This is a genomic window from Cerasicoccus arenae (genome assembly GCF_014651635.1).
Taxonomy (GTDB): domain Bacteria; phylum Verrucomicrobiota; class Verrucomicrobiia; order Opitutales; family Cerasicoccaceae; genus Cerasicoccus; species Cerasicoccus arenae.
This window is the reverse complement of the sequence record NZ_BMXG01000005.1, coordinates 115343-173013: the sequence shown is the minus strand read 5'-3', so window position 1 is coordinate 173013 and position 57671 is coordinate 115343. Positions and strand designations below refer to the sequence as shown.

52 protein-coding genes and 1 tRNA gene (2 of these 53 running past the window's edge) are annotated in these 57671 nt (G+C 51.8%); 29 read left to right on the top strand and 24 right to left on the bottom strand.

Features of this window, described 5'->3' with window-relative positions; translation table 11 throughout:
- A protein-coding gene (locus tag IE065_RS05650) for a hypothetical protein (protein WP_189512736.1) crosses the window boundary here: on the bottom strand, window positions 1–27 show its start. 222 nt of this gene lie to the left of the window's left edge; only the first 27 of its 249 coding nucleotides appear in the window; its start codon is at window positions 25–27; its stop codon lies off the left edge, out of view.
- A gap of 181 nt (window positions 28–208) precedes the next feature.
- On the opposite strand from IE065_RS05650, the gene IE065_RS05645 reads away from it, so the two are divergent.
- Both IE065_RS05645 and IE065_RS05640 read left to right on the top strand, forming a co-directional pair.
- Window positions 209–748 (top strand): hypothetical protein, encoded by a 540-nt coding sequence (locus IE065_RS05645; RefSeq protein WP_189512734.1) that lies wholly within the window; start codon window positions 209–211, stop codon window positions 746–748.
- A 52-nt stretch (window positions 749–800) separates the two neighbouring features.
- Complete coding sequence (locus tag IE065_RS05640) at window positions 801–1406, top strand: guanylate kinase (RefSeq protein WP_189512732.1); 606 nt, start codon at window positions 801–803, stop codon at window positions 1404–1406.
- 188 nt (window positions 1407–1594) lie between these two features.
- Here IE065_RS05640 and IE065_RS05635 read toward each other — a convergent pair whose 3' ends face one another.
- The 4 genes from IE065_RS05635 to IE065_RS05620 all read right to left on the bottom strand — a co-directional run bounded on the left by IE065_RS05635 (window position 1595) and on the right by IE065_RS05620 (window position 4539).
- Window positions 1595–2056, bottom strand: coding sequence for an arsenate-mycothiol transferase ArsC (locus IE065_RS05635; protein WP_189512730.1), 462 nt, complete (start codon window positions 2054–2056; stop codon window positions 1595–1597).
- 403 nt (window positions 2057–2459) lie between these two features.
- Window positions 2460–3188, bottom strand: coding sequence for a DUF3106 domain-containing protein (locus IE065_RS05630; protein WP_189512728.1), 729 nt, complete (start codon window positions 3186–3188; stop codon window positions 2460–2462).
- A gap of 4 nt (window positions 3189–3192) precedes the next feature.
- Complete coding sequence (locus IE065_RS05625; RefSeq protein ID WP_189512726.1) at window positions 3193–3846, bottom strand: hypothetical protein; 654 nt, start codon at window positions 3844–3846, stop codon at window positions 3193–3195.
- Between the two features lie 111 nt (window positions 3847–3957).
- The gene (locus IE065_RS05620) at window positions 3958–4539 is read right to left on the bottom strand and encodes an RNA polymerase sigma factor (RefSeq protein ID WP_200163275.1); all 582 of its coding nucleotides are present in this window, start codon (window positions 4537–4539) and stop codon (window positions 3958–3960) included.
- A 368-nt stretch (window positions 4540–4907) separates the two neighbouring features.
- Here IE065_RS05620 and IE065_RS05615 point away from each other — a divergent pair, with 368 nt between their 5' ends.
- Window positions 4908–6128, top strand: coding sequence for a DEAD/DEAH box helicase (locus tag IE065_RS05615; protein ID WP_189512724.1), 1221 nt, complete (start codon window positions 4908–4910; stop codon window positions 6126–6128).
- A gap of 14 nt (window positions 6129–6142) precedes the next feature.
- Here the strand turns inward: IE065_RS05615 and IE065_RS05610 are convergent, their stop codons facing one another.
- The 3 genes from IE065_RS05610 to IE065_RS05600 all read right to left on the bottom strand — a co-directional run bounded on the left by IE065_RS05610 (window position 6143) and on the right by IE065_RS05600 (window position 9893).
- Entirely contained in the window at window positions 6143–6874 is a 732-nt protein-coding gene (locus IE065_RS05610) for a hypothetical protein (RefSeq protein WP_189512722.1), read from the bottom strand.
- A 114-nt stretch (window positions 6875–6988) separates the two neighbouring features.
- Window positions 6989–8551, bottom strand: a complete 1563-nt coding sequence (locus IE065_RS05605) for a glycerol-3-phosphate dehydrogenase/oxidase (RefSeq protein ID WP_189512720.1) — start codon at window positions 8549–8551, stop codon at window positions 6989–6991.
- A gap of 37 nt (window positions 8552–8588) precedes the next feature.
- Window positions 8589–9893: a competence/damage-inducible protein A gene (locus IE065_RS05600; RefSeq protein ID WP_189512718.1), complete on the bottom strand. Its 1305-nt coding sequence runs from the start codon at window positions 9891–9893 to the stop codon at window positions 8589–8591.
- Window positions 9894–10109: 216 nt separating this feature from the next.
- Between IE065_RS05600 and IE065_RS05595 the strand changes: the two genes are divergently transcribed.
- Window positions 10110–11591 (top strand): excinuclease ABC subunit UvrC, encoded by a 1482-nt coding sequence (locus IE065_RS05595; RefSeq protein WP_189512717.1) that lies wholly within the window; start codon window positions 10110–10112, stop codon window positions 11589–11591.
- 30 nt (window positions 11592–11621) lie between these two features.
- Entirely contained in the window at window positions 11622–12029 is a 408-nt protein-coding gene (locus IE065_RS05590) for a type II toxin-antitoxin system VapC family toxin (RefSeq protein WP_189512715.1), read from the top strand.
- Window positions 12030–12075: 46 nt separating this feature from the next.
- On the opposite strand, the gene IE065_RS05585 is transcribed toward IE065_RS05590, so the two are convergent.
- The gene (locus tag IE065_RS05585; RefSeq protein WP_189512713.1) at window positions 12076–12378 is read right to left on the bottom strand and encodes an HPr family phosphocarrier protein; all 303 of its coding nucleotides are present in this window, start codon (window positions 12376–12378) and stop codon (window positions 12076–12078) included.
- A 184-nt stretch (window positions 12379–12562) separates the two neighbouring features.
- On the opposite strand from IE065_RS05585, the gene IE065_RS05580 reads away from it, so the two are divergent.
- Window positions 12563–13441, top strand: coding sequence for a hypothetical protein (locus tag IE065_RS05580; protein ID WP_189512711.1), 879 nt, complete (start codon window positions 12563–12565; stop codon window positions 13439–13441).
- A gap of 68 nt (window positions 13442–13509) precedes the next feature.
- Here the strand turns inward: IE065_RS05580 and IE065_RS05575 are convergent, their stop codons facing one another.
- Window positions 13510–13704 carry a hypothetical protein gene (locus IE065_RS05575; RefSeq protein ID WP_189512709.1) on the bottom strand — a complete coding sequence of 65 codons (195 nt, stop codon included), beginning with the start codon at window positions 13702–13704 and terminating at the stop codon, window positions 13510–13512.
- Between the two features lie 167 nt (window positions 13705–13871).
- Between IE065_RS05575 and atpB the strand changes: the two genes are divergently transcribed.
- From atpB to atpC, 8 genes are all read left to right on the top strand, one after another.
- Window positions 13872–14813, top strand: coding sequence for a F0F1 ATP synthase subunit A (gene atpB, locus IE065_RS05570; protein WP_189512708.1), 942 nt, complete (start codon window positions 13872–13874; stop codon window positions 14811–14813).
- Window positions 14814–14911: 98 nt separating this feature from the next.
- Entirely contained in the window at window positions 14912–15169 is a 258-nt protein-coding gene (locus IE065_RS05565; protein WP_229792063.1) for an ATP synthase F0 subunit C, read from the top strand.
- A gap of 83 nt (window positions 15170–15252) precedes the next feature.
- Window positions 15253–15828 (top strand): F0F1 ATP synthase subunit B, encoded by a 576-nt coding sequence (gene atpF / locus IE065_RS05560; RefSeq protein ID WP_189512706.1) that lies wholly within the window; start codon window positions 15253–15255, stop codon window positions 15826–15828.
- Between the two features lie 15 nt (window positions 15829–15843).
- On the top strand, window positions 15844–16242 hold the full coding sequence (locus tag IE065_RS05555) for a F0F1 ATP synthase subunit delta (RefSeq protein WP_189512704.1): 399 nt from the start codon (window positions 15844–15846) through the stop codon (window positions 16240–16242).
- A gap of 51 nt (window positions 16243–16293) precedes the next feature.
- Window positions 16294–17835, top strand: a complete 1542-nt coding sequence (atpA, locus tag IE065_RS05550) for a F0F1 ATP synthase subunit alpha (protein WP_189512702.1) — start codon at window positions 16294–16296, stop codon at window positions 17833–17835.
- A 38-nt stretch (window positions 17836–17873) separates the two neighbouring features.
- Entirely contained in the window at window positions 17874–18752 is an 879-nt protein-coding gene (atpG, locus tag IE065_RS05545) for an ATP synthase F1 subunit gamma (RefSeq protein WP_189512700.1), read from the top strand.
- A 27-nt stretch (window positions 18753–18779) separates the two neighbouring features.
- Window positions 18780–20198 carry a F0F1 ATP synthase subunit beta gene (gene atpD / locus IE065_RS05540; protein WP_189512698.1) on the top strand — a complete coding sequence of 473 codons (1419 nt, stop codon included), beginning with the start codon at window positions 18780–18782 and terminating at the stop codon, window positions 20196–20198.
- A gap of 4 nt (window positions 20199–20202) precedes the next feature.
- Window positions 20203–20613, top strand: coding sequence for an ATP synthase F1 subunit epsilon (gene atpC, locus IE065_RS05535; protein WP_189512696.1), 411 nt, complete (start codon window positions 20203–20205; stop codon window positions 20611–20613).
- 166 nt (window positions 20614–20779) lie between these two features.
- On the opposite strand, the gene IE065_RS05530 is transcribed toward atpC, so the two are convergent.
- Window positions 20780–21976: an aminotransferase class I/II-fold pyridoxal phosphate-dependent enzyme gene (locus IE065_RS05530; RefSeq protein WP_189512694.1), complete on the bottom strand. Its 1197-nt coding sequence runs from the start codon at window positions 21974–21976 to the stop codon at window positions 20780–20782.
- 443 nt (window positions 21977–22419) lie between these two features.
- Here IE065_RS05530 and IE065_RS05525 point away from each other — a divergent pair, with 443 nt between their 5' ends.
- Window positions 22420–23268, top strand: a complete 849-nt coding sequence (locus tag IE065_RS05525; protein ID WP_189512692.1) for a glucosamine inositolphosphorylceramide transferase family protein — start codon at window positions 22420–22422, stop codon at window positions 23266–23268.
- A gap of 7 nt (window positions 23269–23275) precedes the next feature.
- On the opposite strand, the gene IE065_RS05520 is transcribed toward IE065_RS05525, so the two are convergent.
- The gene (locus IE065_RS05520; protein WP_189512690.1) at window positions 23276–23458 is read right to left on the bottom strand and encodes a hypothetical protein; all 183 of its coding nucleotides are present in this window, start codon (window positions 23456–23458) and stop codon (window positions 23276–23278) included.
- Between the two features lie 174 nt (window positions 23459–23632).
- Between IE065_RS05520 and IE065_RS05515 the strand changes: the two genes are divergently transcribed.
- Genes IE065_RS05515 through menH form a run of 4 tightly spaced genes read left to right on the top strand, consistent with a single transcriptional unit; the run spans window position 23633 to window position 26627 of the window.
- Window positions 23633–24619 carry an MBL fold metallo-hydrolase gene (locus IE065_RS05515; RefSeq protein ID WP_189512688.1) on the top strand — a complete coding sequence of 329 codons (987 nt, stop codon included), beginning with the start codon at window positions 23633–23635 and terminating at the stop codon, window positions 24617–24619.
- Window positions 24620–24650: 31 nt separating this feature from the next.
- The gene (locus tag IE065_RS05510; protein WP_189512687.1) at window positions 24651–25325 is read left to right on the top strand and encodes a 3'-5' exonuclease; all 675 of its coding nucleotides are present in this window, start codon (window positions 24651–24653) and stop codon (window positions 25323–25325) included.
- Window positions 25326–25328: 3 nt separating this feature from the next.
- Window positions 25329–25799, top strand: coding sequence for a peptidylprolyl isomerase (locus IE065_RS05505; RefSeq protein WP_189512685.1), 471 nt, complete (start codon window positions 25329–25331; stop codon window positions 25797–25799).
- Between the two features lie 6 nt (window positions 25800–25805).
- A complete protein-coding gene (menH, locus tag IE065_RS05500) occupies window positions 25806–26627 on the top strand; it encodes a 2-succinyl-6-hydroxy-2,4-cyclohexadiene-1-carboxylate synthase (protein ID WP_189512683.1) in 822 nt (273 codons plus the stop codon).
- A gap of 62 nt (window positions 26628–26689) precedes the next feature.
- Here the strand turns inward: menH and IE065_RS05495 are convergent, their stop codons facing one another.
- The 4 genes from IE065_RS05495 to IE065_RS05480 form a co-directional block, all read right to left on the bottom strand.
- Window positions 26690–27427, bottom strand: a complete 738-nt coding sequence (locus IE065_RS05495; RefSeq protein WP_189512681.1) for a DUF2334 domain-containing protein — start codon at window positions 27425–27427, stop codon at window positions 26690–26692.
- A gap of 103 nt (window positions 27428–27530) precedes the next feature.
- On the bottom strand, window positions 27531–28265 hold the full coding sequence (locus tag IE065_RS05490; RefSeq protein ID WP_189512679.1) for a hypothetical protein: 735 nt from the start codon (window positions 28263–28265) through the stop codon (window positions 27531–27533).
- Window positions 28241–31978, bottom strand: coding sequence for a hypothetical protein (locus IE065_RS05485; protein WP_189512677.1), 3738 nt, complete (start codon window positions 31976–31978; stop codon window positions 28241–28243). The genes IE065_RS05490 and IE065_RS05485 overlap by 25 nt, the downstream gene beginning before the upstream one ends.
- A gap of 159 nt (window positions 31979–32137) precedes the next feature.
- Window positions 32138–33586, bottom strand: coding sequence for a GH1 family beta-glucosidase (locus IE065_RS05480; RefSeq protein ID WP_189512675.1), 1449 nt, complete (start codon window positions 33584–33586; stop codon window positions 32138–32140).
- Window positions 33587–34089: 503 nt separating this feature from the next.
- Here IE065_RS05480 and IE065_RS05475 point away from each other — a divergent pair.
- Entirely contained in the window at window positions 34090–36057 is a 1968-nt protein-coding gene (locus IE065_RS05475) for a glycoside hydrolase family 16 protein (RefSeq protein WP_189512673.1), read from the top strand.
- Window positions 36058–36332: 275 nt separating this feature from the next.
- On the opposite strand, the gene IE065_RS05470 is transcribed toward IE065_RS05475, so the two are convergent.
- Window positions 36333–37400 carry a glycoside hydrolase family 5 protein gene (locus tag IE065_RS05470; RefSeq protein WP_189512671.1) on the bottom strand — a complete coding sequence of 356 codons (1068 nt, stop codon included), beginning with the start codon at window positions 37398–37400 and terminating at the stop codon, window positions 36333–36335.
- Between the two features lie 2 nt (window positions 37401–37402).
- Window positions 37403–39268 carry a family 16 glycosylhydrolase gene (locus tag IE065_RS05465; protein ID WP_189512669.1) on the bottom strand — a complete coding sequence of 622 codons (1866 nt, stop codon included), beginning with the start codon at window positions 39266–39268 and terminating at the stop codon, window positions 37403–37405.
- A gap of 562 nt (window positions 39269–39830) precedes the next feature.
- Between IE065_RS05465 and IE065_RS05460 the strand changes: the two genes are divergently transcribed.
- Complete coding sequence (locus IE065_RS05460; protein WP_189512668.1) at window positions 39831–41651, top strand: GH1 family beta-glucosidase; 1821 nt, start codon at window positions 39831–39833, stop codon at window positions 41649–41651.
- Between the two features lie 669 nt (window positions 41652–42320).
- Here IE065_RS05460 and IE065_RS05455 read toward each other — a convergent pair.
- Complete coding sequence (locus IE065_RS05455; RefSeq protein ID WP_189512667.1) at window positions 42321–42713, bottom strand: hypothetical protein; 393 nt, start codon at window positions 42711–42713, stop codon at window positions 42321–42323.
- Between the two features lie 94 nt (window positions 42714–42807).
- Between IE065_RS05455 and IE065_RS05450 the strand changes: the two genes are divergently transcribed.
- Window positions 42808–42882: transfer RNA gene (locus IE065_RS05450), tRNA-Met, on the top strand.
- A 408-nt stretch (window positions 42883–43290) separates the two neighbouring features.
- Here IE065_RS05450 and IE065_RS05445 read toward each other — a convergent pair.
- Both IE065_RS05445 and IE065_RS05440 read right to left on the bottom strand, forming a co-directional pair.
- Complete coding sequence (locus IE065_RS05445) at window positions 43291–46176, bottom strand: DUF4962 domain-containing protein (protein ID WP_189512666.1); 2886 nt, start codon at window positions 46174–46176, stop codon at window positions 43291–43293.
- 30 nt (window positions 46177–46206) lie between these two features.
- Entirely contained in the window at window positions 46207–46872 is a 666-nt protein-coding gene (locus IE065_RS05440; protein ID WP_189512847.1) for a type II secretion system protein, read from the bottom strand.
- 62 nt (window positions 46873–46934) lie between these two features.
- Here IE065_RS05440 and IE065_RS05435 point away from each other — a divergent pair, with 62 nt between their 5' ends.
- The 7 genes from IE065_RS05435 (at window position 46935) to IE065_RS05405 (ending at window position 54914) form a co-directional block, all read left to right on the top strand.
- The gene (locus IE065_RS05435; RefSeq protein WP_189512665.1) at window positions 46935–47966 is read left to right on the top strand and encodes a LacI family DNA-binding transcriptional regulator; all 1032 of its coding nucleotides are present in this window, start codon (window positions 46935–46937) and stop codon (window positions 47964–47966) included.
- 95 nt (window positions 47967–48061) lie between these two features.
- On the top strand, window positions 48062–49147 hold the full coding sequence (locus IE065_RS05430) for a hydroxyacid dehydrogenase (RefSeq protein WP_189512664.1): 1086 nt from the start codon (window positions 48062–48064) through the stop codon (window positions 49145–49147).
- Window positions 49148–49168: 21 nt separating this feature from the next.
- Window positions 49169–49960 carry a hypothetical protein gene (locus IE065_RS05425; protein ID WP_189512663.1) on the top strand — a complete coding sequence of 264 codons (792 nt, stop codon included), beginning with the start codon at window positions 49169–49171 and terminating at the stop codon, window positions 49958–49960.
- Window positions 49961–50056: 96 nt separating this feature from the next.
- Window positions 50057–50866 (top strand): hypothetical protein, encoded by an 810-nt coding sequence (locus tag IE065_RS05420; protein ID WP_189512660.1) that lies wholly within the window; start codon window positions 50057–50059, stop codon window positions 50864–50866.
- A gap of 113 nt (window positions 50867–50979) precedes the next feature.
- Complete coding sequence (locus IE065_RS05415) at window positions 50980–52233, top strand: GDSL-type esterase/lipase family protein (protein WP_189512657.1); 1254 nt, start codon at window positions 50980–50982, stop codon at window positions 52231–52233.
- Window positions 52234–52276: 43 nt separating this feature from the next.
- Window positions 52277–54010, top strand: coding sequence for a sodium:solute symporter family transporter (locus IE065_RS05410; protein WP_189512654.1), 1734 nt, complete (start codon window positions 52277–52279; stop codon window positions 54008–54010).
- A gap of 238 nt (window positions 54011–54248) precedes the next feature.
- Window positions 54249–54914, top strand: a complete 666-nt coding sequence (locus IE065_RS05405; RefSeq protein ID WP_189512651.1) for a polysaccharide deacetylase family protein — start codon at window positions 54249–54251, stop codon at window positions 54912–54914.
- A gap of 206 nt (window positions 54915–55120) precedes the next feature.
- Here IE065_RS05405 and IE065_RS05400 read toward each other — a convergent pair whose 3' ends face one another.
- From IE065_RS05400 to IE065_RS05390, 3 genes are all read right to left on the bottom strand, one after another.
- Complete coding sequence (locus IE065_RS05400) at window positions 55121–56311, bottom strand: pyridoxal phosphate-dependent aminotransferase (RefSeq protein ID WP_189512648.1); 1191 nt, start codon at window positions 56309–56311, stop codon at window positions 55121–55123.
- A 127-nt stretch (window positions 56312–56438) separates the two neighbouring features.
- Window positions 56439–56894, bottom strand: a complete 456-nt coding sequence (locus IE065_RS18350; protein ID WP_189512646.1) for a hypothetical protein — start codon at window positions 56892–56894, stop codon at window positions 56439–56441.
- Window positions 56895–57339: 445 nt separating this feature from the next.
- A protein-coding gene (locus IE065_RS05390) for a histone deacetylase family protein (protein ID WP_200163274.1) crosses the window boundary here: on the bottom strand, window positions 57340–57671 show its 3' end. 652 nt of this gene lie beyond the right edge of the window; the window shows 332 of its 984 coding nt (coding positions 653–984); its start codon lies off the right edge, out of view; its stop codon occupies window positions 57340–57342.

Sequence of the window (57671 nt, the reverse complement as noted above, 5' to 3'; positions counted from 1 at the left end):
TCTAACTGGAATCAATCGATGATTCATTGCGTTAAAACTTATAGCGGTGATTCTAAGCATAACTTTAGTGATGGGGGTCGAAAATGAGTATTATACTCCAAAATATAAATTAGATGCATACTGCCAAAAGTCCTATAGATGTCCCCTATCTGATAGGAAATCTTTTGGCTTTTCATCGGCGACGGCTTGCCTCATGTTTCCGACCTTCATGTCTCTTTTTGTCGCAACCTTGCTGACCGGTCTGGCGTTAATCGCTTGGGGCCTGCTATTTTTCCGCAGCAACGCCAAGACGCGGACTCGCGCGCTGGGGCTACTACGCTCCCAGATGGCGGCCTATGTTCTTTTTGGCTTGGCGGCTTTGTGGTTCCTGTCGCACGTTGCCCAGTTGGGCAAGGCTGACTTTGGTGACTATAAGATGATCCTGCTCGCGATTTTTGGGCTAACGGCAGCCGCCGCTTTTTTCTGCACCCCGGATTTTCTGGCGGTGCGTGGTTTAGCCGGCCTGATTCTCCTGAGCGCAGGCCCACTGCTTGGCGCGGCCTACATGCAGTATGACGAACCCCAACGCCTGTTGCTCGTCACACTCGTTTATGTGCTGATCATTGCCGCTATGTTTTTGGGCACCATGCCTTACCTGCTACGTGATTTCTTTGAGTGGCTCTGGAGCCAACCGAAACGGCTAAAAGTATTCGGCGGCGCATTCATGGCCTATGGTGCCGTGCTGGTGGTGACTTCGTTCACCTACTAAGAGTCTTCACTTTTCCTTGTCACGGGTGATATCAAGCTCCATGTTGCGGGGCATGTCTGACAACGTTTCGTCCGGTTTGATGCTGGTAGTATCCGGTCCCGCTGGCAGCGGTAAGACCACGGTCTGCGACCGCATGCTGGCAACGTATGACAGTCTTGGTCGCGTCATTACCTCCACTAGCCGCGATCCACGCCCCGGTGAGGTGGACGGCGTGGACTACTATTTTTTCCCACCAGAAACGTTTCGGCAGATGATCGCCAACGGGGAATTTTACGAACATGCCGAAGTCCATGGACAAGGCCGCTACTATGGCTCGCTCAAGCGGGAAATCGACGCCAAGATCAGCGCTGGCATTGATTTACTGCTCAATGTAGATGTCCAGGGCGCGGCGACCTACCGCCTGGCGGCGCAAAATTCCGATGCGCTTCGTGGCCGCGTGGTCACGGTATTTATCCAGATCACGCCCGAACAGGTCCGCGAACGCCTAGCCACGCGCCAAAGTGATGACGAGGCGGAGATTGAACGCCGCATTCAGACCGCCGTCAAAGAGCTCACTGAAGCCCCGCACTACGATCACGTTATCGCCAGTGGAACGAAGGAAGAAGATTTCGCCCGCCTTCAGGCAATTTATGAAGCGGAAAAGGCCGCCCGGGCCTAACTGACAGCAACTTCTGGAACTTTTTTACGAAAATTCGTTTTTCTGGAATAAAGCTCCTACCGCCTACTCTTACTATCGAATAAGGTAACGGTGTCTTTCGACAGCCGACCAAGTTCAAACATCAGAATAGCAGGTTCAGGTAGGCGGCGGCTCCAAATAGGAGCCGTCGTCGTTTTAATAGACCGCAATCAGGCCATCTTGGGACGCAACTCATCGATCAGGCCGCCTACAAGGGCTTCAATCTCAGGCAGAGCGACCTCTGGCGTGGCAAAATCCACATCGTGCACAGTCCAGTATTCTACCCGCTCTTCCCAGCCGGGGAACTGATGCGCCAGCATTGGGTGATGCTCATCACGCTTCAAGGCGATCACTCGATCCGCACCATGCAAGTCCATGCGCGACAAGGGCATCCGGCGGGAACCCGTATGCACGAGGTCAATGCCCCGACCAACCAGTGCCCCCTCGGTAAACGGCGAGATCTGAGTGTTATCGATGATCCAGTTGATGTTCAACCCACGCGAATAAGCCCACCAAGGCAGACCCTCCTGACTCGCTAAATGATTAAACAGCCCCTCCGCAAACCGACTACGGTAATAGTTGCCTGTGCATATGAACAATAGGCATTGGGACTCTCGTTCGACTCTTTGCATGCTGGTTGAGCATTATCCATGACTCGCCCACATTGACCAGAGAAAGTCGCTGCGCCACCTGACTTTTACAATTCCGACCCCGAAAAACTCCATATACATGTATGAGCCGCCTTCCAAGGGAGGAAGACGGCTCTACACAGACGACAGATCCAGCTAAGACTCTGCCTGTTACTTTGGTTGCTATGCTATGCTACTTTGATTGCCACTCTCCACTTGGGAGCGTGAATTTCAATGGGGGAGTAACGCTAATATAGACGCTGCCCATTGCTTACTGTTCAAAAGTTTTCCGCAAAAACAGGCCGTGCACACGCAAGGCCATCACCATCAGTAATATCCTGATGAAATTATTTTTCGCCAAACGCCAATCCGACATTTTTCACCAGCGCGAAAAGCCAAACCCAAATTAAGGTGCAGGCGGCGTATCCCGACGGACGTCAAGACGTTCAGACGGTTGCCCATCGCCTTTGCGATCACGCCAGTTGCGGACGGAATCCGGCAAGTCTGGCAAAGCGCCCTGAGCCTCTGCTTCCTTGGCCTTGGTGAGCAAGGCCTGAAAAAACGCTTCACGCTCCTCGGGGCTCATGGCCATCGTCTGCTCCCGAATTTCCTTTGCCTGTTCTTTGGGCAAGCTCATGACGTAGCGGTGCAGCAGTCGGCGATCCGCTGGTTCATAGGATTTCCAGCGCACATGCGCAGCCCGGACCTTATCAATCTTCTCCTGATGCAAACGGCGGAAAGCTTGGATTTTCTCCCGCATGGCAGCCCGCTCTTCAGGGGTCATGGCTTCGACCCGAACAATGGTCTCGCGGATGCGTGCTAATTGGTCAGGTGGTGTTTCTAGAAATCGCTCCAACGCATAAAGCTGCTCGATCGACACCTTGGCCTCTGCGTCGTAGTACTCGCTGGAGTCGTCGACATTGAGCTCGCTCATCAGTTGCTTGGCACCTTCCGCGGCCGCAGGCGTATCGGGTAACGGCGGCGGCGGGCGCATTTCCCTTTTGCGCGCTGGAGGTGCATTAAAAGGATTATCCAGCCCAGGGTAGCGAGGTTGGTCCGCCCACAGGCATCCTACCGCCAGCACACTAACGGTGAGGCTGAGAAAGAATCGGGGACTGAAATATTGCGCGCTCATGATTTTAGTTAAGGAAGGCTTGGAGGGTATCCAGCGTATCAATGTCTGCGAGGAGCAAAATGTCGCCCAGCGTATCGTCCAGCGTGAGCACTGTTTCGTACTCCAACACTTCGGAACTCGGCGATAATCCTTCATCAATAAGGATTTCACGAACCGACGTTACGGATGCATCTCGACTAACATTATCCGCAACCATCACTAATTCAACGACTTCAGGAATCGGCTCAATTCCGGGCGTTTCCACGACGGGTGCTGCGGTTGTTGTCGAGGCGAACGTCTCGCTGGACCGCTGATGATCAGCGTATTTAAAGAGCGTAATGAAACAAAACATGCCAATAACCATCGCGGCAGCAATTCCACCAATGGCGACCACCCACGAAGGGAAGCCAACCACTTTATTGTCATCCTCCGGCTGGGTGACTTCTTTAGCATTCAGTTCAGCTAAAACACGGTCCGCCAATTGGCCAGAGGGGGCAATGGGCTGCATGGCCAACAATTCATCCAGCTCGGCATCAAACGCCTCGCCACCGCCCTTTTGCGCGGTTTCCTCGGCCATCAGGCGCGCCAAAGTCCGCGCCGCAAAGTCGGGCGCTGGCGTCACTGGCTGGCTGGCCAAGAGCTGATCCAGAGGATCGGAGCTATGTTCGGGCTGGTTCATGATGTTCTACTTAGCGCAAACGCTTTTTGTGTGAAAAAGTTTCAAAAAGTCAGGATTAAGTCGATGGATCGGTGAAATATCTTCGTTTAGGTGTTGGTATAGACAATTAGGTCATTCGGGGCGGTAAAAATCAGCTAATTCGTCTTTCAGCTTCTGGCGCGCACGGTGAATCCAGCTTTTGACGGCGGCCTCGGAAGCTTCCATCGTCAAAGCGATTTCCTCGTAGCTGAGTTGCTGCTGCTTGAGCAAAAGAATCGCTGTCCGCTGGTTTTCGGGTAGCGTTTCCAGAGCCTGAGCGAAGGCCTCCTCCAGCTCCATCAACTGTAATTTGTCACGGCCCGGCGTGGAAGCCTGCAAATCCGCCGGGTCCATGCTATCCAATGGCTTGCGACTCTGCCGACGAAACTCATTAATCAGCACCCGCCGTGCAATATGGAAGAGATACGTGGAAAATTTCGCGGTCGGTTGATAGCGTTCAGCTGCACGATAAATGCGAATGAATACCATTTGCGCTAGGTCTTCCGAGGCCTCCACCGAACGTAACGAACGGTAGAAAAAATTAATCATAGGCCCCTGCCAATGTTCTATGATCTCCCGTAGCGCCTGCTGGTCACCCTGCCCCACGCGGAGCATGCGCTCAGCGTCGACATCTGGCTCGGCAGCGTCGTCTTTGGTGGCGGGGTCATCAGACATAGTGGTTACCTTAACGCTGCCATTTGACGATTGCCAAGCTGGAAGCGCGTGGGACTGAGCAGCTTTCACATCTTCAAAAACACCCCATCCACCCAAAAGTTGCACTTTCTCGGTAACCTTAACCTGATTTCTCGGGTCATTCCACCCCACGAAAGGCACCCAATACAAGGCTTTCGTCCCTCAACAGCGAGCACCACCAATTAAAAAACCCCATAAGCAATTAATAAAGAATAACTTAAGGATTATGCACTTAAAAAAAAACAGCCCATCTCGCCTTCAATACCCCCCCCCTCGAAACACTCCCCATGGCCCACATCCGCGAATTTCCTTTCCTTACGAACGATTACGTTTATTAACAGACGTTTTCCATGACATTTGATGAATTGAATTTGCTGCCAGCCGTGGTGCAGGCAGTCCGCGATAAAGGCTACGTTAACCCTACACCGATCCAGGAACAAGCGATCCCGGTAGTGATGTCCGGTAAAGACGTGATCGGCTCAGCGCAGACTGGCACTGGCAAGACCGCAGCCTTCACCCTGCCGCTTCTTTCCAAACTCGAGAAGCACTCTCCCAACTGCCCCCGGGCCCTTATCCTGGAGCCCACGCGAGAACTCGCCGGGCAGGTGGATGAGCAGCTTGTATACTACGGCCAGCACCTCGACCTGACCAAAGTCCTCATCTATGGTGGTGTTAAATATGGTGCCCAGCTACAAGCCCTTGAAGCCGGTGCCGACATTGTCGTAGCGACCCCTGGCCGCCTGATCGACCACCTTCAGCAGAAAAACCTTTGCCTCGACCACCTGGAAATCCTCATTCTGGACGAAGTCGACCGCATGCTGGACATGGGCTTCATCGACCAAGTGGCGGACATCGTGCGCTACTGCCCCAAAGAACGCCAAACCTTGCTCTTTTCCGCCACATTGCCGGACAAGATTCAGTCACTGGCTAATTGGGTGCTCACGGACCCAGAACGGATTGCAATCGTTTCCAACAGCAAAACCGCGGACACCGTTGACCACGCGATTTACCCTGTCGATGGCATCCAAAAGTATGACCTGCTCTTGGCCATGCTGGAAAAGTTCGATTATAATAGCGTGCTAATTTTCACCCGGACCAAGATTGACGCCGACCGCGTTACTCGCTGGCTCCAGGACCACGACCACTCCGTCACCACAATGCACGCAGACCGCTCTCAAAGTGAGCGTAAAGAGGCATTAGCAGGCTTCAAGGAGGGCAAATACGAAATCCTCGTCGCGACAGATATTGCTTCACGTGGGCTAGATGTCTCCGGCATCTCGCACGTCATCAATTACAACGTGCCCCAGAATCCCGAAGACTACGTGCACCGCATTGGCCGCACCGGACGCGCCGCCACCGAAGGCGAAGCCTACACGCTTTATTCCACGGATGAATTAGCATTCCTCGACGCGATTGAACGCTACATTGAACGGCCGATCCCACGTCGCAAATTGGAAGATTTCCGCTATCGCAGCGAGCCAGACCTACGCATGCCAGGAACCGCAATTGCCCGTAAAAAACGCAATCGTGGATTCAACGACAAGCCAGGCGGTTTCGGCCGTCGCCGTTAATAAAAAGCTCGCCCCTATAAAGCCGATGCAGCGTATCGTGATGGAGTGCTTTTGCCTCCGTCATCCGCGTTATGTGAAGCCTCTTTCTGGCTCTTTAGGCTGCGCCAAATATGTAGGCCTACAAAGCCCATCAACAATCCGCCAAAGAGATAGGTGGATGGTTCTGGAATCGGACTGGTAAAAGTGAAGTCAGCCAACGAAATGGCCTGCCCAGCCGGATTCGACTGCGTCCAAATTCCCGCACCGTAGAAAAACGACACACTGCTCACAGGCCCATTATAGACCGCAGTAACATTGCCACCACTGCTCGTGCTGTCATTCTCGTACAGGCCAAGAACGGTATCGCCAAAAACACCATTCGCGCTACTTCCAGTCAACGAGCTAGGGGTCTGGTTGAAGTTAACTTGATCTCGAAAGGTTCGAGAGAAGAAACCACCCGAGCCAGTGTCCACATCGTAAAGATTAAGCGTCAAGCTATTCACTGCGGATGAAAAGCTAATGGTAACTGTAGCTCCATTGCCCTGCGAGGATTCATTAATATAAAGCTGCAGTGACTTCTGGGCGGGCGATACTCCACCCGTTGTGTCAGTGTTTAACTGCGGATAATTTGTTAAAAAAGAGCCACCCGATATGCTTATCGTGACATTTACCCCGCTACCATCGACATTATTGTAGGTCTGGCTCGTAGAGCCAGGCGTCCAGCTCAATGCGTCCCAATCAAGCGTAGAAGCAACGCACGTGGTCATAAAAAAAAGCGACAACAAATAAACGCTATGTATTTTGATACTCAAACTTCCATTACTTACGGCGTTTTAAGTAATTCCTTTACCCTTAAAACTTATTATTCTGATACAGACTGCCTATTTAACCATATAACCGCTGGCCAATTTCTGGAAACGCTGGGCTTCGGCCGTCGCCCAATCCGTGCTGTGTCCTAACTCTCCGGCCATTATATCCGCCACTGACTGAGCGCAATCATGCGCGGCCTGAGCGTTTAAAAATAATGCGCGCATACGTCGCGCCAACACATCCTCGGCCTTACGCGCCATCTCGTGCTTCACAGCCCAGTGAACCTCGCCCACAGTGTAGGGCAAGTCCGGGTGCAGCAGCGCCGCCAGCTCAGGATGAGCTTTCGCAGCAGCATGAATCTCCAGCCCGTCACTCCCATATAGACTCAACAGCGGATGGTCGTTCGTCGGGCTATCGGTATGGCCATGAATTTTCAGCTCCGCTGTCACACAAGGGCGCTGTTCAAGCCCGGCAATCATCTCAGCGTGGTCAATGCAATCCTCGGCCATCTTGCGGTAGGTCGTCCATTTGCCGCCGCAAATCGTCACTAAACCACTGTCTGAAACAACAATGGTGTGGTCCCGTGAGATTGCCGCCGTGTTGCCGGATCCCGAAGATTTAACCAATGGGCGCAACCCCGCAAAAACACTAAGCACATCGCTGCGTTTCGGATCACGGGCTAAATATTGCGCGGCATTGGCGAGAATGAAATCGATCTCCTCCTCCAGCGGCCGTGGCTCCAAATCGATGTTTTCCGTGGGCGTATCGGTAGTGCCGACGACCACGTGATCATGCCACGGCACCGCAAACAGCACGCGCCCGTCAGTCGTATGGGGAACCATTACCGCAGCGTCGCCTGGAACGAATTCCTTGGGTAACACGAGGTGCACGCCTTGGCTGGCGGCAACCATCCCCTGGGCGCTGGGATCGTCCATGTGACGCACGCCATCGGTGAAGACGCCCGTTGCATTGATCACCGCACGGGCGCGGATGTGGAAATGTTCATTCGTTTCGACATCCTCGCATTCGACGCCCGAAATCAAGCCCGCTTCTTTTTCCAACCCGACGGCCTTCACGTAATTAACCGCGATGCCGCCCTGATCAAACACCGTCTGAGCAAGGTTGACCGCTAATCGCGAGTCGTCGAACTGACCATCGTAGTAAATCACCCCCCCCTGGAGACCGTCTTGCTCCAGCGTCGGAATACGCTCCAAGGTCTCCTTACGCGAAAGATTTTGCGAGGTTTCGAGGCCCAGCTTGCCTGCAAGCATATCATAAACCTTCATCCCGATCCCGTAAAACGGCCCCTCCCACCAACTGTAAATCGGCACGATGAACGCCTGATGGCTGACCAAATGCGGCGCATTGACGCATAACCGCCCGCGCTCCTTCAAGGCCTCCAGCACCAGAGAAATATTTCCCTGCTTAAGGTAACGCACACCGCCGTGGACCAACTTTGTGCTGCGGCTGGAGGTGGCCTTAGCGAAGTCCGCCTGCTCGATCAGCACAACAGAATGCCCACGGCTCGCGGCATCCACCGCACACCCGAGGCCAGTTGCCCCCCCCCCAATGATGACGAAGTCAAAAGGCTCGTCGTGATTCTTTAGTTGGTCAAGGGCACGGTCTCGATTCATAAGGGGATTCTTACTGGGAAACGCCAGACTTGTCGAATTATTCCGCTACTTCTGCTTCCTCGGCCTTGCATTCACAGGCGAGGGCCTCTCCAAGATTATATTTGTGAAGTTTGCGACGCATGACGTCGAGAGCGCGATTCACGGCCAACGTTTTGACGGTAGTGCGCTCACCCGGGCGGACCATACGCACGCACCAACTGCCCAAGGGGCTGTGGTAACCAATGTAAATCGTGCCCACGGGATTCTCGGGCGTGCCACCGCAGGGGCCAGCAAAGCCCGTTACAGAAAGTGCGTAGTCCGTGCCAAGGCGCTCTGCAGCACCATCAGCCATCGCGACTGCGCATTCCGCACTGACCGCGCCGTGCTGCTGGAGGATGCATTCCGGCACGCCGAGCATTTCCATCTTGGATTCATTGCTGTAACAGACAAAGCCACCAGCGAAGACCTTGGACGCGCCTGGGATGTCCGTAAAGGCATTGGAGAGCAGCCCGCCGGTGCAGGACTCCGCTACGCTGAGCGTACGTTCATGCGCACGCAGGTAATTAAAAATCGCCTTGGCCAAGTGGCAGTGCCCAAAACAAACAAAGTCCGGGCCCAGCACTTCACGGCACTCATCGCCAACAGCACGTAAACGCTCGAAGTCGATGGGCATGCTGTCCAAGCTAAGGCGGAGATCGACCATTCCCTGATGTGCGCAATAAGCAACTTGAACATCGGGGTTGGCGTTGAGAATCGGCAACAACTTAGTCTCCAGGGCGCTCTCGCCGACGCCCATCGTACGAATTTGGAGGTAGGCGTCATCCAGACTGCAAAAACCGTCCGCGCAAATACGGGTGAGAACCTGCTCCTTGAACATCGGGCGCAGCTCAGAAGCAGGCCCGGGAAGCATGAACAAGCGCTTACCCTCAAGTTGTAGATAAATCCCCGGTGCTGTTCCGTAGGGATTGGGCAGCAGCTCGGCACCGCGCGGCAGGTAGCACTGCTTGAGATTGTTCTCGCTCATGGTGCGGCCCATTCGGTCGAACCGAGCGCGAATCGTTTCTTCGATCTCGGGGACGAAATCCAGCTCCAAGCCAAGACAGTGGGCAATGACCTCGCGGGTATTGTCGTCACTCGTGGGACCGAGGCCACCCGTGGTGATGACGATGTCCGCAGTCATCCAGGCTTCGCGAAATGCCTGTATGATCTCGTCTCGCGTATCACGGCAACTCGTATTGCGACGTAGCGCTAATCCATGACGAGCAAGTTCACCACCGATAAATTTCAGGTGGCTGTTTTCTCGAATCCCGAGCAGGAGCTCATCGCCGAGGGTTATAAGGTCTACTTTTGCCGGAGAGGCCATAGCTGCATCACTTTGTCGTTACACCCATAAGTCAAAGGATAAAATGCAAAGCTGCAACCTCTGCAGGGAGAAAATTCTCCCTCTACCGCGAAGTAAATGGTTCGTACGGTTGAATGCTTGAAGATTAACGTGGTCGTATCGTTCGGCAAGTGACTTGCGAAAACCGCTCCCTTAACTTACAAATTCACCTATCCGACAAATTCCACGAACTCTTAAATGATCTCCAGCGCACTCAAGGAAAAGGTCCGCCGCCTGCCAGACGGGCCAGGTGTCTATCTGATGAAGGACCGCTTCGGACGAGTGCTCTATGTGGGCAAGGCCAAAGGCCTGAAGAAGCGTGTGTCCACGTATTTCCAGCCTTCGCGAAAGCAGGCCGTCGCCCAGCCCAAAGTCGCCGCAATGCTCGACCTGATCTATGATTTCGACATCATAGAGGTTCGCTCTGAGCAAGAAGCACTGCTGCTCGAAGGCAAGCTGATCAAGCAGTATAAGCCCAAGTACAACACCGACTTCACGGACAATAAACAATTCCTGCTCGTCCGGGTAGATATCGCCAGCGAACTGCCACGCTTCCGCTTAACCCGTAATCGGCTGGAGGACGGTGCCCGCTATTTTGGGCCCTTCGCCCACAGCGGGCTACTCCGCAAAACTTTGGCCGAGATGCGGCGCCGGTTCGGGATTTTGCTCGGCGACGCCAAGCCGAAGCGTCTGGAAGACGACCGCTGGCTGCTCTACGACGACGCGCGCGCCGAAATCTACGAACAGACCACCGAAGTCACGACCGAGGAATACCACCAGCGCGTCGCCACTGGTTTAAAGTTCCTCGAAGGCAAAACCCGAGAGTGGGTTCAAGACTTGGAGGACGAAATGCAAAAGGCCGCCTCCGAGCACCGCTTTGAGAAGGCAGCCCAACTACGCGACGTCATGTTTGCGCTCAAGAAGACCCTGCACAACCAGCGAACCTTCACCCGCGAGCCCCGCGTCGCCGTACCAGGAGCCGACGAGGCGGCAGACCAACTCAAGGAAGCTCTGGGCTTACGCCGCCCGCCGCGCACACTGGAGTGCTTTGACATTTCGCACATCTCGGGCAGCTTCGTAGTCGCCTCAATGGTGCGCTTTGCGGAAGGCAGGCCAGACAAGAATAATTACCGCCGCTACCGCATCAAGAGCTTCATTGGCAATGACGACTACCGCGCCATGGAAGAAGTTGTGGGCCGCCGTTATCGGCGGCTGCATGAGGAGGAAAAAGCATTTCCCGATATCGTCGTCATTGACGGCGGCGTGGGGCAGGTCCGCGCTGCGCTAAAGGCTTTTCTGGTACTCGATCTTGAGCCGCCAATGATGTTCGGCCTAGCCAAGCGAGAGGAAACGATCGTCTTTGCCGACGATCGTGAGCCAATCCAACTACCGACGCACAGCCCTGCCCTGCACCTGCTTCAGCGCCTACGTGACGAGGCCCACCGCTTTGCCAACACATTCAACGCCGAACTGCGCAGTAAGAAAATCCGCGAAAGCGTGTTGGATGACTTTGAGGGTCTGGGTCCAGTCCGCCGTGAGGCCCTACTGGAGCACTTCCGGAGCTTTGATCGGCTGCGGGGGGCCACAGTGGAGCAACTCCAAGCGGCACCCGGGATCGGCCCCAAACTCGCCTCTCAGCTCCACAATTTCCTCCATCCGAAGGTCACCGGAACCGATTGACAATCAAGCCGATAAGGTTATGGTTACGGCATGGTCATCGTTGATACCGGTCCGTTGGCATTCCTCCTACTTCCAGGAGACATGACCGACCTTGCCCAGCGGGCCTACGATAAAGACCCCGCCTGGGGCTCCGCGCCGATCTGGCGTTCGGAGTTTCGTAATATCGTGGTTCGCTACGTCCGTGAAGGCTGGGTAAGCGTCGCTGCGGCAGAGCAAATTCTCCGTGCCGCCGAGGACAAAATGCACCCGCGCCAATACAATATCGACAGCAACGCCGTCCTTGATCTGGCAGTGCAGACTGGCCTCTCTGCCTATCAGTGCGAATACCTCGCACTGGCTCAGGACTTGAATTTACCCCTCGTCACCACGCAGAACGACCTCGTAAAAGCGGCACCAAAGCTAGCGATTAGCTTGCAGGATTACTTAGATGGCGTCTAAGAAGCGTGAGAAGTCGAAAATTAGCCCGACCTAGGGGGGGGGGGGGTTACGCCTCCTCGAACTTGCGTGTAAACAGATCCTCAAGCTCAGTGAGAAGATCCTCAGCACAGGGGCCAGTCGCGATGAATCGTAGCTTGGAGCCTTGCCCAGCGGCAAGCATCATGAGGCCCATAATGCTACGGCCATTGACCTGCTCGTCGTCTTTATCCACCCAAACGTCCACTTCGTTAAACTTGTTAGCTACGCGTACAATCATGGCGGCGGGACGGGCGTGTATGCCCATCTTATTCTGCACCGTGAATTCACGGGCAATTTCAGAACCAGGGGACGCTTTGTCAGGCGATTGCATCTATAAAAGGAATATACTCGTTGTGTGCGTAGTTAAAGAAAAAAGTCTGTCGATTGTCATGGGGCAGTAAAGCTTAAATATCGAATAGAAAACGCTTTGCAAGCTGGAGAAGCGATTTCAATTGCCACGGGCAAAATCCTCGCCAAGGTGATAAATTTATCTCCGCCCTAACAAACCGCCAGTCATGCTTTTACGAATTACCATCCTCGCACTGCTGACCAGTTTCAGCACCCTAAGCCTCCATGCAGAATCTGTTTTCCCTGCCGCTTATGCCTACACGCTAACGGGCAAAATCGGCACCAACGACCGCTACGGTGACAGCGATCACGCTCATTTCGAAGCTGGTGACATTTTGACGCTAGTTGGCGAAGGCTGGGTTCAACAGCAAACGCTGACCGCTAAAGGGGTCGCCATTTTCGATCTGCAAGCCAATGGGCTTGGCGAACAATTAAAGGCAGCTGGCGATAATAAAGTCCTGATCAGCTTCATTCTAGACCGCGTCCAAGGCGAGCCTCGGCCCCTTCGTGTGGAATACATCGGTGCCACAGATGTGATCAACAGCAAGCGCAGCTTGACCGCTCAATTTGAACGCTCCCCAATCCACACGGCTAACCGTGTGTTGACCAAGGACTCCGCACCTGGTGTGACAGTCGTTGACGCCACCCCACTGCTCGCTCGCGACCTGAAACAACGCTATTTGGTCATCCGCTTTGAACAAGAAGGTGATCGCCGCGGAATTCATTCCAAGGACGGTAGCGAAGTCAGCCCCGACCTTTACATCTTTCGCCAAGGCTCAGACAGCGTCCGCCTGACGATCACAGACCAGAAAGCGGCCAACGGAATCGCTAGCCAATACACCAAAGATGGCTACTATAACCCGATCCAGGACATGCCAGCAAATCCCATTCAGGATATGCCGAAAAACCCCATTCAGGATATGCCGACCAATCCGATCACCGATATGCCCGCGAATCCCATTCAGGACATGCCGGAAAACATTCTGTCGGATATGCCGTCGAACCTGATCAACGACGGGCCCGTCTCGAACAACAACATGAACTAACGGCGAGGGCATTCGCCTCCGCCCCCCCCCATTGAGCCCCAGCGGAACAATCCGCTGACAGGATCGATCTAACCCATTGCCGCCAGCAAAACGAACTGGCTAAGCACCGCTACGGTGACCAATAGCAGCACCAAGGCGGAGAAAAGGTCAATATTTCGCCTCCCCCCTCGAAGCACGGATTGACCCGCACTTGGAGTCGTGGACTGCCGCTGAGGCGTATTCCAGCTCGTAAGCTTGTCCGTAATGTCAACTGGCTTGGGCATCGCGGGAAGTTTAAATCTTATTCGAGGCAGATTAGACTTTCTGATAGCAGCCAGCAGATTTGCTGGTAATCGTCCATAGTCGCTGATTTCTAGTGTTGACGCATTTCCGCTTTCCGTCAACTCATAGGCCCCTTCATCATTTCCTGACCCACACCCGAACCCTCGGAATGGCCCTCCACCGCAAGTTTCTCCTTCCTTCTTTCATCCTGTTAAGCGCTACGCCTTTGATGGCGTCCAGCGGCGGTACGGGCGTGAGTCCTTATGCCTACAAGCTGTTCAGCGTGTTCGGCATCCCAGTAACCAACGCCATGGTCACAGGGTGGGTCATCTCCATCCTGCTCATCATTGGCATTAAGCTGATGGTCGGCACTCCTAAGCTGATCCCTTCTCGCGGACAAGCGATGATGGAAGGCATGTTGACTGGCGTCTTGGACATCATGGAGCCAATTATCGGCAAAAAGCTGATCAAGAAAGTTTTTCCGATCCTCATCACGCTGTTTGTCTTTATTCTGATTAACAACTGGAGCGGCTTGCTCCCAGGCGTTGGCTCCTTCGGCCATTTTGTGGCGGACAAGGCCATTGCCGCAGACCAAGTCGCAGCAGAGGTTGCACAGGGCCACCAAGTCCGCGCCTTTGACGGCCAAAACTATGTCGGCCACTTCTACTATTACTTTCGTCCGGCCAATGCCGACTTGAACACCACACTGGCCTTGGCGATCATCTCTTTCATCGCGTGGATCTGGTATGTGCTCCGCTACGCCGGCCCCGGCCTGCTTTTCTACGATCTCTTTGGCAACAAGGCGGACAAAAAGGAAGTGCCGAAACCAATTTACTTTATGCTGTTCTTCGTCTTCATCGGCGTGGGCGCTATTGAATGCGTATCGATTCTATCTCGCCTCGTTTCCCTGCCCTTCCGACTATTCGGTAACGTCTTTGGTGGCGAAAACCTGCTGACGAGCATGCACGGCATGATCGCTTGGTTTGTGCCAGTGCCTTTCTTCTTCCTCGAAATCCTGATCGGCCTCGTGCAAGCCTTGGTTTTCACCCTACTGACTGCTGTTTACATCGGTCTTATCGTGAACCACGGAGACGACGAACACGCACATTAATCGCTTTTCTATAATAGAACCCGAATTTCCTGGCTGGGACCATTGACCAACGAGCGTGGGCGGCCAGGTTTAGCAACAAACAAGAAAACAAACTCATTATGATCGAATTACTCACTGCAATGGACATTACCTCCCTGCAAACCCTCGCTGAAGGCGGCCTCACTGGCGACCTCGGCAAGGGCATCACTGCTGGCCTCGGCTGTTTCGCTGCCGCAATCGGTGTAGGCCTCGTCGGCACCAAGGCTGTTGAAGCCGTTGGCCGCAACCCTGGCGCATCCGGTAAGGTGCTCGTCCAGTCCATTATTGGTATGGCGCTGTCGGAAGCGGTCGCGTTCTACGCTCTCTTCCTCTATTAATAATAGATAGTTCCTTTAGCGAGCCCGGTAACGAATCCGGAGCCGGGCTCGTTTTTTTAATTAAACCCTCCCACAACTGACCAATGTTCAACTCAAGCCTATCGCTGGCCGCCGCAGGCGAACCAAACTTCGCCGAGAAGCTGGGCCAAACCGCTTCAGACCTGGGAAATTATTTCCACGTTGAGCCTGCCTTGCTCTTTGCACAAGGACTCAACTTCATCATTGTCGCAGTGGTGCTGTGGAGGTTCGCCTTCAAGCCTGTCATGGCGACCATGGAGGAACGTCAGCGCAAAATCCAAGACGGCCTACAGTATGCCGAGGAAATGAAAGCCGCCTTGGCCAATGCCGAGAAGGACAGCGCTGAGAAAATTCGCCAAGCTTCTGATGAAGCCGCCGCACTCGTCGCCAGCGCACGTGATAACGCGCACAAATTTGAAGAAAGCCAGAAGGCCGACGCCGTAAAGCAGGCTGAGCAGATCATCGTTAAGGCTCACGCCGCCAACGAACTTGAGCGCAAGCAAATGCTCGCTGATGTTCGCCACGAGGTCGCCCAGTTGGTTGTCGCTACGTCCGCCAAGGTTCTCAACCGCGACCTGAGCGCCGACGAAAAGGGCCGCTTCAGCGAATCCGCCGCTAAAGAACTTTACGCCAGTAACTAAGGCAATTCCAATCCCATGGCCGGTTCTCACCATATCAAAGACTTCGCGAAGAAGCTCGTCACCCTTTCGCTCGACGCGGATGGCCAAGCGAGCGCTGAGCGCGTCTCCGCAGTACTTGACGCACTTGGGCAAAACCCACCGCGCGATTACAAGAAGCTCCTCAAGCAATACTCCAAGTATCTTGAAGTAGAGGTCAGCCAAGGCCAAGCCAAGGTAGAATTTGCCGGCCCATTAGGTGCCGAGCAGCTAACTGCCATCGAAAAGAAATTTACCGAACAGTATAACCGCAAAATCGTCGCGAGCACGGTGGAAAACCCAGCCTTGATCGCTGGCGTCCGCATCACCGTGGGAGACGACGTCTATGACGCCTCTGTCGCCACTCGCCTTGCTCTGCTTGAGCAGAATGTCGCGTAACACCCGTTACTTGTTTCCATCCTTCATCATTCATAATTTTATTTAAAGACCATGAGTTCCGTTCTCGAACAGATCCAACAGGAAATCGCCAAGCTTGAAACCAAGACCGTCAAGACGAACGTCGGTAAGATCACAAGCGTATTTGACGGCGTCGCCAAGCTAGACGGCCTATCAGGCTGTATGTACAACGAAATGATCGAGTTTCCAGGCGGCGTTTACGGCATCGCACTGAATCTCGAAGAAGACGAAGTCGGCGTCGTTGTCCTCGGTGACTACTCCAACTTGAAGGAAGGCGACGAAGCCAAGTCCACTGGCCGCCTCCTCTCCGTCCCTGTCGGCAAGGGCCTCCTCGGCCGCGTTGTTGATGCACTCGGCCAGCCCATTGATGGTAAAGGCCCAATCGAGTCCGACATTCTTTATCCGGTCGAAAAAATTGCTCCGGGCATTATCCCCCGCAAGTCCGTCGACCAGCCAGTGCAGACTGGTATTATGGCCATTGACGCGATGATCCCAATTGGCCGCGGCCAACGCGAATTGATCATTGGTGACCGCTCAACTGGCAAAACCACCATTGCGATCGACACGATCATCAACCAAGCCAACATCAACAACCAGCACAAGAAGGAAGACGGAACATTCGAGGACGGTTTCCGCCCGATGTATTCCATCTACGTTGCCGTTGGCCAAAAGCAGTCCAACATTGCCCGCACCATCAAAGCAATGGAAGAAGCAGGCGCACTCGAATACTGCACAATCGTCGCCGCTCCTGCTGCGGACAATCCAGCCAACCAATACATTGCTCCTTTCGCTGGCGCAGCCATGGGTGAATACTACATGGAGAACGGCATGGACGCGCTCATCGTATATGATGACTTGACCAAGCACGCTGCTTCCTACCGCCAGATTTCGCTCATTCTGAAACGCCCTGCTGGTCGCGAAGCCTATCCGGGTGACGTTTTCTACCTACACAGCCGCCTCCTTGAGCGCTCTGCTCGCGTCAACGAAAACAATGGTAATGGCTCGCTCACTGCACTGCCAATCATTGAAACTCAGGCTGGCGACGTAGCCGCTTACATTCCAACCAACGTGATCTCGATCACCGACGGCCAAGTCTTCCTGGAAACCGACCTGTTCAACCAGGGTATCCGCCCAGCGGTCTCCGTTGGTCTGTCGGTTTCTCGTGTAGGCTCCGCCGCTCAGGTTAAGGCCATGAAGCAGGTTGCTGGCAAGCTGAAGGGCGAACTCGCCCAGTATCGCGAGCTCGCGGCTTTCGCACAGTTTGGCTCCGACCTCGACGCTCAGACCAAGTCGATCCTCGAAAAGGGCGACCGTCTCGTTGAACTCTTCAAGCAGCCCCCCCTCTCCCCCAAAAAGGCTGAAGAGCAGATCGCGCTGATCTGGGCGATGCAAGCAGGTTACTTCAAGGACATTGACGTCAAAAAGGTCACCGCTGCCGTCCAATCTCTCCACGAATTCTTCATCACTGCCAAAGGCGACCTACTGGTCGAACTGCGTAGCGGTGGTAAGATCAGCGACGCAACCGACGAAAAACTCAAGGCCGCAGTTGAAGAGTGGAAACGCTCTTTTAAGTAAGCCTGCTCCCGCTTCGCTGAAACCTAGGATTTAATTCGATGCCAAGTACCAAAGAAATTCGCACCCGTATCAAGTCGGTCAAGAACACCGCGCAGATTACTCGCGCGATGCAGCTGGTGGCGGCCTCGAAGATGAAGAAGGCGCAAGACGCCACTATGGCGGGCCGTGCTTATGCGATGCTGCTGGCAGAAATTCTGGAATCGGTTTCTCATCAGGAAATCGCCCAGAACCATCCACTCTTGGCACCTCGCGAGGCCAAGCGCCGCGGCATTCTCATCATCGGCACAGACAAGGGCCTCTGCGGACCGCTCAATGGCAACCTCTTCAAGGAAGTCATGGCGATCAAGGACGATGTGGCCTACGTCACCATCGGCCGCAAAGCCACACAGTTCATCTCTCGCACCAAGCGCCCATTGTTGGCGGATTTTCCGCTATCAGACAAGGTCACTTACCCAGAGGTTCGCGCGGTCGTCAACTACATGCTCGAGCTCTACACCGAGGGTAAGATTGACACCATCGAGATCCTCTACAGCGCCTTCGTCAACACCCTCATTCAGCAGCCAACCATCATGCGAATTGTTCCGCTCAGTGGTTTGCACGAGCTGATCGAAGACGTGAAGAAGCGCTACAAGATCACCCTTTCCGACACCAGCAAGGACGAGCGCGAATTTATTTTCGAGCCCAGTGCTGCGGAAATCCTGCATGAGCTGCCAGCCCTTTACGTCAAACAGCTTATTTATCAGAGCTTGCTCGGTGCCAAGGCGTCGGAGCACAGCGCACGCATGGTCGCAATGAAGTCGGCAACCGACAACGCCAAGAACCTCGTCAGCGACCTGACCCTCGAATATAACAAGGCCCGACAGGCCGCTATCACTCAGGAAATTCTGGAAATCGCAGCCGCGACCCAGTTTAACTAACTTTTCAACCAGCATCACATTTATCCCATGGCTAACATCGGTAAAATCGTCCAAATCCTCGGCGCTGTCGTGGACGTCAGGTTCTCTTCAGAACACGTCCCCGAAATCTTCAATGCGCTTCACGTCAATTACACCCTGCAAGGCAAGGAAACGCGCCTAACGCTGGAAGTGCAGCAGCATCTGGGCGAGGGCCTCGTGCGCGCCGTTGCCATGAGCAGCACTGAAGGTCTCGTCCGCGGCATGGATGTTAACAACACTGGCTCGCCAATCACGGTTCCCGTCGGTGAAGCCGTCTTGGGCCGCATCTTTAATGTAACTGGTGACACCGTGGACGAGCGTGGGCCATGCGAGACTGAGAAGCGCTACCCAATTCACCGCCTCCCCCCTGCCCTTGTGGATCAGGACGTGGAAGCGAACATCCTCGAAACCGGCATCAAGGTCATCGACTTGATTTGCCCCTTCATTAAGGGTGGTAAGGTTGGTGCCTTCGGCGGCGCGGGTGTGGGCAAGACCGTGGTCATCATGGAGCTCATCAACAACATCGCTAAAGCGCACGGTGGTTACTCCGTGTTTGCTGGTGTGGGTGAGCGCTCACGTGAAGGAAATGACCTTTACTGGGAAATGTCCGAAGGCGGCGTTATCAACCAAGACGACTTGTCTCAGTCCAAGGTTGCGCTCGTTTACGGTCAGATGAACGAACCACCTGGCGCACGTATGCGTGTAGCGCTCTCCGGTCTCTCCATGGCGGAATATTTCCGTGACGAGAAGAACCAGGATGTGCTGCTCTTCGTTGACAATATTTTCCGTTTCTCACAGGCCGGCTCTGAGGTGTCCGCGCTGCTCGGTCGCTCCCCCTCTGCGGTGGGTTACCAGCCAACGCTCGCTCAGGAAATGGGTATTCTTCAAGAGCGCATTACGTCGACCAAGAAGGGCTCAATCACCTCATTCCAAGCTGTTTATGTGCCTGCGGATGACTTGACCGACCCAGCTCCGGCCAACACCTTTGCTCACTTGGACTCGACGATCGTTCTCGAGCGCCGAATTGCAGAGCTTGGTATTTACCCCGCGGTTGACCCACTCTCTTCGGTTTCCAACGCACTGTCCCCCGACATCGTGGGCAAGGAGCACTTCGAGGTCGCCCGTGGTGTTCAATCTGTGCTTCAGCGCTACAAAGACCTACAGGACATTATCGCAATTCTCGGTCTCGACGAATTGAACGAAGAGGACAAGCAAGTCGTGTTCCGCGCCCGTAAGATTCAGAAGTTCCTTTCGCAGCCGTTCCACGTAGCTGAAGTCTTCACTGGATTCCCTGGCGTTTATGTTCCTGTGGCCGACACCATCAAGGGTTTCAAGATGATCCTCGACGGTGAACTGGACCACGTGAACGAAAACGACTTCTACATGAAGGCCGGCATCGATTCTGTGCTCGAAAAGGCCAAGGCCTAAAATCATGGCGCTCAAACTCGAAATCGTCACTCCGGAAAAGATCGTCTATAGTCAGACGGTCGATGAGGTCGTTTTGCCCACTGCACAAGGCGAAATTGACATCCTGCCCGGTCACCAACCACTCCTGACCATGGTCGAGGGGGGGGAGGTCACCGCTCGCGGCGCGAAAACCGAACACTTGGCGATCGACAAGGGCTTTGCTCGTGTCCAGTCAGACACGGTCTCCATCCTCACTGAGGCTGCGATAGACACCGCCAATATCGATGTCCAGATGGTTGAGGAAGCTCAACGCCGCGCCGAAGAAGCCCTCAAGGTTGCTCGCGAAGAAAATGTCGACCCAGCTCAGATTGAGCAGCTTGAACAGGTCGTTCGTTTCGCCGTTATCCAGAAGCTCGCCAAGAAAAAGAACTACTGAGTGACCGCCTAAATCACCTTTCGTAAAAGCGATTCCAACACGGAATCGCTTTTATTTTGCCCAAATTAGACGACTCGACTCGCAAACTCAGGCATATTTCGCAGAGAGGCATCTGGACCACCCGAATTGATCCAAGCAAGACGGCAGCTGGGCCAGAAGGGTTGTTCTAAATTTTCTTTACGGCGTAAGCCATGGCCTCTGCGACGATTTCCAAATCCTCTTCTGTGTGGCGGGCAGACATCGACGTGCGGATCAAGTCCTTGCCGGGGGGGACTGCTGGAGCGATCGACATGATCGAGAAAACGCCCTTTTCGAGCAGCGCTTGCCAGAAGCGATAAGCTTTTTCTTTTTGGCCCATGATGATCGGCACCGCGGGCGTTTCGCTGTCCCAGATGTCCAGGCCGAGGTTGCGGAGCATTTCCTTGTAGCGATTGGTGTTCTCCCAAAGGCGCTTGTGATGCTCCGGCTCGTTCTGGAGGATGTCCAGCGAGGCCGAGGCCGCATAGGCTTGAGGAGGGCTGATAGCGGCCGAGAAAATCGTCTGCTTGCTGTGAGTACGTAGGTATTCGATGATGTCCTTGGAGCCAGCAACAAAGCCGCCTGTGCTACTGAGCGACTTCGAGAAGCTGCCAGTGATGACGTCGACTTCGTCTTGCACCCCAAAATGCGCTGCGGTACCACGGCCACCAGGTCCCATGACGCCGAATCCGTGCGCATCATCCATAATGAAAAAGCAATTCTGATCCCGGCAAACCTCGATGATCTCAGGCACGCGGCCGATGTGGCCTTCCATCGAGTACACGCCTTCGAAGACGACGATCTTGGGCGCTTCGGGCTTCTCAAAGGAGAGGACTTCCTTGAGGTCGGCAGGGTTGTTGTGGGCGAAGCGTTCGACTTGCGCCTGAGTCAGCCCAATGCCCGCCCAGAGGGAGGAGTGGACGTTTTTATCGACCAGCACAATGTCTCCTTTTTGCGCAAAAGACTGCACCGAGGACATGCATGAAATGTAGCCTGCGACGCTGATATGGCAGGCTTCCTTACCAATGAAAGCGGCGAATTTTTCCTCAAGCTCGGTATGATATTTGCGCGAGCCATTGGCCAGGCGAGCCCCAGTGGTGCTACTTCCCCAGTCGTCAAGCCCCTGCTTGGCGGCCTCAATGACCTTGGGGTGATGGCTCAGGCCCAGGTAGTCATTACTGCAAAGCATGACGTATTCCTTGCCATCTCGGATCACCCGCGAGCCATTCTGACGCTCGAACGTGTGATAGTAAGGATTGTAACGCTTGCGTAGCCGCGTGACTTCATCGTCTCGGCAGCGCTTGGCGATGGAGTTCTTTGGCTTGGAAAAAAAGTTCGACAGCATGGGTATCGTAAAAAACTTAATAAGTTAGCGGATTCTCGGACCGGTTAAAGCTCATTTTTGGAGTAGTTTCAGTCTTATAAAAATATAAGGGGGGCAAAAAATTCGTTGCGGAAATTCGTTAGGGGGGGGTAGGCGGCAAAAAAATCGACTAAAAACCCTACAGGCCAACAACTATCTGCCTTTACGGCGATTTTGAGGTTTTTTGCCGAAAAATAAAACTGATACTTTTATGCTCATTTTGAGCCATATTTTGGTGAAAAATGGAAACTAGAGCAAAGTTTGACTGGGCCGCATATTGAAGATTTCGCATCTTGCGGCGCTTTGGCGCACTGGGCAGCAGTTGTAAACGCCGTGTTTCGCCGACTTTTATCAAAATTTCCAGAGACACACCAGCGTAACGAAATACTCGCCAAGACGCTTCGGGAAGATATAGTTACGGGAAAATGCCATCCTCCCTCTGGTCACGTCTATTACCGGGCAAGCAATGGCGCTTACTCGCCGGTAAAATTCCGGGTCTGCCGGACAATTTCAGTAACCTGTCTGCACTTCGGCCGCCATGGGGCCGTTCGTGGGCGGACCCCTTCCCCGTCATGAAAGATGGGCGGTGCTGGCTCTTCATCGAGGAGGTCGTCCACCACCCAAAGAAAGGTCGACTGGCCGTGATGGAACTCCATGCTGACGGCAAGACCGGCCCGCTAAAAGTCATCCTGGATCGCCCGTACCACCTCTCCTACCCCAATCTTTTTGAGTATGATGGCGAATGGTGGATGATTCCCGAATCACGCGCCAATCGCACGGTGGACCTTTATCGCTGCACGCGCTGGCCCGACCATTGGGTGCATGAGAGAGCGCTTTTCCGCGGCGAGGAAATCGTCGACGCCACGCTCTGGGAGCAGGATGGGCGTTGGTGGCTTTTTGGGGGTGTCCCGGCTCTTGAGGGTGGCAATGCTTCCAGCCAACTCAATTTGTGGACCGCAGACTCTCCGCTCTCGCGCGAGTGGGTGCCTCATCCAGGCAACCCGATTGTCTCGGACAATGCCTGTGCGCGCCCAGCGGGTCGACTATTCCGACACGAGGGCCAGCTAATCCGCCCAGCGCAGGATTGCTCCGTGCGTTACGGCTATGGCGTGCGCCTGATGGCCGTCGAGGAATTGACCATGACGACCTATCGTGAGCGCGAGTTCAAGGCCTACCGGCCAAACTTCGCTCCGGGCCTGATCGCCACCCACACGCTGAACCGAGCGGGCGAGTGGCTACTGGGCGATGCGGCGGCGCGAGCCTGGCCAAACTAACAAACGCTTACTCTGCGGCAATACCAAGCTGGACAAAGAATCGGCCGTTGTCGGTGAGCGCCGGATATGGCACAAGCGCCGTTCGCAGGTAATAGTCTACCAGAACAAGGTCATCCTCGAAGGTGGCGTCAGCCGCAAACCAAGTCTCCAAATCGGTCGAATACATGAGCACTTCGACGAAGCCCTGCATGGAATTACCATCAAAAATGAGCCCGCTATGGGTCTTTTGGTCGCACGAAATGTTTGTAAAAAAATCGTCAATAAAACTACAGAAGCCACTGTGGCCCATTAATTTATGATCGCAATTTCCTAAGAGCTTGCCATGTTAGTGCCATTAGGGTCTTCTCCCGAAGATATTCGCGTTATGAAAATTCGTTTCTGGGGAACACAGGGGTCGCTACCCGCGCCAATGACCGCGCACATGGTGCGTGAGAAGGTTTTTCGGGCATTACAGGCGGCACAAGGAGTCGATCTTTCCAGTGACGAGAAGATCAATGCGTTCATGGACAGCAAACTGCCCTTTGCCGTGCGCGCGACCTATGGCACCAACACCTCGTGCATCCAGTTTGATAACCCCGACGGTGCCTATATAATCTGTGACGCGGGCTCGGGCATTCGCGACCTCGGCCATAGTCTCATGATGACGGGTGAAGCCAAGCAGCCCCATACTTACCACATTTTCATGACGCACCTGCACTGGGACCACTTGCAGGGCTTCCCGTTTTTTGTCCCAGCCTACATCCCTGGCAACAAAATCATCTTCCACACCTACCACGAAGCGTGCGAAGAAGCCTTTCGCCGTCAAATGAGCAGCCCGGAGTTCCCGGTCCCCTTCGAAGGCTTGGCGGCAGACATCGAGTTTGACGTGCAAAAGCCGCTCACGCCCTACTCCATTGAGGGCTTCGAGATTGATTCCATCCTGCAAAACCACCCCGGCAAGTCCTACGGCTATCGTTTTCGCAAAAGCGGCAAGACCGCGGTGTTCTCCACCGACTCCGAGCATACCCACGACGCCTACGAGGAAGACTATCCCTTCGTCGAATTCTTTAAAGACGCTGACCTCGTCATTTTTGACGCTCAATACACCATGGCGGATGCCACCTTCACCAAGGCCAGCTGGGGACACTCCAGCAACGTCATGGGAGTGGAACTGACCGCCCGCGCCCGCGCCAAGCGCCTCGCCATTTTTCATCACGAGCCGATCAACACCGACTGGCAGCTCGATGATTTCCTTCGCAATACAATCATGTACCGTAGCATCTACCACCAGGAATCCGCTGACCAGCTAGGACACGCACAGTATCCCGAAGAAATACTGCTCTGCTATGACGGCCTCGAAATTGATTTGTAGGCCCAGTATTTGACTGTAAGGATTCCCCGTTTTGTCACGTATCAAACATAATAAGCCCGAAGAGGATCTCGCCACTGCGCCAGGCCCCCTGAATATTTGCCTCGATATCACCAAGGACGAGATCAATCGCCTCCCGCTGGGCCGATTCGAAGGCACCATCCACCTAATCACGACACCTGCAGCCGCCCGGGCCGCCGTCGCCCGCCTGAAAGAGGTTGAAGTGCTCGGGTTTGACACCGAGTCGCGCCCGGCCTTTCGCAAAGGGGAAAACTACTCCCCCTCGATCGTCCAGTTCGCTACGAACTACGAGGCCTACCTCTTCCAAGTCAAACGCTTCGGCGGGCTGGAGTTGCTCAAGCCCCTCCTCGAAAGCGAAAGCCCGATCAAAGTAGGCGTTGCCCTGCGCGACGACATCAAGCGCCTCCAGCAAGTGGACCGCTATGACCCTGCCGGGTTCGTGGAAATCAGCGAAATCAGCCGCCGCTTGGGCATCGAAAAGACTGGCCTTCGCAGCCTCATTGGCATGTTCTTAGGGCTACGCATTTCCAAAAACGCGCAAGTGTCCAACTGGGCGCGCCGCACCCTGAATCACAAGCAAATCATCTACGCTGCCACTGACGCGTGGATGAGCCGACGACTTTATATGCTCGTGCGCAAAGCCGAGCAGGAACACCTAAATAGCAATAACCTCAATACAGATCACTGACCCATGCCTACCGCAATTCTTGAAACCAATCAGGGAACTATCGAGATCGAGCTGATGCCCGACATCGCACCGAAGACCTGCGAAAACTTTATCGGCCTCATCAATAAGGGCTACTACGACGGCATCATCTTCCACCGCATCATCAAGGACTTCATGCTCCAAGGCGGCGATCCTACCGGCACTGGCCGCGGCGGCGAATCCCTCTGGGGTGGCAAGTTTGATGACGAGTTTGACCGTAACGTAAAATTCGATGAGCCAGGTTTGCTCGCCATGGCCAATGCTGGTCCCGGCACCAATGGCAGCCAGTTCTTCATCACCACGGTTCCTACGCCACACCTGCACATGCGCCATTCCATTTTTGGCAAGGTCGTCAGCGGTATGGATGTCGTTAAGAAAATCGAAAACGTGCGCACGGACCACTCCGACAAACCCGCCGAAAAGCAGTTCATCCAAAAGGCGAGCGTTAAGGACTAGCGAACCATGGCCGGAGCACTTCAGAATGCAACCGGCCTACAACGCTGGGACTCACCTGAGAGCCCACCACTGCTCGCGCTCCACGGTTTTACTGGGGACGCTAATGACTTCGCATGGCTCGCGGAACATTCCCGCGAGTCCATTGATTGGTGGGCACTCAACCTCCCCGGCCACGGTAATGCCCATATCACCGAGCCAGACTCTTTAAAGCTGGACGACTTTCTCGACGCGATCGAGGTAGCCCGGCGTAAAATCGTTGCCGTCACTGGGCAACGCCCAGACCTATTCGGCTACTCCATGGGCGGGCGCATCGCGCTGCACACCGCCAGCCGAAATCCCGCCAAGTGGCGCTCGCTCATCACCGTGGGTGCCACCCCCGGGATCAGCGACCCCATTCACCGAATGGATCGTCTCGTTGCCGATGAAGATCTAGCCAAGCGCATGCGCAAACAGTCGATCGAAGAATTTCTGGAAGCCTGGCAAGCCATGCCGATCATCAAGAGCCAAGAATCGATTCCTCAAGAAATTCTGGGGCCAATGCACACACGGCGTCGCCGTAACAACCCCACCCAACTCGCCGCCGCGCTCGTCGCCGTCAGCACGGGTCGTCTACCCGCGCTCTGGGACCACCTTTCGGAGCTTGATCTCCCCTACTTGGCGATCATTGGCCAAATGGATCTCAAATTCGGCCAAATCACCCAGAAAATGAGGCCTTACCTCCCAAACGCAGAACTCGCCTCAATACCCGGTGTTGGGCACTGCGCCCACCTCGAAGCTCCCGAGGCTTTCCTGGAGCTTTTACAGGCGTTCCGTGCACGGCTGCATTAAGCCGGATGGCTCAAGCGCTCGGTGCTAAGTTGGTATTCCGACTTTAGCCGTAATGTCTCGGACTATTTATCTGCACTTAAACGCTCCTGTAGCTCCGTTGGCGTCATGAAGACAGCGCCCTTGCTTTGCAGGTAATCAACGACCAAAGCGAATTGCTCCAGACGCGCTTTATCCCAACCACCAGGATGAGCTTGCAACACGTAATAAGGTTCGTCCTCCTTGCTCTCAAAGCTCTTCTTGAATCCTTCAAAATTGGGGTGATGCACGGGCTGCTCAAGATTGACGGAGCGCCCCAATATCATTTGGCCCGGCAAGAGCTGGGCATTGCTGGGCCCGAACATCCAAGAGGTAAGCTCCGAGTGTTCTCGGAGTGCGCGGGGGGTATTGCCGTCTGCCGCATTGTAGGGCGTGCCAAATGAATGAAAAGTGAAGCCCAGCTTTTCTTCCGCCAAGGCCTGAGACTTGGAAATCGTTTCGAGCTGCTCTTCCAAACTCGGCCCCTTAAATTCACTCTTGCCCGTGTCCTTATTTCGGCTGTGCGTGAAACCGTGATTCCAGAATTCAATCTGCCCGGAATCGTTCAGTTTCTGAATCGCCTCTATATACTTCGGGGTCCCCTTTTCCAGAGAGTTGCAGATGATGCCAATCGAAACCTTAATGTTCTTTTCTTGAGCCAATTCAATGAACCGACTCCAGCCCTCACCAAAGGGGTCTGCTTCAGTTCGGTAGACAAGGTCGTCTGCTTTAATCACTACAATCGGCGCATCCGATTCTGCGTATCCATTGGAAAGGCTCATCATTAGAATAAAGAAAAACGACAATAGATAAGGTCGAATTGACATATCCAAAGAATGCCTCACCGCACAGTAAAGCAGCAAGACCTTTTAGAACAGGCCCTAGTTACTATTTAACGTGCTGTTCTCCAAATTCATCCGTTACGATGCGCTCACGCATTCTTCTCGCGACAACTCCCTTGGGATCGGGGTCACGTTCTGATGGTGGAATATCAACGATAAAGACGGTCGTCCTTGAATCAGAGCCTACCGAATGCGAGGAACTGGTAACGACCAACCAGCTCCCTTCTTCATCAGCGGCCACCTTCAGCCAAGCCTTACGCGCATCGGGATAAGGAACAGTCTCTGACTCGCCACGATTTAGAAGCATATCTTTTTCCGCCAGTCGTACCGCCATGCGGCGCTTTGAGAAATTAAAAACTCGATAGTTGTTGGCTGGATGTACCTTCAACGAGTGATCAATCACGAGCGTACTGAATGGAAACCCCTCAGGTGATGGATTACTAATCAACAGCACGAGATAAGGGCCCTCTCCACTTGGCAAAGTTGCATCTGCAACGGTGGCTTTGATCGGTGGCTTTCTTGGGTCAGGGTTCGGGTCTTCTCGATAAAACACCACTCTTCGGTTACTCGGCGACGGATACAGTCGAGAAAAAGCCCCCAGTCCCGCGTGAATCACTTCCTTCTTACCATCAACATCATAAAAGAGCGTCGCCAAGTCAGACATGGCAATGACCCTGAATTCGGCAATCGGCGCCTCTTCTCTACGCGATTGTCCGTTCAAAATACCCGAAAAAGAGAGTAATATGCTGAGAAAAATTAAACTTCGTCTGCGGAGAGCCATCGGAATGAAAGTATCTTAAATTTTCGGCCAAACTGCTTGTTTAACGCATCGAGTTTGGACGGATTGTCCTCCGGAGCATTCACTGTATCGTTGATGTATTCGGGATAGCGCTGGACCACCGCCTCACACCATGCTTGCGAACGAACTTCGGCGGGATTAAACGGATCAACTACTTCGCCATAGGCCCGAATGACAAAGGTGTCTGAACGAGCAGAAAGGGTCGAACCAATAGTCGCAAGGATATCCGCCTGACTAATGTATTTGGGAGCAAACGAAGAGCGGTTGCTATATGGTCGTGCCGGCACATCAGCTCCCTCCAGTCGTGCCTGATTGTAATAGGCGTATTGAGTGCCTTGATTGTGGTTGTAATTCGTCGAGTCCCCTCTGGTTGCCATCTCGTCAGCCTGCCAGAATAAGCCCGTACCATCGTTGGAGGGAAATGCATCATTTCCATCGTCGTCACTATGCGTAGCCGTCCGATCAATGGCAGCTTGAATGGTGCCCCTAAAATCTTCATGCTCATGGGCGGTATTGCCAACAGTCGCATCGTTCGTGTTTGGATTATCAACGAGTCGGCGATTGATGAAGTCAGAGAGAGAAACGAATGGTCCCCGGTTGCGAATCTCCACCACAATATTCCGAGCCAATTGAGCGATTTCCTCTTCCGTCAATGTGCGGTAACCATCCCATGCTTTATGCATGGCGTCACTTGTGTCACTCCCGAGATCATCGTCCGAGTTTGGCCGAGAAAAGCGAGAGAAAGCGGAATTCAAGGGATTCCCGCCTAACGCATCTTCTGGATCATACTTCAGTTGATTCGTAGCGCCAAGAACGGCGCGCCAAGCCTGCTCTGAAGTTGAGTTGATATTGAACCCGCCATTCAGCATTAATCCAGCAGCAGACTTATCAGGATCCTGAAGATCAACGCTATCATTGTATTCTACATAGCGTGTATTCGGGAGTGTGTCAGGAACATCACCCGTTGCGGGTACTGTCGAAAAATAATATTGATCCCAAAGCGTGCGGTTCAAGAGGAAGGATATATCATAGTAGCCTCGTTGATCATTACGTAATTGATTAATCCCACCCTGATTAGTCGCATCAATGCGAGCTAGTTGATAGCCAATTGGAGTAGACGATTTCTCATTCAAACGAAAATCTGCCAAGCTATTGCCAATTGGGTATGACGGATAAGCCCCAACCAAAGAAAGATTTGCGTGCTGGAGCTGGCCAATCGAAAATATTGGCTGATCCTCGTAAGGGAACTCATACAAAATCGCATCAACCGGCTCATTGGCTATCCAATCGTGGCCATTTCCAGCCGAAGTCCGGTGTTCTTCTGAGCCACTGCCATTGCTGAATTTTTGCCATGGCGTTTTAACGTTACCGGTCGTTGCAGTGTATAACACATTGAAGTTCCCATCCCTACGAGTTCTGCCGGAGCGAACCGCCCGCATATTGCCTTGGGCAAGCCAACGTGTGGTGAACATGAACTGATCAGTATCGAGCTGGGCATTCTGCCCTTGCCCAGAAAAGAGGGCCTGAGTCAGGAAAACGTAGGCATCATCCAAGGGCGGTTTGTATTGTAGCTGCCCTGGCTCTTGCTGATGCGATGCTTCGTCTAGAACTTTTACCTTGTTATTATCCCATCCAATTTGTTGATGGGTGTTATACCAACGACGAGGCCCCCAAGAAGGGTTATGCACAATGTGCCCGTCAGGAGACGGCCATCCAACGTAAATGGGTTGCTCGACCGGCTCACCAATATAGATGTACATCGCGCCACCTCCATTATTACTGAAGCTAGACCCTCGGTTAGATTCATGAGTAACATTTCCATCCGCATCATAGGATCTCTCGTAGTTATTCACTAACCTGTAATCCGCAAATACCTCTTCCGATAGAGCTTTTATGGGTGTTTTAGAACCAGTAGGAGTGAATGGAACAGACACATACCCATCCAAGGGGTCTTTGTTATAAAGAACATTCTTCTGATCATAAAGGGCGGTAGAATCATCAGGCAGAGAAAAAATCAAGCTCTGTCCCGGGGGAATTCCATCCTCTGGGCATTTTAATCGAAAACGGATAAACTCCGTCTTAGTCCGATCACCATCAGTATCCCTTTGAAAATCAAATGAAGTGATATTTGTCCATTCCGGCACCGCCGAATCCCTCGCTACAAAAGCCTCAAGATCGAGTTTCACATTGTAAGTCGGATAAATTCCGACTTCGTAATATCCCTCTGAATCGGGTGGAGGTTTTAGCGTAAAGTTATACGGATTCCAGATGACTACGAGGGGGTAAAGATTCAAGTGTATCTCCGGTTCAATCCCTTCCACCTCAATGGGATTGTTGTAAGCAGCTCGGAACCCCATCGAAAAATATGTTATAACCGGAGCAATGCCCACATGGTCTGGAAATGTTTCCCCTCCATTATCCGCTTTATCATGAGCCGGAAGAATTGGTTCCATCTTAAACGCATCGGTGCCTGTCGTCGGAACCCTCGTTTGCGCAAATGAACGCAAATGTCTCCATGTTGGAATCGCAAAACCTGGCGTAAAACCCAAGGTATCTCCAGTATGTGGAACCCAAAGTCGATTCACATCTGCAGTGGGATCATCTACAGCAGGAATGAAGGACTCGTCGAGAATGATGGATAGATCTCGTTTCAAACCACCAGCGTAAGTATCGACAATTACGGACTGCGAACGGGTCGTCAGATCGTGAAAACGATACTTCAGCTTCGTCGAAAAGTCAACGGGCTCAAGGGATACTAATGGCAGTTCTTCAAGTTGTTCAATGCGTTCCAAACGGGCATCCTCGGGATTGTAGGCTACATCAATCCGATCACCAACCAGAGAATCGTCATCTTCGCCGCCATCCGACATCAATTCAACTGCGGTACGGGAAGCGCTAACGAACGCGTTCAGCTTTTTATTGCTTTCAGTAACCAAGGGTAAGTTGGCGCGAGCTTTGACACCTTCGTCGCCGATCCACCACGCATAGCCACCCACTTTCGCACCCGTATTGTTTTCAAGATCAACTAAAGGGACCGCCACAAAATCACTGGAATCAGCAGTTACACCGTCCCCAACCAATATACGCGCCGCCCGAGGACTTCCATTAACATCTTGAATGACTAGATCTGTCGCAGTAATTGCCGTGCTATCGTTCAGATTGCTTACGACTGTGACCGGGTTGAAGGGAATACTGGATGCATCAGGCGCATTGATAATTTCACCGGAGGTGCCGATATCTGTGGTTGGATTAAACGGAACCATTTCATTACCGCTAACCAACCAACTTAGCAACCGGGCCGACGATCCTTGGGAGTCGACTTTATTGGCGTCAGTGAGGTCGGTTGCGATTTGCTCCGGCGTTGTCGTGTAACTGGCTGCAATCGAATTACCATACACTCCAGTCCAATACGGATTGGCGGATGTGTCACCATGCTGCAAATCCGCGCGTGCGGTTATGCGTTGATCTGGCCCCGCGTATTTCTGCAACTCACCAAGCGCAATATTGAGAGCGGTAAGCGCATTCTGGCGAGCCTGATTGCGCTGCATCATGTTTGCCGACGACTGAATTTCCAGCTTGGTCAGAATCGCTAAAGACAAAATGAGCAGCACCAGAAATGACATCAGACTGAGGCTGAGAACCAGAGCGAACCCCTGGCGCTTACGGCACTCGCTCTTCTGTCTTGGGGTATTCATTAGCAACTGAGTGTTTTTATTGATGAGCTAATCGGGGTAGATGGATCGACGACTAATTATGTTTCCGATCCTGTTGTTATATTTCATCTTTTAATCGGAGGCATTCTTGCAATTGGTCGCGTGGTTTTCATCTCATCATCGGCAAATAATCCGTGGGGTTTAGGAATATAGTGCGGCGGTTTTTTCTTCATAATCTGCGGAGGTAGAATCAGCAGTTGAAAAATGGCCAAGGCTAGCTCCATTCGACCGAATGACTCCTCGGTACCAGTAGGCAGAATCTTTCAGTGTGCGCTTCTGGGTTTCATAATCAACGTGGATCAGTCCAAACCGATGTTTGTATCCTTCCGCCCATTCAAAATTATCCATAATCGACCAATGAAAGTAACCACGAACGTCCACACCTTCATCGATGGCTTTTTCCAAGCAAAGAAGGTAGCGTCGAAGGAAATCTATCCGCTGGGCATCCGGCACCTGCCCATCGAGAGTCACCCAGTCATTACAGGACAGACCATTTTCCGTCACCACAACAGGAAGCTTATAATGTTCAGCGAGGAACTTCGTTCCCCAATATAATGCTTCGGGCGTTCTATTCCAGAGGAAATGTGTATGCGGCGATCCAGCCGGTAAGGTTACCACCTCGGGCTTACCATTACTGCCTGCCTTCGTTGGAACTCCGGAGTAAATATTGCAACCGTAGAAATCGATTGGTTGTTTGATGATGTCAAAATCGCCCGATTTAACTTTGGGCGCTGAAGCGCCATAGGCGCGCAATCCTTCCTCAGGATAGAAGCCATGAACAACAGGATCGCCCCACCAACGGTTATTCCAGACGTTGTCTCCATACACAGCATGCATACCCGCCATTGCTGCTGCACAATCTTCCTTCGAATCAGTATGCGGATAATGTACGGCACCTACAGGAGCCCAACCGATGCTAGCCGGTTGCTTGGTGTTTGTCCGAATGGCTTGAACAGCAAGGCCATGGGCGAGCAATGCATTATGGCCTGCCTGTAGCACCTTCTGAAGACTGAGCTTCATTCCCGGCGCATGCTCGCCAACCAGATGCCCTAGCCCAATAAAGCATTGAGGCTCATTCAGGGTGATCCAATTGGAAACACGATCAGACAAACACTCGACCACAACTTTGGTGTAATCAGCAAACCACTTAGGGCTATCAGGATTCAACCAACCTCCTTTGAGGTCTAATTCATGTGGATAATCCCAATGAAAAAGAGTCACCCAAGGCTCGATATTTGATTCGAGTAGGCGATCGACTAAGCGGTCATAAAATTCAATACCCCGTGGATTTACCTTCCCCACGCCCTCAGGCATGACACGAGGCCAGGACACCGATAAGCGATAGGCCTGAAGACCAATCAGCTCCATTAACTCAATATCTTCTGCATAACGATTGTAATGATCACACGCAACATTACCACTGTGACCTTCCCAAACCGCTCCCTTTTTTTTGGTGAAGGCATCCCAGACGGATTGCCCCTTTCCGTCGGAATCCCAAGCGCCTTCTATTTGGTATGCTGCTGCTGCAGCGCCCCATGTGAAGTGCGAAGGAAATTTAGTTATGCTTTGATTATCGTGTTTTATTGGCATCGGATTGTTAAAGGCATGCTTGCTTGCTAATATTTCCCGAACAGGGGGGGGCATTAAGGACTGTGGATAGTAATATAACACATATCAAGCAGACGCGTTAGTCGCCCACCGACTGGAGTCCAGTCTTTTCCTGATCCAAGGTGGCCGATCCAGAAACAATACCCAGAACCGATATAAGCCAACCACGAGCATGACTTTACCAACCATGCTAAACTTCTCTGCGCTACAGGCTGAGAAAAGAAAATCACTGCATCCAATTGTTCATTTCAAAGTTAGGCGGTGGCCGGTCTGCAATTGACTCTATGCGTTACAATTAGGCTGCTGACCTTTAGTATTTACCCATTCTCGGGGCAAATGCAACTCATTGCCCAAATAAGGCTTTCATCTAGACATTAGTAGGGAAAATTGGCTAAACTAAGCCTTGTTCTTGATCAGAAAATGACAGGCCTTTAGTCGGACCCCGCCAGTGTTATTATTTTCTAACGTGATAGAATAGACTTCAAATGTTAATCTCAAATCGTTACTTACCCGGAAATTTCACTTTTTCCACATTCACGTTGGGGACATTGCTTTCCTTGGCGTCAATTATCCCTCTGCAAGCGAATGAATCCACCGAACGCGTTTTGGACATTGGCTCCATGAAGCCGAGCAGCAGCCAGGTTACTTTTGAACGAAATCCTCATTCTTCTGCTTCCGAAATCGATGTGATTATAGCAATGGGACCAGAAGGATATCCCGGACTTGGGATCACGTCGACTGACGGGTCGCCTTGGGATTTATCGGATTTCGGCCATATCGAAGCCGAAATAGAAAATACCGGGGAAACTAAACTGCCCCTTTCTTTGCGAGTAGATAATTCTGGCAACTGGCAGGATAATCCTTGGAACACAGAGTCAACGACAGTGAAACCCGGCGAGACAAAAACCCTTAAGGTCATCTTCGGCCACAGTTATGGTCTCAAGCCTGGTTACAAGCTGGATCCTTCTAAAGTGTCGCAGTTGCTATTTTTTACCGGAAAGACATCTAAGGCGGAAAAGCAGTTTCGCATCGTTTCGATCAAGGCTGCTGGCCCGGCGGGAGAAACACCGCCGGTTAACCCTGCTTCGGTCCGCACGGCACCGCCAAAAGGTGTGATTCTTGGGGCTGAGGTTAAATTACTGCCCGCCCAAATTGTTGCAACGGATGGAGCTGAGGCCACACTGGTAAACGATGGCTCTGCACTGGACGTCAATTTCACCAAGGGTAAGGGCCGAAAGATTTCTATCAATCCGATTATCGGTAAATGGGATCTGAGACAGTCAGTCGCTGTCGCCATACGCATCAAAAACACTGGCACGAGTCCAGTTTCTCCACGGGCGCGCGCACTCAGTCAACCGGGCGGCACCGATGTTTTTTCTTCCGGACCAATTCCGCCAGGTGGAGAGGGCAACATTGTTGTGTCATTTATCCCTGAAGTTCCTTGGACAGGCATCAAAGGTTCGGTGAAGACGAGCTGGCAGTCAGAGAAGGGTACGGGCACACGATTTGTCAGCAATGCGGTAGGATCGATCGCCATACTAGCTGACCCTTCTGGCGAAGCCCAGAGCATGCGGATTGAATCAATTATCGCCGGCGCACCAACAAAGGCCCTGCCCGAATGGATTGGCAAGCGTCCGCCCGTAGAAGGCGATTGGACTGTGACATTCAATGAAGAATTTGATGGCAATGAAATCGACCTCACCCGATGGAACGTCTACACTCCAAATTACTGGGACAAGCGTAGTCATTTCAGTAAAGATAACGTGATCGTTGGCGATGGAGTTTGCCGACTCCGCTTTGAGAAAAAGAAGGGGCCGCACGCCGATAGTCCTGAAGGCAAGGTGACCGATTACGCCACTGGTTTTATCGATACCTATGGCAAGTGGGTGCAGCGTTACGGATATTTCGAAGCCCGTATGAAGCTACCGGAGGCACCTGGACTTTGGCCTGCCTTTTGGCTCATGCCTGATCGCGGCCTTGATGCTGGCCCTCAGTGGAAACGCCAAGATAGTGGAAATAAAGGAATGGAGTTTGATATCATGGAGTTTCTATCGGGATGGGGCGTCTATCGCTACAATATTGCAATGCACTGGAACGGATATGGCAAGGACCACCAGCAAACTGGGTCGACCACGATTTACTTCGAGCCAGATGCCGAGGGATACATCACAGCTGGCTTGCTTTGGACACCGGGTGAAGCGGTATTTTATGCAAATGGGGAGGTCGTGGCCCGTTGGGAGTCACCTCGTATTTCTAGTGTCGAATCGGACATGATGTTCACCCACGTTTCCGGTGGTTGGGATAATAATGGCATAGACGATGCGCAACTTCCATGCGATTTTGTTATCGACTATGTGCGTGTTTGGCAGCGCGCAGACTTGGCCTCTGAGGTCGATGGCGTACAGTCTACTCAGCCCACTCTCGCAGGGCGAACCGAACCGGACCAATCTTAATAAAGTAGAAAGATTCCGTCGGATGCTCATTGCCCAGCATCCGGCGGTTCCCGTTTCTGGGCGAAAGGATGGGGCCATCCCTACGGTGCCCCTTGTCGCGACAATATTCGCGTAACAAGCACACTCCGAGAGAAGCCTCACGGTGCCGAAATCCAGTCCTAGTAATCGATGAGCAACAAAGTAAAAGAGAAAAAGGCTTCAACTGGAACTGGGTCGCTGTGGGCATTCTGATTAAAAACCTCAAGAACTATCGAAGCCAGCGAATTTTGAATCGTTTATTGTTCCAATAAAAGCCCCATGCACCTTAGCAACTCCAGGTCCGGGGTCCTGTTCCCATAATCCGTTTTCACAATTGAAAAATCGCCAGCGTAATCCCACATAGTCCACGCAATGTCCGCCGATTCGAATGCAGAGATCACATCCTTCGTCCACCGTAAACGAGATGCCCGCGGAGCGTATTTTTTGTATACGCCAAATTCGTTGCACATGACTGGAACATTGTTTTCCAAGCGGAAACGCTCTGCCGGAGCAATATAGCGACGGTAGGCAGCGTGATCCCAGTCCAGCTCAATATATTCGTCCAGTTGCCTACGCGCTTCATCATTTTCGACCGAACCAAGCAGGACTTTCGCGTTGGAGCCCCTAGAGGGGTAAGCTAAGCCTTTCGTTTCACACATCCAAGGGCTACCCCACTTGGCACCTTGATGCGTGAACGATGAAGGCTCGTACATGTGGAAATTAGCAATCACATTGTCGTCCTCAGGCATTTCGATCAACAGTAGCTGCGGGAGTTGCGACCATTCATCGCCCGATACAATAATAGTATGCTCCGGCGCAGCCTCTCGTATCGCCGCAACGCACTGGTTTTGAATCCAAGACCAACGCGAAGGATTACATATGCAAGGTTCATTGAGCACTTCAAGGAATAGGCGCTCCGGATCGAAATCACTCATGCGAGTTGCTAGCACTCTCCAGAACTCAGTAAATGCAGCTACTGAGGCGTCATCCAAGGCTAAACGTTCTTTAAAAGGCGTCTCGGGGTGAATGTCTAGTATTACGCAAAGCTCATGCTCGAGGAGTAATTCGACTGCCTTCTTCAAGCGGGCCATTTTTACTTCGCTAATTTGCCCGGTACTCCCATTCGCCAACATTGGTTCGCACGCAACGGGGAAACGAACATGGTCGAATCCTAACGTGCGAACCAATTCAATATCTGGCTCTTGGATGTAACTGTCGAAATGTTCAGCGCAATAACCGTCATCGGTGTAAACTTGCGAAAACCAATGGCTAAGATTGATGCCGCGGCGTAGACGTGTTGCTCGGCCGTGCGGCACTTCATTCATTCTCATTTTCGGGACTCTGCTAACGATTGGTGCTCCTTCAGTTGCCAAGCCCGCACGTAGTCGATTTCAAAATATTGCGGCAAGGCTGCGTCATCCACGTTCTTAGTCGCCCAACTGCCCATCTGTATGGTGAATTTGATGTAGGCGGGCACATCAGCAATACGCTCATTTTCCCATTCTCCTTTTTTCTCCCCATCGAGATACCATGTCAATTTGCCTGGTTCCCAAAGGAGTCCAGCCGTGTGAAAACCGTCTTCGGTTGGTCCATAATAAGTATGAGAGCTACCCCATTGCTTATGATCAGATCCATATCCATCCCAGTGAGTGGCGATGTTATAGCGTCCTCCGCCCCATTCAGTGAGATGTTCGAAGATATCAATTTCCATGCCCTTACCATTCTTCGCACCAGTGTCACGGCGCTGCCAGATATCTAATCCGCTGTCCTTGCCACGATCCGGCATCAGCCAGAATGCTGGCCAGAGTCCCCGTGCGGTTGGCGGCTTCAAGCGAGCTTCAAAATAGCCGTAACGCTGTGTCCATTTGTCCAACGTTGTGACCGCGCCTGTTGCGTATACGCGACTATCGAGTTTCGGATCATTGTATTGGTGCCCGGGGTTAACCTCGCAGAGGATTTTCATGAACCCGTCTTGTACGGTGACATTTTCCTCTAGATATCGCTGAGTCTCACCCTTAGCCGGGCCGTCCCAACAAAGCCGAGGTGTCCAGAGTGAAAGATTCAATTTCTTTTCATCGAAATTCTCATTGAGGGTCATCACCCAGTCACCTTCCACTGGGGGGCGTTTGCCGATCCAAGATGGCAGTTTGGCCGGGACATTTCGGTCCTCGGGCGTGGAAAGAGCTTCCTTAGCTTCGCGCTGTTCGGCCGTTCCATAGCCACGGAGATCCATGATCTGAATTGACCCCGCCTTGCTTGGATTATCGGCAAACACCTGAATACCGCTGATATTGACTGGATTAAGCGGGTAGGATGGTGCGCCGTTTTCTTGGCCAAAGACGGTTTGGATTGTTTTGGTCTCTCCGGGTCCAATGTGATGCATGTCGGTATTCCAAGGCGATTCTTTCCAATTGCCTGGGTTGTCCGTCCTTACACCAATTCTCACTTTGTGATCACCATTGTTTTTTAGGACAATTTGCAAACCGGCAAAGTGCTCAAGGTTCCAACCGCCATCAGGAATGGGGAATTGTACATTCGGATATCCACGGCCCTTTCCGAAATCCATTTCCAACGCATAGCTGGAATCGTCCTCTACAATCTTGATACTGGAATTACTCGTCCGATAATCGGACAAGCTTCCCTTCTTGCTCAAGTCGATCAGTTCTCCTGAAATTGAAGGCGAATTAAAGCTCGGCTTCAATTGCTTTGCTTTAACCGGCTGATCAGGCTGCGCAGCGGCTTTCTCATAGGTGACCGGCTCACCAATCGCTCTTAATGATTGCACGGAGATGCTACCCGCCTGCCTAGGCCTATCCACCAAAATTTTGATATTGTTCACTTGCGACGGATTCAAGGCGTAACCTTTGTTACCGTATGATTGTCCAAAAGTAACTCGAATGGTCTTGGCCTGCCCAGATTCGACCCATGCGACTTCAGTGTTCCAAGGGTTGTTTTTCCAGTTGCCGGGGTTATCCAGCCTAAGACCAATTCCATATTTTTCGGGGCCATTGTTGACAAATGTCATTTCGACTCCGCCATACTCAGACAGGTTCCAAGCGCCACCAGCAGGCCTAAGGTTTACCCCTGGATAGCTGCTACTTTTATCGAAAGAAACCTTGAGCGCTCCATCCTCGATTGACACACTGGCACCGTTCTCCGTTTCCGATGAATTGATTGCTTCAGCGCTCGACATGTCAAACAGAACAGCTGTCTGCGTTGGTTCACTTGCATGCAAGTTAATCAGCGCAAAAAGTGTCAGTATAACATAGCGGTGTGTGTTTGTTTTCAAAGATGGGACGTACATCGATTTAAGTGGGTTGTTATGAGTTGGATGCAATTTATCGGCATTAACGAAATGAGACAAACCTGTGGAGACTTGAACACACTATATACTATAAATGGCCTCATCCGTTAGTCGGTTTCCGACCAAATCACAGACGATAACCGACCAATGCAATATAGCCACAGCGGCAATCGCCCATCGCCGCCTTTCTTTCCCAGCCTCCTTACCCCATCGAGCATCACGGGCGATTGCAGCAAGTCCACAAATGAGAATTCGAGGGTCTATCTCTGACATGAAAATTGGGAGTGCGTCAAATTCAAGCAGGCATTGACACTCGCAATCCTCACCCGCTCGAATTGGAATAGACCTCAGCCGTTGGCATTGACAATGCCAACTACGTAGGAGAAAAATCGCCTTTAGTGAAAATAGGCTAACACCGCTTTCAAACAATCACTGATCTCCCTGTATATTTATGAACACTCCTAATAAGGCATTTCCAGAAAACTTCGCCTGGGGAGTTTCAACGTCATCCTATCAAATCGAAGGCAGTTGGGATGCGGACGGCAAAGGCCCTTCCATATGGGATAAATTTACAGATCAATCTGGAAAAGCTTGGCGAAACCAACATGGTCGCATCGCCTGCGACCATTACAATCGTTATCGTGACGATGTCGCGCTGATGAGCCAAATGGGAATCAATGCCTATCGCTTTTCAGTTTCATGGCCGAGAATTATCCCAGAGGGTGAAGGCACGGTAAATCAAGCCGGCTTGGACTTTTACGACTCATTGGTTGATACCCTACTGGAGCACCAAATTGAACCTTGGGTCACCTTATTCCATTGGGATTTCCCTTATGCCTTGTTCCTGAGAGGAGGCTGGTTGAACCCGAATATACCAACTTGGTTCGCCAAGTATACATCAGCAGTAGTCGATCGCTTATCTGACCGCGTGCAGCACTGGATCACTATCAATGAACCGCAGTGCTTCCTCGAACTGGGGCATCACACTGGCGAGCACGCGCCAGGACTAAGACTAGATTTACGTGAGATTTTGTTAGCAGGGCATAATGTTCTCCTTTCCCATGGCAGAGCAGTGTCAGTAATCCGTGAAAAATCAAAGCGTAAGCCCAATATCGGCTGGGCACCCGCCGGACCGGTTTTTTGCCCAGCGACTAATAAGTTGGACGACATCAAAGCTGCCGAAAAAGCCGCCAAATCGATTTTTCCTGACACCATCTGGAACAATAGCTGGTGGGTGGATCCGGTCGTATTTGGCAGCTACCCCGAGGATGGTCTCAGAATTTACGGCAAGGCAGCGCCTAAGGTTCCAGACTCCGATTTTGATATTATCAAACAGCCAATTGATTTCTTTGGCTGCAATATATTTCAAGGCGTGCCAGTAACGATGAGTTCCGAAGGCACCCCAGTTGCTGCCGAACAGGCCCCCGGACAGCCACTATCACTTTATGAGTGGCACCAAGCGCCAGAATCACTTTACTGGGGACCTAGAATCATCCACGAACATTACAAGCTGCCAATTGTTATTACTGAAAATGGGCTATCCAGCGGCGACCAAGTCAATCGAGATGGCTCGGTTCACGATAACAATCGCATCGATTTTCTGATCGGATATCTCATCTCACTGAAAAAAGCGCTGGATGACGGAGTGGACATTCGCGGTTATTTCCATTGGTCATTCATGGATAATTTTGAGTGGCAAGAAGGCTACAAGCATCGGTTCGGGCTTGTCTACGTCGACTATCAAAATCAAAATCGAAAGCTTAAGGACTCCGCATTCTGGTACAAAGAGCTTATAGCGAGTAATGGCTCCAGCCTCAATAAATACCAAAACAATACCGAGGCACCCATGCCTTACGTAATTAAGGAGACCCTACGCTACATCGAAGAAAATGTCGGCGAGAACTTTAACATTAAAACAATAGCCGCCCATCTCAACTGCCACCCTGACTTTCTCAGCCGAACTTTTAAACAACATACTGAGGGCAACTTGAGCGAATATATTCGCCGGATTCGAATTGATCTGGCTATGGAGATACTGCGCCGCCCTGGTTCTTATATTAGCGATGCAACTGGGCAATCTGGGTTTTCGGATCCCGTGCATTTTGCCAAAGTCTTCCGCAAACTGGTCGGAATGACCCCAGGCCAATACAAAAAGCAATACCAAGCCCTCCCTGAAAATCAAATTGAGCTCCAATCGATCTCGCCGCTACATCCGCGTTCCAGAACGACACAAGCCAGCCTCGAAGATTCAAATTTACGATCCGTTCGATGAGTAAAGGCTTAGAGTTGTGACCTGCTCCCCATAAGCTGAGCTAGCATAGTGCTCGTATATTCTCGTCTGAGACCGATAAAAAGCAATTGAGCGCATTGCCCGTGCCTATGGTGTAATGTATGCTGTGAAACCTTGGGGTTTGTATCCATTCGACTTATGCCAAGCGAGCGATTAACGCCTTCAATGCGAGCCCTTGTCATTCCAAACTCGCTTGTCAGAATGGAGTTGAAGGACAACCGCATCAAGACCATCTATATCAAATCCCTGCTGCCCTTGGTAGAACGGCTTCGTCGAAAGCTTCAACCTTAAGCGAATCACGCGTCATCTTCGATGATTACCGCCACCTGCATAATCACGAAGGACCACACCGATCTCTGGGATTGCTCACGCCTTGCCCAATTTGCCAAACAATCATCAACAGGCCCTGGCTACGGTCGTCCTACGGACTCCCTCCGCCAGAACCTCAAAAAACCAACCAAACCAGTAAAAAACAACCCGACCAGAATCTTCTCATAATCGGTGGGCCAAAAACGGGGACTCAGCCACCGTTGAATCGGCACATGTGCCCTTGGAAGCCCCTTGGCTACATTCCGCGCGACAAGCCCAAGCCCAACCTCTACACCGTAGGAAAGACACAAAGATAGCGCATCGATGGTCTTATTAATGGAACTAGCCGAGAGCGGTTTTGCCTTCGATTTGGAACCCGGACCAATATTTCTCAACCCGCTTCAAGGCAACCAATCGGGATGACTTGGTTCGCGGCTTCAGTTCGGTCGAACTATCAACGCTCGTAATATATGCCCGGGACAACTCACTCCAAGTCGTTTCAGAGTTCGCCACCGCGTTCAGGTTCGCCCTACCCGCCTCATGGTCACTGAGATAATCGCGTATTCTCTGCTTAGCCACGCTGATGCGACCCGTCCTGAGACTCCTAAAGGTAGATTTCGACTTTCCTCCTTGACTGTAGTAGAGCCGAACGTAGTATCGCCCGCTTTCCTCGTTCTTATACAGATTTTCGACGGTTTTGACCAACTGCCATTTGACCTTGTTGCGCGTGCTCATGTTTTTGAAAATTTATGAACACCGTATAAATCAGGCGTATAAAGTCAAAATTTCAGCAAAAATGCATGTGTAAGTCGTTGAAATTCAAGGGAAAGCCAGAGTAGCTCAGTGGTAGAGCAGAGGACTCATAAGCCTTTGGTCGGCAGTTCAAATCTGCCCTCTGGCACCATTCATAATCAACAGGTTATGAATTTCGACCAAGGTCAGAAAAGTCCCATTGGACACCTGCGGGACACTTTTCAAATTTCTGGACACCCAGTGTTCCCATTAAGGTAACATTAGGAAAGATCAGGCTATCAGGCTGCGAGATTCAGCCAAGCCTTCAACCTCGTCCAGATACCAGCGCACCGAGCGGGAGGACATATAAATTTTCGTCAGCCCCTGGCTGAGTCCCACTTTTTGTCCCACTGATTATGAGAAGATTCTGGTCGGGTTGTTTTTTACTGGTTTGGTTGGTTTTTTGAGGTTCTGGCGTAGAGATGCCGTAGACCATCTAGCTCCAGTCACATTCCGGCATCATCAACTCCACCGAATTATATCCAAGTAATGGCCCAGAGATAGGCGGTGCCGTTTACTATCAAAACCCAGAAAGGGTCAGCTTGTCGATGTTGATCGGGCTGGATGGGTCCGTAAGTTCGATAACGTGACTACCCATCGAGAGAGGGATCGAAATGGGTTTTCCATCAGGGCTACAGAGCGTGACTTCTTGCCAATCGTCACTTACATTGGACCAACCACCCGTCGATTCCAGGTTCACTTTCAAAGCTGCCTTGCTGGGGGCGGCACCGTCGACCAGTAGCGCGACCGTGGCATTGCTGTCGCCAATGCAATAACGCAACTTAAGGTGGTAGGCACCTGCCCGCTTTACGTTGATCTTCCATTGTAGGGACTCAGCCCCGCGCTTATTACCAAAGCCTTTCAGGGCAAGACCTTTCGAGGCACCTTTCTTAGGGCTGACGGCAGCGCTGCTATTACTGAATAGGTAATCCTGTTCGGCTTCCCAGGTTAGGTTTATCTCGCTTGGGGCTGGTGGGAGACGGTATCTTTTGGCAACGGGCAGTGATGGCAGCTCATGCATTGGGTAAGCAGCCTTTGCCTGTTCTATGGTTTTCGATGCACTCTGAGCATCGCGGGCCAGCAGATAGCTTCCGGACGCAAACTCCAACGCGCCTTTTCCTGTGATCATTTCCAACTGCTCATCGAAGATTTTCAGACCCTCAGCAATTTGCAAATAGCCGGTAAACTGATCGTCGAAATGTAATACCCACGCATCATCAAAATTTTTCAAAGAAAAGCTAGTGGCCTTTGATGAGGTCAACTTGAGAGGCGCACTGTCTAGGTTGGTTGCCCGCACAGCGAACACCCGGGTGACAATGCTATCTTCGATGCGAATATAACCGATCTGAGCGTCAAGGTCTGGCAGTTGAACATTCGTTTCTTCTTCCCAATTGATTGAAGCAACGGTCGGATGAACAATAATTTGGTCAGCCCATCTCTCAGACTTAACCGATACCCGGCAGCCGCCATCCGACGATTGTGTGCTGGTTGCCCGAAGATCTTCAACGGGCGCGTTACGAAAACGTGGTTGCATCAGAACAGCGATATCCACCTTCTGGCCCTTGACGGATGCGCTATAAGTCTCCTGCTGTGGGTTGGGTTTATCGAAGCGAAGACTCGTGGCCTCACGTGGGAGAAAGGATGCGCTTGATGGGCTGATCAGATTCATGTCTAGCTCTCCGGAGCGGTCCGCTATCGTGATATGGCCATCCTTCACGTTGGCCATACTAGGAACCTGAGCCAACCATTCAACATCCACAGGTTCATTCGCTGAGACCTGATCCAGAGTCAGGATGTATTCATTGCGAACATGCAGTACATTACGGCGGACTTGTATTACTTCGCCGTAGGCATCCGACAGGTCGATGGATGTCCATTGCTGGCCGGGAGTGCTCACATATGTGTCAATGGTAGCGCGGGTGTTTGAATCAAACAACTGGTTTTTTCCATTGATCAACAGAGTACAGTGAGACTCGGTGGAGTTGGAGAAAAATTCCCATCGCGGACCGTGAGATTGCCAGAAATCTCGTTGACCAGAACCTTTGCCATACCCCGGTGCTAGTAGCAACCAAGTGTCACCAAAAACAAAGGCCAACGCGCCAGCATCCAAGTGACTGTGATTACGGTTCGTGTAACCAGATTTGATTGCCAGAAGATAGTCTCCGTTACCCCAGCCACTGCGGGTATTGACCGTGTCCCAACTCGTTGCGTGATAATCTAGGGATGCAGGTGCTACGGACGGGACCTTGGGATTATACCACATCAGAAGTAAGGCCTCGACATCGTTACCGCCCTGCGGCTCATAAGGAAGGTGTTCCATGACGTATTGCGCCCCTGAGTCATTGTATTGGGAAGCAAGTCTGGCTAACATATGCTGGGCACCGTAGTAGTCTCTCAATGGAGCGTCTCCCCACGGAAGTGTTCCGGCGAATCCTGGCGTCGAACAGCCTATGCGATAAGACGCCGCGTTCTGTAAAAAGGGCATATCGTAGTATCGATCCGCCCCGGTAACATGCTTAGTGGCTTCGATAAATTGCAGAATAAAGGAAAGCGAATAGGTCCAATAAGGAACTCCTTCGTCTGAGCTGCCATCAACTGCGCTATATTTAGCAACCAGCTCAAAATTGGCGCAAGCACCCGCCAGCCACTCACGCGCCTCAGGAATGTCTCCATAAAATGCCACTCCCGCCATGCCCAATGCGGTCACGTTGACATGGTTGTGATTTTCAGTATAACTGCGGGACCAGAAATTGCCCCCAGTAAGTGCAGCGAATAAATTATTCAATCGCTCACGAATTGTGCTTCTGATTCTTTCTTGTTCTTCATCGTTGAATAGCTCGCGATGCCAGTCCCACGCCAATGCGATTGCGCGGCCCATGTGGCCACACGCAAGATCCATGTTGTGCTTGCGTCGTCCCCATTGAGGATATTGGCAACCAGCCATGACAGTGTCATGTAGTTGCTTGGCATAAGCTGGGTCGTCCGTAATTTTTAAGGCTAAGCAAAGTAGGAAAATATCGTCGCCAACCCGACGTTGCCAAAGCTCCTGCTCGGTCTTGAACAGTTCCTGCCCTGTATTCTCGCTGACTTCTTCTGGCGTGATGTAAGCTTTTGTTGGCGCTTGGGCAAGGCGATCGGCGATGGCTAGTACATCCTTTCGGTATTGGGGCCGCAGTTCCTGATCGCCATTGAGCATAGCGATTACTTTCGGCCAGTCTGCTTCCCGGTAAAAGAGCCGTGAGCCTTCGGCGGGTATACGCTCACGCCAGCCATCCTCGTATTTATCGAGGTAGTCATCAATCACTTGGACATTGATGAAGGGGCGATCATCATGACGCGCCCCCTCTAACGGTAAGGACAAGCTAAACGCTGCGACCATAAGTAGGCCAAGGCTATGGATTTTCATCTGAGAGTAACCAGTCGTTGTCCGAACTTGTTAGAGTGCATTCAAGGCTTCGACGTGACCGTCAAAGAAAAGGGTATTGCGGACGCTACCATGCACAGGTCCTTCTGGCGTAAAGGGGTCGTTTTGGTAACTGGGCGTGCCTATTTTATCCAAATCCTGCATCATCCAATCTTTGGATGGATCGGCGATGGAAGCCAGCATTTTGGGTGGATCGGCTGCTTCCTCACCACCTCTACTTGGGTAGCCAAACGGAGCCTCTACCTTCCCATTAAGCATTCTTAATTTGCTGATGCGTATTTCATAACAACGAACGTCTATATGGCTAATCTCTTGCACGAAAGCTGGGCAGATCATTATTTTCGCCCTAGATGTATCTTCCACTGTCGTATCAAGCGTTATGTAGTCATCCAAGTAGTGGACCAACTGTTGAGGATTATTTTTACTGTAGGGATAGCGAGGATCTTGTCCGCCACGTAATGGCCCGGGAAGTTGGCCCTTGTGGTCTTGAGTGTACATCTGCACGAGCATCCCAATCTGCCGCAGATTATTGGTGCACTCGATTGAATGTGCCTTGGACCTAATGCTACCAACCACTGGAATCAATATCGCCGCAAGGATTCCGATAATCGCTACGGCACTCAATAGCTCAACCAAAGTAAATGCGTGCCGGGGTAAGCAACGGAGGGTATTCTTCATGAAAGCGACTGTGTATGAAGTTGACTGAAGTCTCAACTTTACATTTACTTACACAGACTAGTATGGAGAGCAGACGCCCAACTCAAAAGGATGTAGCCGCAAAAGCGGGCGTACATCGTGCAACGGTTTCTCTAGCCTTTAAGCAGCACCCCAGCATTCCCGTTGCGACGCGTGAGCGTATTTTTCGGGCAGCTGAAGAGGTAGGCTATCAGCCTGATCCCATGCTGTCTGCGCTGGCCAGCTACCGAGGGCGTATGCAGAAACGGAGCTATCAGGGTACGCTGGCATGGTTAGTTGTTAGCTCCGAACAATACTACTGGAAAGCGATCGAAACGTTTCGGCTTTATTACGAGGGAGCCAAAAGCCGCGCAATTTCTCATGGCTATCAATTGGAGGTGTTTGAGCTGGATAAAAATGTGATTAGCCCGAAACGGATTGCATCAATCTTTCGTGCTCGGAACATTAATGGCGTCCTATTGTGCCCACAGCCTGAGGGGAGCAGTGTGATTGACTTCCCTTGGGACCATTTTTGTTTTGTGACCTTTGGCTACTCCCTCATCAAACCAGCGTTGCACACGGTGACCTCGACGCAGTTTCGTGCAATGGCCCAAACGATGAGACAGATGCATCAGCTCGGCTACCGGAAAATCGCATTTGCCTTTCATCGTTCTCATGATGAGCGGGCGGATCATAATTTCCTAGCAGGCTATCTCGCAGCTCAATATCAAATCGGCGAAAAGCCCATCGTGTTTGATTATGAATGGGAGAACATGCATAGCTTTCACCAATGGGTCTGGAAAAATCGTCCTGAAGCAGTTGTCATCGGGGACAATTTGGTGCTAAGGCACCTTGATGAAAACAAGCTTAGTATCCCAGAAAACATAGGGTTGGCCTGTCCATTGCTTTACACGAATAAATCTAACTTAGCGGGCGTTTTTGAAGACTCGTTCCACATTGGTGAGGTGGCAATTGATCAGTTGACTACCATGGTCATGCGAGGGCAGCGTGGAATCCCTAAACGGGTCCAGAGGCTTCATATCGAGGGAGTATGGAGCGAAGGGAAGACCCTGCCACCGTTGATAAAGAAGCCGTAACAATAAGCTTTTACGGATGCCATAAGCCCTCCACTCGCCTGTGTGTGTAATCTAGGTCTTTTGCAGCAGGTCAAGATGGCCTATACATTCTGGCCATGCATAGTGTTTCCCCTAAGCAAACCATTGGAGATACAGCCCAGCTTGAGCCAAGTGCTGGCGACAGTCGGGTGAGGCATCGCATTCTGTTCGCTTTGACTACGCTGGATGTTGAAAAGTTTTTCCCGCAAGGCATTAATGTAGAAGGCTTGCAGGCGGATATCCACTATGCCTCCGATAACGAGCTTAGCGGCGATAACTGGTCAAAACTCATTCGCCATTTTGAGCCCAGCATTATTGTCACCGGATGGGCAACGCCAAGGCTTAGTAACGATATAATAGAGAACTCTTGGTTCAAAGCCGAATACATCTGTCATTTGAGTGGTTCGGTTCGGTCATTCCTGCCAGTAGAATTGATCGATCGCGGAGTCCTCGTCACCAATTGGGGCACACTGGCGGCTGTATCAGTCGCGGAGCACGCAGTGATGCTGGTCCTCGCTTGCGCCCGTAATTTGACCAAATGGCATCCTCCAGCAGAAAGTTATATAGGAGGCTATTCGAATCGCCATACGACAATACGAACTCGCACCCTCCGCGAGAAACGAGTGGGCATCCACGGATTTGGCAATATTGCCAAGCAAATCGTGCATCTATTGCGCCCATTTGGCGTCAAGATGAGCGCCTATTCTCATGCGGTCCCATCGGAAGAAATTGAGAAGAATGGCCTTGATTCGGCTAGTGACCTGAAATCACTTTTTGCCGACAATGATATTCTGATCGAGTGCGAAGCGCTTACTGAAAAGACGAGGGGATCAGTCACGGAAGAACTTTTGTCAAGTCTGCCCGAAGACGCCATATTCGTCAATGTAGGTCGCGGAGCACTTGTTGATGAATCGGCCCTTATACGACTGGCCGCAGAAAATCGGTTGCGCGTCGCGACTGATGTTACAACTCGAGAACCATTGTCTCCAGATGACCCCTTATGGAACGCACCAACGATACTGCGCTCACCTCACATTGGCGGACCAACATCTGATTTGTATGAGCACTGCGGTCAATTTGCATTGGCGAACATCCGTCGTTTTCTTAATAATGAACGGGTCCGAGCGATTATCAACCGGGAAATCTACGCCCGCTCAACTTGACTATCCCTAATCTCAAAAAGCATGACAGCCCGAATAACCCTTATCCCTTGCTTATTGCTATTAAGCATATCTTCCTCCCTTTGCGCCGCCCCTGAATTTCAGTGTGATTTCGACGGCTACACGGCGAACGAGCCTTTGATGGAAAGCCAGGGGGCACAGAAGATTTGGAAAACCCAGAGCCAAGATCCGGCTCAGGGGATCTACTCAGTCGTACGGCAAGATACCGAACACCATTTTAGTAGTAGCAGCTTCAAAAAAATGCTGGAGATCTCCGACATCAGCAGGGAAAACAACGTTTTTTTTCGCCTTTGGCCATACTCGGTTGATGTCGGAGAGGCTGGCTTCGTTCGTTGCACTTTCGCAGATCCAAGGGATGCCCCACATCAAGGTGGTGGGTTTATACTTCGGATCAGCCAATCGCCCGGAAACAGAAATACGGCATTCGCCTTATCGATCCAAAATGGGAATCTCATTCCTTGCTCCAGCAAAGCAGTTGAGCCCAATGGTGATACCGTCGCCTCATACAGGCTCGATCAGGCGCATGAACTGGTCATCGTTTTCAACAATTCGCAAAGCGATATATCTTACTCCGCTGGCAACCTACCGCCTCAGACGATGGATGTTTGGCTAGATCAAAAACGAGTTGCCCAAGCAATCACAGCTTGCGGTGGTCTCGGGGCAGGAGAGCCAATTCGTTCTTTCGACTTCACCAGCAAGTCTAAGCCCGACCCAGAACTTGATTTTGTTGGCACGCTTTTAATTGGTGAAGTGTCGATGGGATCGCTGAAAAATTTGCCGCCTCTGGGTTCCTAGTACACTCCTTCTCCCTCTACCATTACCTGCGTTTAACGCTTTGAAACACATCCAAAAAACATATCAATCGATACCCAAACCCCAACAACATAACCAATGAAAACAAACCACATCAAATCGATCGTCTTGGCCCCACTTCTGTTCGTGCCAGTTTTAACTCACGCCACGGTCCTTTTCACGGAAAACTTTGAGTCTTATACTCCGGCTCAGAACGTTCCCACTGGAGGAAATTGGCAGGCATTAGATCCTGCTGACATTCTAACCGCTCAAACAGATTCGTCTAATCTCTTTTCTACTGGCAATCAGTATGGGCAGCTCTCGCTGATAAATTTTTCGTCTAATATGATCGCGCGAGCTACCAACTTCACCGGAACGTTGAACGGTCAATTCAGCATGCAATTCAATGATCCATCTGGCGAAGCTCACTCAGGTCGTGGTTGGAGCCTACGCTTAGGCAGCGGGGCCGGCAATAGTAGTACTGCCTTTGGTGTATTCATTGACGATGGCAATCTTTTCCTAAGCTCTGGAAATGGTGTCGATCCTAATGGTGGAACCATCACGACTTATAGCAAAGATGTGACCAATTCTTTGGATATCGTCTTCAACAATGACAATACGATTTACAACTATGCCGGTGGTTCCGTCGCATCTCACACGATGGATGTCTACCTCAATGGCACATTGGTCGGCGATGATTTGGCTGGCGCAGGTGGCCTAGCCACGGGCGTGGCGATTGCCACATTCAACTACACGGCTAAGGCCGATCCATTCACTGGGACTCTTTTCGTGGATAACCTGAACGTCAACTCTGTTGCCGTAATACCTGAATCCAGCAATTACGCGATTCTTGCCGGTGCTCTTGGCTTCTTGGTAGTAGCCTATCGCCGCAAGCGTGCCAACCAATAACGTTTGGCATCTCTTGAGTTGGTACCGAGTAAACCCTCGGTAATGCCAACAACGCTTATTGAAATCCCATGAAAGCATGGGGTAACGCACTTACTTATCTAAAAACGTCATTAATGGATACCAAAAAAAGCACCGTTTGCCTTCTCTTCATCTCAAGCATCACGTTCTGCCTTGCTGCGGATAACTTGGTGCAAAACCCCTCTTTCGAGGCCAGTGACCCGAAAACGAAGGTGCGTTATTATGGCATGTATTTCCCGACCCCACCAGCCTCGAACCCAATGGGGCTGGTGAAGGGAAGCCCAAGCGTCATTGCACAGGATGAAACCGAGGCACACTCGGGGGAGTATTCCTTACGGCTTTCATCAGATGAGCCTGTGCGCTTAGCGGTTAACCAATCACGTATGCCATTTCTTCCCGGTCAAACTCTTCGGTTTTCCGGTTGGATGAAAGGGAAGGATTTGAACCCTCGTGGCAAAAGCCCGGGGGCAGTCGCACGCTTGGGATTCGGCAACACTGAGGACACTCAGGCACAGAAAAAAGCCTACGCCCAAAGTGGTTTTCTCAAGTCAGCCAGCAACACCTTTGACTGGGAATATTTTTCAACTGAAGTCATCGTGCCCGAAGAAGCCAATCGAATGATTTTGGACCTCTTTCTTTTTGAAAGCTCGGGCACGGTCTGGTTCGACGACCTTTCCGTGGTAGTGATTGACGGACCAGAAAACGCGGCTGACTCCTTGCCCGACCCGGACCAGCTCCGCCGTTATGAGGAGGAGAACGCAAATCTTGCGGCACCAGCACCTGGCGAACAGCGGGTCGTTTTCTATGGGGACTCGATTACAGACATATGGAAGCTCGATGATTATTTCCCTGAAGAGGGATTTATTAATCGTGGCATTGGCGGACAAGATACCAGCCAGATGCGTGCTCGCCTAGAGCAGGATGTGCTCGCATTACAACCCTCGGTGGTATGGTTTCTGGGCGGGACCAACGACATAGCTAAGGGATACTCAAATCAAGCAGTCCTCGACAATGTGCGTGCCATGGCTGTGCGCTGTAAGGAGCAAGGAATTAAGCTCATCATCTGTTCAATCCTACCTATATCCGACTACCACAAGGATCGCGAAGCGCGGCTAGAGCGCAGTGAACTACGTCCTCCCGAACGGATTTTGAAGATCAATGAGGGGCTCAGTCGAATTGCCACCGAGGAAGACGCAGTCTACCTTGATTTGTTCTCTTTGATGGTGGATGAGAATGGCCAACTACCGGCGGATCTAGCCAACGACGGACTCCACCCCAACGACAAAGGCTATGACATAATGGCCCCTCAAGTCCTGAAGGCTGTCAACAAAGCCAAAGTTGGCAATTGAGCTGAGCGTATTACTCGGCCTTTTTCCTAAACGAACGATTGCAATGCAAAACCTACATCCGGTCGAGTATGTCGTCATCGGAGCTTATCTCGTTCTCATGTTGGCGGTGGGCCTCCTTTTCAAGCGGCTCAATCGTAACGCCAATGACTACTTTCGCGGCGGATGTAAGGCAACTTGGTGGTTAGTCGGCATGAGTGCTTTCATGGCGTCCTTTAGCGCCTGGACTTTCACTGGCGCGGCGGGGGTAGCCTATGAATCAGGGTTTAGCTGCCTGATAATTTACCTGGGAAATGCCGCTGGCTTCTTACTGAATTTTCTCTTTTTCGCGCCATGGTTCCGTCAACTGCGTTTGACGACTGGTCCGGAGGTTATCCGCGATCGCTTCGGCCCAGGCACCCAACAGTTATACGCAGCGTTCGGTATTCTTCTCGGAGTGCTCTACGCGGCGCTACACCTCTATGGCCTAGCAATTTTCAGTTCTGCAGTTTTTGGCCTAAAGGTGGAAACAGTTATCGTTGTGATTGGTATCGTGGTGCTGGTTTACTCGACCAGCGGTGGCAATTGGGCAGTCATGGCGACGGACTTTCTCCAGAGCCTAATCTTGATCCCCATGACCTTGGCAGTAACTGGTTTATGCCTATACCATCTTGGTGGCTTCGAAGGCTTTCAAGCAGCAGTAGCGAAGGCTGGTCTAGCCAATGACTACAAAATGTTTAACAACATCGAGCGCTTTGCAGGCGCTTACACTTGGGGCTGGGCAACCGCATTTTTTCTCAAAAACACATTGGAGGCCAACTCTCTCGGCAGTGCACCGCGCTACTTCGCCGTGAAAGATGGGGCTTCCGCAAAAAAAGCCGCTCTTCTGGCCATGATCCTTACATTGTTGGGGATGTTTGCCTGGTTCATCCCCCCCATGACTGCACGTCTACTCTTTGATGGGCACGTGCAGAGCATCGATATCGCGAAGCCTGCTGAAGCAGCCTATGCAGTAGCAAGCTTGGAGCTTTTGCCGATCGGATTAGTCGGGCTAGTGGTCGTAGCAATGTTTGCCGCTACAATGAGTTCAATGGATACTGGCCTAAACCGTAATGCCGCTATTTTGGTTAAGGACATCATCCCCGCTGTATTACGCCTTTTTCGAGTGAAGGCTGAAGCCAATGAAGAGAAATGGCTGAGAGTTGGGCAGGTCCTGACGCTGTTCTTGGGGCTTATCATTACCTTTGTGGCTTATCTTTTTTCCCAGAGTGAGACACACGGTATCTTTGACACCATGTTGGTGATTGGTAGCTATCTGGGCGTCCCGATGAGTGTCCCCATGATTTTGGGTTTGTGGATTCGCCGCGCTCCCTCTTGGGCGGCGATTGCTTCGGTGACAACCGGCCTAGGAGGATCACTCACCGTGGCGGCCTTACAAAAAGCCGGTCACGAATTTATTTTCCAGGAAACATTGACCATTACCGCCCTAGCCAGTGCCTCGGGCTTTCTCCTCTCTTGTCTGGGTTGGAAACTTAGCAGTGATCGCTACCGAGCGAAGGTTACCGAGTTTTTCGAACGCATGCATACACCTGTCGACTTTGCCGCTGAGGTTGGTGAGGGCAATGACCACACCCAGTTGCGCTTACTAGGCTGGCTAATCACGGTTGTTGGCGCACTCATCCTACCGTTGATTCTCTTTTCAACGACATCATCGGATCGAATAGCGGTATGCTGGGTATCCATTTTCCTGATAGGTTTTGGTGCTTTTATGCTATACCGCGCCAAATCCTCAAATGTCTAAACCGCTAGCAACGCACTTCAATCGACAAAACCCGTTTCGCCAACTCGTTTGAAGGCGTTATCGCAGCACCCCTAGGTGGCCCCAACCAGAGCCAGGAACCACGCGCGAAGGCGTTGCTGCGTGTCAAATACGGGGCAGTTCGTCAGTGTGGCTTGTCGTAGGCGTGAAGAGAGCTATTCATAATAAGTAAGCAGCATGATGCCGCTTCTACGTAGCTAAATTCAATCCATCGAAACCTATGAAAATCGTTCAATGCTGGGATGACGGCGTCAATGACGACATCCGCCTCATCGAAATACTGCGCAAGCATGCTGCCAAAGCGTCCTTTAATTTGAATCCGCAAACGCATCAGGCTGAGCGGAAAGGCGGCCATAGCGAAAAATGGGGTAAGACAATTCAACGCCTAGCCCGTAGCGAACTGGCCGAGGTCTACACGGGCTTCACCATCGCCAACCACAGCATGAGCCATCCACGGCCGACGGAGATACCGCTGGAAGACTGGCGTTCGGAAGTATTCGATGCACGCAAGATTTTACAGGACTGGTTCCAACAGCCAATACACGGCTTTGTCTATCCCTATGGTGATTGTGACGCAGCCACCGCGGAAGTCGTCCGCGAAGCCGGTCATTGCTACGCCCGCACAACAAAAAACGCAACGCCGTGCTGGGTGCCAAAAGACCCGATGTTCTTCCACGCAGATTGCCATTTTCTAAACAAAGAATTCTGGTCACTATACGAGCAAGCAAAAGCATCCGAATGTGGAGTATTCTACTTTTGGGGCCATAGCTATGAACTCTGCACCGAAGAAGAATGGGCTGGCATGGATGATAAAATCGCGCGTATCAGCGCGGACCCCGACAGCGAATGGGCTGAATTGACCGACCTGTTTAACTTACATTCTTAACCCTCCGATGACACTCACTACTCGAGAAAGCAATCCTTCCAGCTAGGGCACTCAAAAACTGAAAAAATGCCCTGACGTAAATAGCGTCAGGGCATTTAGCAAAAAGGCTTTCAGGGCAGTCAATAATCACCCCCCAGAGACTTAGGAAAATCCTTTAGTCGCTGGATCTCATTCCAATTGTCGATTACTAAAGAGATGAAGCGACACTAAAGCGCCCGACAAAAACGCGTCAGACGCTCCAACCCCTTCTCAATGATCGTATCTGACGTCGCATAGGACAATCGAACGTAATCATCTGCCCCAAAAGCAACGCCAGGCACAACGGCAACCAGCTCATCCTCAAGTAACTTCGACGAAAAGTCCGTGGAGTTCTGCCCAAAGGAGGAAATGTTAGGGAATAAATAAAATGCCCCTTGTGCTCGGTCGCATTGAATACCTTCAATCGCGTTCAAGCCATCAAGCAACTTTAGACGGCGACGGTCAAACACCTCCAGCATCGCTGCAACAGCACGCTTCGCCTCGTCCGGCTTCTCCATTGCAGCAAGCGCTCCCCATTGAGCAAATGTTGTCGCATTAGATGAAGTCTGGCTCTGTAGGTCGGCAACCGCTTTGGCAATCGGCTTAGGAGCCATCAGCGTTCCAAGACGCCAGCCAGTCATCGAAAACGTTTTGGAAAACCCTGCCACCGTAATAGTAATAGCGGCAGCTTCGGCACTCAGGCTTGCGGGTGAAACAAACTCTACACCATCATAGAGCAAATGCTCATAGATCTCATCCGACATCACATATATATCGGCCTCAACCGCGACCGCCATGATGGCTTCGATCTCAGCTTTAGTATAGACTGCACCTGTTGGATTCGACGGACTGTTAAGCACGACCAGTCGAGTCTTAGAAGTTATGGCTTTCTTTAGTTGCTCAGGTGTAATCTTAAAGCCTTGATCGTCCCCAGCAAAGATGAATTTGGGTGTCGCGCCCGCCAATTTTACCATTTCGGGATAACTCACCCAATATGGAGCCGGGATGATAACTTCATCACCTGGTCCGCAAACGGCCAAAATCGCCAGGTAACAAGAAAATTTACCACCCGGACTAACAACTACCTGCTCTGCGGTAACACCAGCAATACCATTGTCCCGGACATATTTTTCCGCCAACGCAGAACGCAGCTTGGGAATGCCAGCTGCTGGCGCATACTTGGTTTCACCGCGGCGCAATGCTTCATGGCATGCCTCCTTGATAAATTCCGGCGTGTCAAAGTCGGGCTCACCCGCACCAAACCCGCAAACGTCCTTACCCTCGGCTTTGAGAGCCTTGGCTTTGGCGTCCACCGCAAGGGTTGGAGACGGAGAGATGTTACGTGCCCAGGGAGATAAGATTGTCTGTGATGCTGACATGAAATATTCCGATAAGTTTTTAGGCATCGGAGTGTCAGCATCCCGCTACGCAAAGCAACCCTTTTCAACGCCCGGCCAAAGTGACCGGACGCGAAAGGATTAAGCGCGCGGCTACGCGTTGGGGAATTTACTTCTTTTTCTTAGACTTCGCCTTTTTGGTCGGAGCCTTTTTCACAGGGGCTTTTTTCACGCTTTTCTTCGCCACTTTCTTGATAGCTTTCTTTGCCACCTTCTTCGTGGCTTTCTTGGTCACCTTCTTCGCGGCTTTTTTCACCGCTTTCTTGGCAACCTTTTTAACCGGAGCTTTCTTAGCCGCCTTTTTTACCGCTTTTTTGGCTGCCTTAGGAGCTGCCTTTTTCTTGGTCACCTTTTTCGCAGCTTTTTTCACCGCTTTCTTGACGACCTTTTTAACCGCTTTCTTCTTCACCGGAGCTTTCTTCACAGAAGCCTTTTTGACCGGAGCCTTTCTTACGGTTTTTTTAACAGCCGCTTTCTTGGCGACTGGTTTTTTAATGGCCTTCTTGGCCGCTTTCTTGGTGGTCTTTTTGACCGCCTTCTTCGTTGCTGCTTTTTTCGTAGCCATGATTGGGTTAGTCCTTATCTGGTTTGTAGCGCCTCCCCTTCCAACAAGCGCGTCTTATTACGACTCACGCTCACTGGCTGGAGAGATAAAACAAGGAACTGACGCAACGTCATGAAACACGTCGTCAGCTCGAGAGAAATTTCACTCACCGTCTTCCATAAATCACCTGCGGCCGAAAGAGTGTTAGTCTTTGCATTCATAACCCACGCATGATTTTTTTGGGCGGCGACTCCCTCTAGACTATGCTGACTGCATAATCCTAAAACCCTTTTTCGGGGTGCGCTCTGGAAGCGGATGGGGATCACTTTAGAATACTTGAGAGAGTATCATACCCTCTGCTAAACATGCTAGTTAGCAATCTGGTGAGTAAATATCAACCATAAAGTTACTAAACCATCATATGAGTTTCACTTTGCTCTGCAAAGTCAGCTCTAAAAACACCTATTTACTTTCCATTACAAAGCGCACGCACATGACAAATCGAAGCGCGTGCCAATGCATCCAAGCTATAGCCACCTTCCATTATCGAGACCAACCGACCATCGCAACTTTGCAAAGCAAAGTCATTGATCAGGCGAGTAAGCTCGTGGTAGTCCGCATCATTCAAATTAAGATTGGCCAGAGGGTCATCTACGTGCGCATCGAAGCCCGTCGATAAAAGGATGAGCTCGGGCGAGAAGCGCTGTAAAGCAGGTAACACCTGCGTCTGCCAGTCGCTTAAGTACTCAGCGTAAGATGCGCCTGCCACTAAAGGGATGTTCAGCGTAAAGCCTTCGC

Bases quoted from the DNA above. Each gene is read 5' to 3' on its own strand.
- IE065_RS05645 (WP_189512734.1), top strand. From the start codon at position 209: ATGTCTCTTTTTGTCGCAACCTTGCTGACCGGTCTGGCGTTAATCGCT.
- IE065_RS05640 (WP_189512732.1), top strand. From the start codon at position 801: ATGTCTGACAACGTTTCGTCCGGTTTGATGCTGGTAGTATCCGGTCCC.
- IE065_RS05635 (WP_189512730.1), bottom strand. From the start codon at position 2,056: ATGCAAAGAGTCGAACGAGAGTCCCAATGCCTATTGTTCATATGCACA.
- IE065_RS05630 (WP_189512728.1), bottom strand. From the start codon at position 3,188: ATGAGCGCGCAATATTTCAGTCCCCGATTCTTTCTCAGCCTCACCGTT.
- IE065_RS05625 (WP_189512726.1), bottom strand. From the start codon at position 3,846: ATGAACCAGCCCGAACATAGCTCCGATCCTCTGGATCAGCTCTTGGCC.
- IE065_RS05620 (WP_200163275.1), bottom strand. From the start codon at position 4,539: ATGTCTGATGACCCCGCCACCAAAGACGACGCTGCCGAGCCAGATGTC.
- IE065_RS05615 (WP_189512724.1), top strand. From the start codon at position 4,908: ATGACATTTGATGAATTGAATTTGCTGCCAGCCGTGGTGCAGGCAGTC.
- IE065_RS05610 (WP_189512722.1), bottom strand. From the start codon at position 6,874: ATGACCACGTGCGTTGCTTCTACGCTTGATTGGGACGCATTGAGCTGG.
- IE065_RS05605 (WP_189512720.1), bottom strand. From the start codon at position 8,551: ATGAATCGAGACCGTGCCCTTGACCAACTAAAGAATCACGACGAGCCT.
- IE065_RS05600 (WP_189512718.1), bottom strand. From the start codon at position 9,893: ATGGCCTCTCCGGCAAAAGTAGACCTTATAACCCTCGGCGATGAGCTC.
- IE065_RS05595 (WP_189512717.1), top strand. From the start codon at position 10,110: ATGATCTCCAGCGCACTCAAGGAAAAGGTCCGCCGCCTGCCAGACGGG.
- IE065_RS05590 (WP_189512715.1), top strand. From the start codon at position 11,622: ATGGTCATCGTTGATACCGGTCCGTTGGCATTCCTCCTACTTCCAGGA.
- IE065_RS05585 (WP_189512713.1), bottom strand. From the start codon at position 12,378: ATGCAATCGCCTGACAAAGCGTCCCCTGGTTCTGAAATTGCCCGTGAA.
- IE065_RS05580 (WP_189512711.1), top strand. From the start codon at position 12,563: ATGCTTTTACGAATTACCATCCTCGCACTGCTGACCAGTTTCAGCACC.
- IE065_RS05575 (WP_189512709.1), bottom strand. From the start codon at position 13,704: ATGCCCAAGCCAGTTGACATTACGGACAAGCTTACGAGCTGGAATACG.
- atpB (WP_189512708.1), top strand. From the start codon at position 13,872: ATGGCCCTCCACCGCAAGTTTCTCCTTCCTTCTTTCATCCTGTTAAGC.
- IE065_RS05565 (WP_229792063.1), top strand. From the start codon at position 14,912: ATGATCGAATTACTCACTGCAATGGACATTACCTCCCTGCAAACCCTC.
- atpF (WP_189512706.1), top strand. From the start codon at position 15,253: ATGTTCAACTCAAGCCTATCGCTGGCCGCCGCAGGCGAACCAAACTTC.
- IE065_RS05555 (WP_189512704.1), top strand. From the start codon at position 15,844: ATGGCCGGTTCTCACCATATCAAAGACTTCGCGAAGAAGCTCGTCACC.
- atpA (WP_189512702.1), top strand. From the start codon at position 16,294: ATGAGTTCCGTTCTCGAACAGATCCAACAGGAAATCGCCAAGCTTGAA.
- atpG (WP_189512700.1), top strand. From the start codon at position 17,874: ATGCCAAGTACCAAAGAAATTCGCACCCGTATCAAGTCGGTCAAGAAC.
- atpD (WP_189512698.1), top strand. From the start codon at position 18,780: ATGGCTAACATCGGTAAAATCGTCCAAATCCTCGGCGCTGTCGTGGAC.
- atpC (WP_189512696.1), top strand. From the start codon at position 20,203: ATGGCGCTCAAACTCGAAATCGTCACTCCGGAAAAGATCGTCTATAGT.
- IE065_RS05530 (WP_189512694.1), bottom strand. From the start codon at position 21,976: ATGCTGTCGAACTTTTTTTCCAAGCCAAAGAACTCCATCGCCAAGCGC.
- IE065_RS05525 (WP_189512692.1), top strand. From the start codon at position 22,420: ATGCCATCCTCCCTCTGGTCACGTCTATTACCGGGCAAGCAATGGCGC.
- IE065_RS05520 (WP_189512690.1), bottom strand. From the start codon at position 23,458: ATGCAGGGCTTCGTCGAAGTGCTCATGTATTCGACCGATTTGGAGACT.
- IE065_RS05515 (WP_189512688.1), top strand. From the start codon at position 23,633: ATGAAAATTCGTTTCTGGGGAACACAGGGGTCGCTACCCGCGCCAATG.
- IE065_RS05505 (WP_189512685.1), top strand. From the start codon at position 25,329: ATGCCTACCGCAATTCTTGAAACCAATCAGGGAACTATCGAGATCGAG.
- menH (WP_189512683.1), top strand. From the start codon at position 25,806: ATGGCCGGAGCACTTCAGAATGCAACCGGCCTACAACGCTGGGACTCA.
- IE065_RS05495 (WP_189512681.1), bottom strand. From the start codon at position 27,427: ATGATGAGCCTTTCCAATGGATACGCAGAATCGGATGCGCCGATTGTA.
- IE065_RS05490 (WP_189512679.1), bottom strand. From the start codon at position 28,265: ATGGCTCTCCGCAGACGAAGTTTAATTTTTCTCAGCATATTACTCTCT.
- IE065_RS05485 (WP_189512677.1), bottom strand. From the start codon at position 31,978: ATGAATACCCCAAGACAGAAGAGCGAGTGCCGTAAGCGCCAGGGGTTC.
- IE065_RS05480 (WP_189512675.1), bottom strand. From the start codon at position 33,586: ATGCCAATAAAACACGATAATCAAAGCATAACTAAATTTCCTTCGCAC.
- IE065_RS05475 (WP_189512673.1), top strand. From the start codon at position 34,090: ATGTTAATCTCAAATCGTTACTTACCCGGAAATTTCACTTTTTCCACA.
- IE065_RS05470 (WP_189512671.1), bottom strand. From the start codon at position 37,400: ATGAATGAAGTGCCGCACGGCCGAGCAACACGTCTACGCCGCGGCATC.
- IE065_RS05465 (WP_189512669.1), bottom strand. From the start codon at position 39,268: ATGTCGAGCGCTGAAGCAATCAATTCATCGGAAACGGAGAACGGTGCC.
- IE065_RS05460 (WP_189512668.1), top strand. From the start codon at position 39,831: ATGAACACTCCTAATAAGGCATTTCCAGAAAACTTCGCCTGGGGAGTT.
- IE065_RS05455 (WP_189512667.1), bottom strand. From the start codon at position 42,713: ATGAGCACGCGCAACAAGGTCAAATGGCAGTTGGTCAAAACCGTCGAA.
- IE065_RS05445 (WP_189512666.1), bottom strand. From the start codon at position 46,176: ATGAAAATCCATAGCCTTGGCCTACTTATGGTCGCAGCGTTTAGCTTG.
- IE065_RS05440 (WP_189512847.1), bottom strand. From the start codon at position 46,872: ATGAAGAATACCCTCCGTTGCTTACCCCGGCACGCATTTACTTTGGTT.
- IE065_RS05435 (WP_189512665.1), top strand. From the start codon at position 46,935: ATGGAGAGCAGACGCCCAACTCAAAAGGATGTAGCCGCAAAAGCGGGC.
- IE065_RS05430 (WP_189512664.1), top strand. From the start codon at position 48,062: ATGCATAGTGTTTCCCCTAAGCAAACCATTGGAGATACAGCCCAGCTT.
- IE065_RS05425 (WP_189512663.1), top strand. From the start codon at position 49,169: ATGACAGCCCGAATAACCCTTATCCCTTGCTTATTGCTATTAAGCATA.
- IE065_RS05420 (WP_189512660.1), top strand. From the start codon at position 50,057: ATGAAAACAAACCACATCAAATCGATCGTCTTGGCCCCACTTCTGTTC.
- IE065_RS05415 (WP_189512657.1), top strand. From the start codon at position 50,980: ATGGATACCAAAAAAAGCACCGTTTGCCTTCTCTTCATCTCAAGCATC.
- IE065_RS05410 (WP_189512654.1), top strand. From the start codon at position 52,277: ATGCAAAACCTACATCCGGTCGAGTATGTCGTCATCGGAGCTTATCTC.
- IE065_RS05405 (WP_189512651.1), top strand. From the start codon at position 54,249: ATGAAAATCGTTCAATGCTGGGATGACGGCGTCAATGACGACATCCGC.
- IE065_RS05400 (WP_189512648.1), bottom strand. From the start codon at position 56,311: ATGTCAGCATCACAGACAATCTTATCTCCCTGGGCACGTAACATCTCT.
- IE065_RS18350 (WP_189512646.1), bottom strand. From the start codon at position 56,894: ATGGCTACGAAAAAAGCAGCAACGAAGAAGGCGGTCAAAAAGACCACC.